At 61.8% G+C, this 57,671-nt stretch carries 52 protein-coding genes and 1 pseudogene (1 of these 53 running past the window's edge); 35 read left to right on the top strand and 18 right to left on the bottom strand.

Translation table 11 applies throughout. The features are described 5' to 3' along the window. From C9E81_RS19330 to C9E81_RS19245, 18 genes and pseudogenes are all read left to right on the top strand, one after another. Window positions 1–734 carry the 3' portion of a 3-deoxy-D-manno-octulosonic acid transferase gene (locus tag C9E81_RS19330; protein WP_122114001.1) on the top strand. Its footprint begins 472 nt before the window's first position, so only the last 734 of its 1,206 coding nucleotides appear in the window; its start codon lies beyond the left edge, outside the window; its stop codon occupies window positions 732–734. A gap of 22 nt (window positions 735–756) precedes the next feature. Further along, window positions 757–1,170 (top strand): DUF1178 family protein, encoded by a 414-nt coding sequence (locus tag C9E81_RS19325; RefSeq protein WP_122114000.1) that lies wholly within the window; start codon window positions 757–759, stop codon window positions 1,168–1,170. A 112-nt stretch (window positions 1,171–1,282) separates the two neighbouring features. Further along, window positions 1,283–2,539, top strand: a complete 1,257-nt coding sequence (locus C9E81_RS19320) for an aspartate kinase (RefSeq protein ID WP_122113999.1) — start codon at window positions 1,283–1,285, stop codon at window positions 2,537–2,539. 68 nt (window positions 2,540–2,607) lie between these two features. After that, on the top strand, window positions 2,608–4,854 hold the full coding sequence (gene ptsP, locus C9E81_RS19315) for a phosphoenolpyruvate--protein phosphotransferase (RefSeq protein WP_122113998.1): 2,247 nt from the start codon (window positions 2,608–2,610) through the stop codon (window positions 4,852–4,854). A 162-nt stretch (window positions 4,855–5,016) separates the two neighbouring features. Next, window positions 5,017–6,561 carry an OpgD/OpgG family glucan biosynthesis protein gene (locus tag C9E81_RS19310; protein WP_122113997.1) on the top strand — a complete coding sequence of 515 codons (1,545 nt, stop codon included), beginning with the start codon at window positions 5,017–5,019 and terminating at the stop codon, window positions 6,559–6,561. Beyond that, window positions 6,558–8,618 (top strand): annotated as a pseudogene (mdoH, locus tag C9E81_RS19305) (glucans biosynthesis glucosyltransferase MdoH); the annotation flags it as partial. The gene C9E81_RS19310 and the pseudogene mdoH, both read left to right, overlap by 4 nt. A gap of 29 nt (window positions 8,619–8,647) precedes the next feature. Beyond that, the gene (gene opgC / locus C9E81_RS19300; protein WP_122113996.1) at window positions 8,648–9,796 is read left to right on the top strand and encodes an OpgC domain-containing protein; all 1,149 of its coding nucleotides are present in this window, start codon (window positions 8,648–8,650) and stop codon (window positions 9,794–9,796) included. A gap of 142 nt (window positions 9,797–9,938) precedes the next feature. After that, entirely contained in the window at window positions 9,939–11,084 is a 1,146-nt protein-coding gene (gene glf, locus C9E81_RS19295) for a UDP-galactopyranose mutase (RefSeq protein WP_122113995.1), read from the top strand. Between the two features lie 188 nt (window positions 11,085–11,272). Next, window positions 11,273–12,232, top strand: a complete 960-nt coding sequence (locus C9E81_RS19290) for an AraC-like ligand-binding domain-containing protein (RefSeq protein ID WP_122113994.1) — start codon at window positions 11,273–11,275, stop codon at window positions 12,230–12,232. Window positions 12,233–12,358: 126 nt separating this feature from the next. Next, window positions 12,359–14,386, top strand: a complete 2,028-nt coding sequence (locus C9E81_RS19285) for a hydantoinase/oxoprolinase family protein (protein WP_122113993.1) — start codon at window positions 12,359–12,361, stop codon at window positions 14,384–14,386. 3 nt (window positions 14,387–14,389) lie between these two features. Next, window positions 14,390–16,357: a hydantoinase B/oxoprolinase family protein gene (locus tag C9E81_RS19280; protein ID WP_122113992.1), complete on the top strand. Its 1,968-nt coding sequence runs from the start codon at window positions 14,390–14,392 to the stop codon at window positions 16,355–16,357. Window positions 16,358–16,496: 139 nt separating this feature from the next. Beyond that, window positions 16,497–17,837 (top strand): purine-cytosine permease family protein, encoded by a 1,341-nt coding sequence (locus tag C9E81_RS19275; RefSeq protein ID WP_122113991.1) that lies wholly within the window; start codon window positions 16,497–16,499, stop codon window positions 17,835–17,837. Window positions 17,838–18,024: 187 nt separating this feature from the next. Next, complete coding sequence (locus C9E81_RS19270) at window positions 18,025–18,879, top strand: transketolase (protein WP_122113990.1); 855 nt, start codon at window positions 18,025–18,027, stop codon at window positions 18,877–18,879. After that, complete coding sequence (locus C9E81_RS19265; protein WP_122113989.1) at window positions 18,876–19,913, top strand: transketolase family protein; 1,038 nt, start codon at window positions 18,876–18,878, stop codon at window positions 19,911–19,913. Before C9E81_RS19270 ends, C9E81_RS19265 begins: the two co-directional genes overlap by 4 nt. Before the next feature lie 41 nt (window positions 19,914–19,954). Continuing rightward, window positions 19,955–20,707, top strand: a complete 753-nt coding sequence (locus C9E81_RS19260; RefSeq protein ID WP_122113988.1) for an SDR family NAD(P)-dependent oxidoreductase — start codon at window positions 19,955–19,957, stop codon at window positions 20,705–20,707. A gap of 22 nt (window positions 20,708–20,729) precedes the next feature. Beyond that, on the top strand, window positions 20,730–21,692 hold the full coding sequence (locus tag C9E81_RS19255) for a TRAP transporter substrate-binding protein (protein ID WP_122113987.1): 963 nt from the start codon (window positions 20,730–20,732) through the stop codon (window positions 21,690–21,692). After that, window positions 21,689–22,252 (top strand): TRAP transporter small permease, encoded by a 564-nt coding sequence (locus C9E81_RS19250; RefSeq protein ID WP_122113986.1) that lies wholly within the window; start codon window positions 21,689–21,691, stop codon window positions 22,250–22,252. Before C9E81_RS19255 ends, C9E81_RS19250 begins: the two co-directional genes overlap by 4 nt. 11 nt (window positions 22,253–22,263) lie before the next feature. Then, entirely contained in the window at window positions 22,264–23,520 is a 1,257-nt protein-coding gene (locus tag C9E81_RS19245) for a TRAP transporter large permease (protein WP_122113985.1), read from the top strand. Window positions 23,521–23,523: 3 nt separating this feature from the next. Here the strand turns inward: C9E81_RS19245 and C9E81_RS19240 are convergent, their stop codons facing one another. After that, entirely contained in the window at window positions 23,524–24,510 is a 987-nt protein-coding gene (locus tag C9E81_RS19240; RefSeq protein WP_122113984.1) for a LysR substrate-binding domain-containing protein, read from the bottom strand. 560 nt (window positions 24,511–25,070) lie between these two features. Between C9E81_RS19240 and C9E81_RS19235 the strand changes: the two genes are divergently transcribed. The 4 genes from C9E81_RS19235 (at window position 25,071) to C9E81_RS19220 (ending at window position 30,345) form a co-directional block, all read left to right on the top strand. After that, window positions 25,071–25,796: a proteasome-type protease gene (locus C9E81_RS19235; protein WP_122113983.1), complete on the top strand. Its 726-nt coding sequence runs from the start codon at window positions 25,071–25,073 to the stop codon at window positions 25,794–25,796. 64 nt (window positions 25,797–25,860) lie between these two features. After that, window positions 25,861–26,700, top strand: a complete 840-nt coding sequence (locus tag C9E81_RS19230) for a 2-keto-4-pentenoate hydratase (protein ID WP_122113982.1) — start codon at window positions 25,861–25,863, stop codon at window positions 26,698–26,700. A 42-nt stretch (window positions 26,701–26,742) separates the two neighbouring features. Then, window positions 26,743–28,014, top strand: a complete 1,272-nt coding sequence (locus C9E81_RS19225; protein ID WP_122113981.1) for an MFS transporter — start codon at window positions 26,743–26,745, stop codon at window positions 28,012–28,014. A 51-nt stretch (window positions 28,015–28,065) separates the two neighbouring features. Then, a complete protein-coding gene (locus C9E81_RS19220) occupies window positions 28,066–30,345 on the top strand; it encodes an NADP-dependent malic enzyme (RefSeq protein ID WP_122113980.1) in 2,280 nt (759 codons plus the stop codon). 71 nt (window positions 30,346–30,416) lie between these two features. On the opposite strand, the gene C9E81_RS19215 is transcribed toward C9E81_RS19220, so the two are convergent. Genes C9E81_RS19215 through C9E81_RS19205 form a run of 3 tightly spaced genes read right to left on the bottom strand, consistent with a single transcriptional unit; the run spans window position 30,417 to window position 32,770 of the window. Continuing rightward, entirely contained in the window at window positions 30,417–31,004 is a 588-nt protein-coding gene (locus C9E81_RS19215; protein ID WP_122113979.1) for an ABC transporter ATP-binding protein, read from the bottom strand. Then, complete coding sequence (locus tag C9E81_RS19210; protein WP_122113978.1) at window positions 30,994–31,776, bottom strand: ABC transporter permease; 783 nt, start codon at window positions 31,774–31,776, stop codon at window positions 30,994–30,996. Before C9E81_RS19210 ends, C9E81_RS19215 begins: the two co-directional genes overlap by 11 nt. Next, window positions 31,769–32,770 carry an ABC transporter substrate-binding protein gene (locus C9E81_RS19205; protein ID WP_122113977.1) on the bottom strand — a complete coding sequence of 334 codons (1,002 nt, stop codon included), beginning with the start codon at window positions 32,768–32,770 and terminating at the stop codon, window positions 31,769–31,771. Before C9E81_RS19205 ends, C9E81_RS19210 begins: the two co-directional genes overlap by 8 nt. A 178-nt stretch (window positions 32,771–32,948) precedes the next feature. On the opposite strand from C9E81_RS19205, the gene C9E81_RS19200 reads away from it, so the two are divergent. From C9E81_RS19200 to C9E81_RS19170, 7 genes are all read left to right on the top strand, one after another. Next, a complete protein-coding gene (locus C9E81_RS19200; protein ID WP_208021225.1) occupies window positions 32,949–33,656 on the top strand; it encodes a response regulator in 708 nt (235 codons plus the stop codon). Then, window positions 33,656–34,825 carry an FIST N-terminal domain-containing protein gene (locus tag C9E81_RS19195; RefSeq protein ID WP_122113975.1) on the top strand — a complete coding sequence of 390 codons (1,170 nt, stop codon included), beginning with the start codon at window positions 33,656–33,658 and terminating at the stop codon, window positions 34,823–34,825. The genes C9E81_RS19200 and C9E81_RS19195 overlap by 1 nt, the downstream gene beginning before the upstream one ends. Further along, window positions 34,812–36,137 carry an ATP-binding response regulator gene (locus C9E81_RS19190; RefSeq protein WP_122113974.1) on the top strand — a complete coding sequence of 442 codons (1,326 nt, stop codon included), beginning with the start codon at window positions 34,812–34,814 and terminating at the stop codon, window positions 36,135–36,137. Before C9E81_RS19195 ends, C9E81_RS19190 begins: the two co-directional genes overlap by 14 nt. 92 nt (window positions 36,138–36,229) lie before the next feature. Then, a complete protein-coding gene (locus C9E81_RS19185) occupies window positions 36,230–36,850 on the top strand; it encodes a hypothetical protein (protein ID WP_122113973.1) in 621 nt (206 codons plus the stop codon). Continuing rightward, complete coding sequence (locus C9E81_RS19180) at window positions 36,847–37,191, top strand: hypothetical protein (protein WP_122113972.1); 345 nt, start codon at window positions 36,847–36,849, stop codon at window positions 37,189–37,191. The genes C9E81_RS19185 and C9E81_RS19180 overlap by 4 nt, the downstream gene beginning before the upstream one ends. A 118-nt stretch (window positions 37,192–37,309) precedes the next feature. Further along, window positions 37,310–37,996, top strand: coding sequence for a ribulose-phosphate 3-epimerase (gene rpe, locus C9E81_RS19175; RefSeq protein ID WP_122113971.1), 687 nt, complete (start codon window positions 37,310–37,312; stop codon window positions 37,994–37,996). Between the two features lie 51 nt (window positions 37,997–38,047). Then, a complete protein-coding gene (locus C9E81_RS19170) occupies window positions 38,048–38,827 on the top strand; it encodes an SDR family oxidoreductase (protein WP_122113970.1) in 780 nt (259 codons plus the stop codon). 30 nt (window positions 38,828–38,857) lie between these two features. Here the strand turns inward: C9E81_RS19170 and C9E81_RS19165 are convergent, their stop codons facing one another. Then, entirely contained in the window at window positions 38,858–39,178 is a 321-nt protein-coding gene (locus C9E81_RS19165) for a TM2 domain-containing protein (protein ID WP_122113969.1), read from the bottom strand. 128 nt (window positions 39,179–39,306) lie between these two features. Continuing rightward, window positions 39,307–40,167, bottom strand: a complete 861-nt coding sequence (locus C9E81_RS19160; RefSeq protein WP_122113968.1) for a D-amino-acid transaminase — start codon at window positions 40,165–40,167, stop codon at window positions 39,307–39,309. Window positions 40,168–40,332: 165 nt separating this feature from the next. Between C9E81_RS19160 and C9E81_RS19155 the strand changes: the two genes are divergently transcribed. Further along, window positions 40,333–41,289: an L-malyl-CoA/beta-methylmalyl-CoA lyase gene (locus C9E81_RS19155; RefSeq protein ID WP_122113967.1), complete on the top strand. Its 957-nt coding sequence runs from the start codon at window positions 40,333–40,335 to the stop codon at window positions 41,287–41,289. A 127-nt stretch (window positions 41,290–41,416) separates the two neighbouring features. On the opposite strand, the gene C9E81_RS19150 is transcribed toward C9E81_RS19155, so the two are convergent. Both C9E81_RS19150 and C9E81_RS19145 read right to left on the bottom strand, forming a co-directional pair. After that, the gene (locus C9E81_RS19150; RefSeq protein ID WP_425010670.1) at window positions 41,417–42,301 is read right to left on the bottom strand and encodes a TIGR02186 family protein; all 885 of its coding nucleotides are present in this window, start codon (window positions 42,299–42,301) and stop codon (window positions 41,417–41,419) included. Beyond that, a complete protein-coding gene (locus tag C9E81_RS19145; protein ID WP_122113966.1) occupies window positions 42,301–43,215 on the bottom strand; it encodes a sulfite exporter TauE/SafE family protein in 915 nt (304 codons plus the stop codon). The genes C9E81_RS19150 and C9E81_RS19145 overlap by 1 nt, the downstream gene beginning before the upstream one ends. 146 nt (window positions 43,216–43,361) lie before the next feature. On the opposite strand from C9E81_RS19145, the gene surE reads away from it, so the two are divergent. Genes surE through C9E81_RS19130 form a run of 3 tightly spaced genes read left to right on the top strand, consistent with a single transcriptional unit; the run spans window position 43,362 to window position 46,038 of the window. Then, complete coding sequence (surE, locus tag C9E81_RS19140; RefSeq protein ID WP_122113965.1) at window positions 43,362–44,186, top strand: 5'/3'-nucleotidase SurE; 825 nt, start codon at window positions 43,362–43,364, stop codon at window positions 44,184–44,186. Beyond that, complete coding sequence (locus C9E81_RS19135) at window positions 44,183–44,842, top strand: protein-L-isoaspartate(D-aspartate) O-methyltransferase (RefSeq protein ID WP_122113964.1); 660 nt, start codon at window positions 44,183–44,185, stop codon at window positions 44,840–44,842. The genes surE and C9E81_RS19135 overlap by 4 nt, the downstream gene beginning before the upstream one ends. Window positions 44,843–44,880: 38 nt before the next feature. After that, window positions 44,881–46,038, top strand: coding sequence for a LysM peptidoglycan-binding domain-containing protein (locus C9E81_RS19130; RefSeq protein WP_122113963.1), 1,158 nt, complete (start codon window positions 44,881–44,883; stop codon window positions 46,036–46,038). A gap of 63 nt (window positions 46,039–46,101) precedes the next feature. Here the strand turns inward: C9E81_RS19130 and C9E81_RS19125 are convergent, their stop codons facing one another. From C9E81_RS19125 to C9E81_RS19085, 9 genes are all read right to left on the bottom strand, one after another. Further along, complete coding sequence (locus C9E81_RS19125) at window positions 46,102–46,788, bottom strand: hypothetical protein (RefSeq protein WP_147457636.1); 687 nt, start codon at window positions 46,786–46,788, stop codon at window positions 46,102–46,104. 160 nt (window positions 46,789–46,948) lie between these two features. Further along, window positions 46,949–48,319 (bottom strand): TolC family outer membrane protein, encoded by a 1,371-nt coding sequence (locus C9E81_RS19120; RefSeq protein WP_122114086.1) that lies wholly within the window; start codon window positions 48,317–48,319, stop codon window positions 46,949–46,951. Between the two features lie 23 nt (window positions 48,320–48,342). Continuing rightward, window positions 48,343–48,996, bottom strand: a complete 654-nt coding sequence (locus C9E81_RS19115; protein ID WP_122113961.1) for a protein-L-isoaspartate O-methyltransferase family protein — start codon at window positions 48,994–48,996, stop codon at window positions 48,343–48,345. Between the two features lie 351 nt (window positions 48,997–49,347). Then, window positions 49,348–50,037: a phosphate regulon transcriptional regulator PhoB gene (gene phoB, locus C9E81_RS19110; protein ID WP_122113960.1), complete on the bottom strand. Its 690-nt coding sequence runs from the start codon at window positions 50,035–50,037 to the stop codon at window positions 49,348–49,350. 4 nt (window positions 50,038–50,041) lie between these two features. Then, window positions 50,042–50,770 carry a phosphate signaling complex protein PhoU gene (gene phoU / locus C9E81_RS19105; RefSeq protein ID WP_425010668.1) on the bottom strand — a complete coding sequence of 243 codons (729 nt, stop codon included), beginning with the start codon at window positions 50,768–50,770 and terminating at the stop codon, window positions 50,042–50,044. A 20-nt stretch (window positions 50,771–50,790) separates the two neighbouring features. After that, window positions 50,791–51,588 (bottom strand): phosphate ABC transporter ATP-binding protein PstB, encoded by a 798-nt coding sequence (gene pstB, locus C9E81_RS19100; RefSeq protein ID WP_122113959.1) that lies wholly within the window; start codon window positions 51,586–51,588, stop codon window positions 50,791–50,793. Between the two features lie 22 nt (window positions 51,589–51,610). Beyond that, window positions 51,611–52,966, bottom strand: a complete 1,356-nt coding sequence (pstA, locus tag C9E81_RS19095) for a phosphate ABC transporter permease PstA (RefSeq protein WP_122113958.1) — start codon at window positions 52,964–52,966, stop codon at window positions 51,611–51,613. Beyond that, complete coding sequence (pstC, locus tag C9E81_RS19090; protein ID WP_122113957.1) at window positions 52,963–54,168, bottom strand: phosphate ABC transporter permease subunit PstC; 1,206 nt, start codon at window positions 54,166–54,168, stop codon at window positions 52,963–52,965. The genes pstA and pstC overlap by 4 nt, the downstream gene beginning before the upstream one ends. Before the next feature lie 73 nt (window positions 54,169–54,241). Continuing rightward, a complete protein-coding gene (locus C9E81_RS19085) occupies window positions 54,242–55,273 on the bottom strand; it encodes a substrate-binding domain-containing protein (protein WP_122113956.1) in 1,032 nt (343 codons plus the stop codon). A 415-nt stretch (window positions 55,274–55,688) separates the two neighbouring features. Here C9E81_RS19085 and C9E81_RS19080 point away from each other — a divergent pair, with 415 nt between their 5' ends. Then, window positions 55,689–56,471, top strand: a complete 783-nt coding sequence (locus C9E81_RS19080; protein ID WP_122113955.1) for a hypothetical protein — start codon at window positions 55,689–55,691, stop codon at window positions 56,469–56,471. A 159-nt stretch (window positions 56,472–56,630) separates the two neighbouring features. On the opposite strand, the gene copM is transcribed toward C9E81_RS19080, so the two are convergent. After that, complete coding sequence (gene copM / locus C9E81_RS19075) at window positions 56,631–57,008, bottom strand: CopM family metallochaperone (protein WP_122113954.1); 378 nt, start codon at window positions 57,006–57,008, stop codon at window positions 56,631–56,633. Between the two features lie 274 nt (window positions 57,009–57,282). Here copM and C9E81_RS19070 point away from each other — a divergent pair. Next, window positions 57,283–57,671: ACT domain-containing protein (locus C9E81_RS19070; RefSeq protein WP_122113953.1), on the top strand; the 389-nt coding region annotated here is incomplete at its 3' end.

Here is a 57,671-nt window from a genome sequence, read left to right as displayed (position 1 = left end):
TGGGACGAATCGCGGCACTTTCGGCGCAGGACACGGGGAGCGAGGCCCGGTTGCGCCATCTCGGCCTGTGTGACGCCGCGATCCTGCCGCAACTGGACCTGAAGCTGCTGGCGCCCGCGCAAGTCATCCCGCCTGACGACGATCCGGCACGCGATCTCGTGGTATTGGCTGCCTCGACCCATGAGGGTGAGGATGCGGTCATTCTGGATGCCTGGCAAGCGGCCCGCGCAACCCATCCCGACCTGCGCCTGATACTGGCCCCGCGCCATCCGCAGCGAGGCGACGACATCGCCGCGCTTATCGCAGCACGCGGTCTGGAGGTGCGGCGGCGTTCGCAAGGTCACGGTAACGCGCCGCTCCTGCTGGCGGATACGTTGGGTGAAATGCCGCGCTGGTATACAGAGGCGGGGATTTGTCTTGTCGGAGGGTCGCTGACCGATCATGGCGGTCATACTCCCTGGGAACCAGCCGCTTATCGCTGTGCGATCCTGCACGGCCCGCATATAGGCAATCACGCGGACAATTATGCCGCTCTTGCTGCGGCAGGCGGCGCGGTCGCGGTTGACAGGCAGACCCTGGAGGCGGAAATGATCCGGCTGGTCTCCGAGCCCGCAGCGGCGCGGGCGATAGGCCATGCCGCCCGGGATGTTCTGGACAAGCGCGCGGGCGATCCGACGGCCTTGCTTGCCCGGCTGAGGGATCTTGCCAAGCCCGGAACCCGACACGATATATAGGGAATACAAGTGAGGATTTCGCATGATCCGCTATGCATTGCGCTGTGACAAAGGTCACGATTTCGATGGCTGGTTCCGCTCGTCCGAAGGTTTCGAGGCGATGCGGGGTTCCGGCCAGGTCGCGTGCGCGCAATGTGGTTCCACAAGCGTGGAGAAGGCGCTGATGGCGCCGTCGGTCCCGGCCGAGAAGATGCAGCGGCTGAATGTGCCGCGCAACCCCGCCGAAGTCGCGCTGGAAAAACTGCGCGAGCATGTCGAAAAGAATTCCGACTATGTGGGGCTGCGCTTTGCTGACGAGGCCCGCGCCATGCATGAGGGCGAGCGTCCGAGCCGCGCGATTCATGGTGAGGCGCGGCCTGAGGATGCGCGCAAGCTGATCGAGGACGGAGTGCCCGTTGCACCCTTGCCGTTCATCCCGCGTCAGAAGGCGAATTGACATCGCAGTGAAATGCGTTGATGCGGCAGGCCTGTCGCATCTCCTCTTGCGGTTTTCCGCCCCCAGCCATAAAAGCCGCGCCGATGGACAAGTCTGAGGCTGGAGGCCCGCAATGCCGCTTCTGGTAATGAAATTCGGCGGCACTTCCGTGGCCGACCTGGAGCGGATCGGGAATGCCGCCCAGAAGGTTCAGCGCGAAGTCGAGCGCGGCTATGATGTCATCGTTATCGTCAGCGCCATGTCGGGCCGGACCAACGAACTGGTTGGCTGGGTCGAGCAGACCTCGCCCCTGTTCGACGCGCGCGAATATGACGCCGTGGTTAGCTCGGGCGAAAACGTGACAGCCGGGCTGATGGCGCTGACCCTCCAGGAGATGGGCGTTCCGGCGCGGAGCTGGCAAGGCTGGCAGGTGCCGATCAACACCACCGACGCCCATTCGGCAGCGCGTTTCGTTGATATTCCTCGCGATAATATCGACCGCAAGTTCCAGGAGGGCTTCAAGGTCGCCGTGGTGGCCGGATTCCAGGGGCTGGGGCCGGACGGGCGGATCACCACCCTTGGACGCGGTGGCTCGGATACCACCGCCGTCGCCTTTGCCGCTGCCTTCGAGGCCGAGCGCTGCGACATCTATACCGATGTCGATGGCATCTACACCACCGATCCGCGCATTACCTCGAAAGCGCGCAAGCTGGAAAAGATCGCCTTCGAGGAAATGCTTGAACTGGCCAGTCTGGGGGCGAAGGTGCTGCAAACCCGCTCGGTCGAGCTGGCGATGCGCTACAAGGTCCGGCTGCGTGTGCTATCCTCCTTCGAGGATACCGACGAAAATTCCGGCACGCTGGTCTGCGATGAGGATGAAATCATGGAATCGAAAGTCGTCAACGGGGTCGCCTATTCACGGGAAGAGGCCAAGATCACCCTTGTCACGGTCGAAGACCGCCCCGGCATATCGGCCGCGATCTTTGCGCCGCTGGCCGAGGCCGGTGTGAATGTCGATATGATCGTGCAGAACATCTCGGAAAAGGATTACGAGGATCACCCCGGCTCGGTGACCGACATGACCTTCTCGGTCCCGATCAATCAGGTCGAGCGTGCCCGCAAGGTCATGGAGGAGGCGCGGGCAGCCGGGACGATTTCCTACGAGGAACTGATAGCCGATACCGAGGTCGCCAAGGTCAGCGTCGTCGGCATCGGGATGCGCAGCGCGACCGGGGTCGCGGCCCGGATGTTCAAGGCGCTCGCCGATGAGAACATCAACATCAAGGTCATCGCCACGAGCGAGATCAAGATTTCGGTGCTGATCGACCGCAAATATATGGAACTCGCGGTTCAGGCACTGCATGATGCCTTTGGCCTGGAGATGGCCTGAGGGGAAACCGGACGCAAGATCCGGAGCACGGCCCACAGGGCCATCGCGGCAAAAAAGACAGGGGCGCGATGCCGGACCGGAAAGATAGCGATTCACGCAAGCTGCTGAGGCGGCTGAAGGAAATTCTTGCCGCCCCGGGGGGCGGGCAGGATCGGCTTGACCAGATCACCCATCATATCGCCGATTCGATGGGCACGCAGGTCTGTTCGATCTACCTGTTCCGGGACGCGGAAACTCTGGAGCTTTGCGCCACCGAGGGGCTGCGGGTCGAGGCCGTCCATCAGACGAGGCTGCGCCTGGGCGAGGGCCTGGTCGGGCGCGTCGCTCGCACAGGGCGTTACGTGAACACCGCAGACGCACCCTCCGCGCCCGGATTCCGCTTCATGCCCGAAACCGGCGAAGAGGTGTTCCCCAGTTTTCTGGGCGTCCCGATCCAGCGTGTGGGCGAGCGGCTCGGGGTGCTGGTCGTGCAGTCGCAGGAAAAGCGGCTTTTCAGCGATGACGAGGTCTACGGCCTCGAAGTCGTCGCCATGGTGCTGGCAGAGATGACCGAGCTTGGCGCCTTTCAGGGCAGCCAGTCCGACAGCATGCCCCTGGCGCATCGCTTCCCGCTGATGTTCCGTGGCGGAACCGGGCAGGAGGGCGCGGCCGAGGGGCATGTCTGGCTTCACGATCCCCGGGTGGTGGTCGCCAATCCGGTCGGCGACGATCCCGAAGCAGAACTCCAGCGCCTGCATGATGGTGTAAACCGCCTGCGCGAAACCGTCGACACGATGGTCGCCGCAGCCGATATGGGTGGCGGCGGAGAGCATACCGCTGTGCTGGAAACCTACCGGATGTTTGCCCATTCGCGCAGCTGGCTGCGCCGGATGGAAGAGGACATCAAGCTGGGCCTCTCGGCCGAAGCGGCGGTCGAAAAAGAGCAATCCGCCGCCCGCGCCCGGCTGGAACTGGCCGCCGATCCCTATTTGCGGGACAGGCTGCACGATCTGGATGACCTGTCGAACCGCCTGCTGCGCATCCTGACAGGACAAGGCAGCGACACCGGTGCCGAGATGCCCGAGGACCCGATCCTGGTGGCCCGCAATATCGGGCCGGCAGAGTTGCTGGAATACGGCCGCAAGCTGCGAGGCGTGGTGCTGGAGGAAGGCTCGGTAGGCAGCCACGCCGCCATCGTCGCCCGCGCATTGGCCATTCCCCTGGTCATCCATGCCAGTCGTATTACCGCCGAGGCGCTTAACGGCGACCCGATCCTTGTCGATGGTGATCAGGGCATCGTGCACCTGCGCCCCGAGGACAGCGTCACGGCCGCGTTCCGCGACAATCTCGCCATGCAGGCCGAGGCGCAGAATCGCTATGCCAGCCTGCGCAACCTGCCTGCCACCGGCACCTGCGGAACGACGATACAGCTTTACATGAATGCCGGCCTGATGGCCGACCTGCCTTCGCTCGAGGGATCGGGGGCCGAGGGCGTGGGACTGTTCCGCACCGAATTGCAGTTCCTGATCCGCAACCACGTCCCCCGCCGGACGGAGTTGGCAAGGCTTTACCGCCATGTGATGGACAGCGCCAAGGGCAAGCCGGTGATGTTCCGCACACTGGATATCGGCTCTGACAAGGTCTTGCCCTATATGAAGCCTCAGGACGAGCCGAATCCGGCAATGGGCTGGCGTGCGATTCGCGTGGGGCTGGACAAGCGCGGCGTATTGCGGATGCAGTTGCAATCGCTTATCCGCGCTTCGGCGGGTCGCCCCCTGCATGTGATGTTCCCCTTCATCTCGGACATCACGGAATACGAGGCCGCCTATCGCATCCTGATGCACGAACTGGCCCGGGAACAGCGGCTTGGCCACGACATGCCCAGCGATATCCGGGTGGGCGCCATGCTGGAAACCCCATCGCTGGCATTCGCGCCCAAGCGTTTCTTCGAGATGTGCGATTTCATTTCTATCGGCGGCAACGACCTGAAGCAGTTCTTCTTTGCCGCCGACCGGGAAAACGAGCGCGTCCGCCGCCGCTACGACACGCTCAATACTTCATTCCTGATGCTGCTGCGCCAGATCGTGTCGCGCTGCGAAGAGGCGCGTGTGCCGCTCTCTTTCTGCGGCGAAGACGCGGGCCGCCCGATCGAGGCGCTGACATTCGCGGCCTTGGGAATCAGGCGGCTATCGATGCGCCCTGCCTCGATCGGGCCGGTCAAGCACCTGATCCGCCGAGTCTCGATCGATGAACTGCGTAAGGTCATCGACGAGGCGCAGGAATCGGGACTGACCAATCTGCGCCGCCCGATCACCGAATGGCTCGCACGCCAATAAGTGAACATATCCCACTTTCATATGAAGTAACGTTGGGTTATTCCCTCTCTTACCTCTCGCCGGGAAACCCGCTGGCAGGTCAGCGTGTTACCGCCTATACAGCTTGCTGCAATGCGGCAGGATCCGTATGATGAACAGGTTTATTGGCATCGAATTCCACTCATGAAGCGCAGACAATTTCTCAATGCAGCCAGTGCTCTGGCCGTCGGAGGCCAGTTCGTGGCAACCAATGCGCAAGCGCAGGACGCGTCCGAAGGGCCGTCTCCGGCGCTCGATGTGTTCGGATTCGAGGAAGTCGCGGCAATCGCGGCAGACCGGGCCACGCGAGTCTATACTCAGCCGGTCGCGGAGCAGGTCGGAAGTTTCGCCGATCTGAACTATGATCAATATCGCGCGATCCGGTTCCGCAGGGATATGGATCCGTTGAAGGGACGCGGAGGGTTCGCGCTGGATTTGCTACCCCCCGGAGCAATCTTCTACGAGCCGATAAATATCAACGTCGTCCGCGACGGGGTTCCGCAGAAGCTGGGTTTCGACCCTCATATGCTAGAATTCGACCCTTCGCAGTTTCCCGACGGCGCAGATCTGGAAACCAAGGGCGATATGGGCTGGTCCGGATTCCGCCTGCGCACGATGCTGAACAAGCCGGGAATTATGGACGAGTTCCTGGTTTTCCAGGGTGCCACCTATTTTCGTGCCGTGGCGCGGGGAACTCTTTACGGACTTTCCGGACGCGGCCTTGCGATAAAGACCGGCAGCCCGGATGGCGAGGAATTCCCGCTGTTCACCGATTTCTGGATACACGAGCCGGCCGAGGCGACCGGCACCGTTCGCATCCATGCGGTTCTCGACAGTAAATCCGTCACCGGCGCCTATCAGTTCGACGTCAATCCCGGTGCGGTGACCATGATACGCACCCGGGTCGCATTGTTCCCCCGCGTCGAGTTGCGCGAAACCGGGCTTGCGCCGCTGACATCTATGTTCTGGTTCAGCCCGGCCAGCCGGCGCACGGTGGACGACTACCGTCCCGCCGTCCATGACAGCGACGGGCTGCAGATGCATACGGGGGCCGGTCAGGCGCTATGGCGCAGCCTGTCCTCTCCCAAGACATTGCAGATCGCCTCTTTCGTGGATCACTCTCCGAGAGGTTTCGGCCTGATACAACGCAAGCGGGATTTCGAGGATTTTCAGGACGCCGAGGCGATGTATCACCTGCGGCCGTCGGCTTGGATCGAGCCCGAGGCAGATTGGGGCGAGGGCGAAATCCGGTTGATCGAGATCCCGGTCGAGAACGAGTTCAACGACAATATCGTCACCTATTGGGTACCCAAGAACCCGATGGCCAAGGGCAAGCGGCACGAATTTCGCTACCGGCTCAGTTTCACCGCTTTGCCCCCGAATGATCTGCCGCTTGCCAAAATCAGGCAGGTGCGGTCCGGCCGATCGATCAATTCCGAAACTACGCGCAGCTATATCGTCGATTTCGACCTGTCCCTCTTTACCCAGGAGATGCCGGAATCGAAGGTGACCACCTCGACCGGAAAGATCGTCCATGCCTATCTGAAACCGCTGCCGGAGCAGGAAGTCCTGCGCCTCGCCTTTGAATACGAACCGGGAGACGCGGAACTCGCCGATCTTCAGGCTCTATTGACCAACAAGGATGGTGTCGCGTTAAGCGAAACCTGGATGACACGTTGGACCGCATGAACGTGACCACCGTGCTGGATAAGGTCGGGCTGCCCCCGATGCCGCCCGAGGCGCCGCTGGACATGCCGGTTCAGGATTTCCGTGCCCCACCACCCAAAGGCCCACGCCGGGGCTACGAGGCGCCGAATGTCTGGCTGGCGAGGCTGATCGCGTTCGGCGGCACACTGGCCTTGGCGATAACCGGCTTTACCCAGATGCTGAACGTGTTCGGTGACAAGCCGACCCCGATGCAGCTCATGCTGCTTGCGTTATTCGTGCCGACTTTCGCTTGGGTGGGTTTCAGCTTTTGTGCCATGCTCGCCGGTGTTCTGGCGCATCGTCCGAAAACACCGGATACACCGGGCAAGGCGCGGGTCGCCGTGGTCATGCCGATCTATCACGAGAATGCCGCGGCCAGTATCGGGCTGCTGACGGCACTGGCGAGCGAGCTTGAACGCGAGGGAATGGGCAATCGGACGGAAGTCTTCGTGCTGTCCGATACGCGTGATCCGGCAATTGCAGTGGACGAGACCCTGGCGATTTCAGCCGCTCGGGAATTTTCACCTCTGCCCCTGTGGTATCGGCGCCGGGAAACGAATGCCGACCGCAAATCCGGCAATATCGCCGAGTTCCTGCGCCGTTGGGGTGGAAACTACGACCAGATGGTGGTGCTGGACGCCGACAGCGTCATGAGCGGGGCAACGGTCAAGGCCCTGTCGGCCCGCATGGAGGCCGCGCCTGATCTGGCTCTGATCCAGACGATGCCGGTGCTGGTCGGCGGCGAGACCATCTTTGCCCGCCTGACCCAGTTCGCCGGCCGGGTCTATGGGCCGATGATCGCGCGCGGGGTCGCGGCATGGTCAGGCAATACCGGAAATTACTGGGGCCATAACGCGATCATCCGCATCAGCGCCTTTGCACAATGCTGCGGACTGCCCACCCTGCCCGGCAAACCGCCTTTCGGCGGCTCGATTCTCAGCCATGATTTCGTCGAGGCCGCCGCCCTGTGCCGGGCCGGCTGGAAAGTCCGGCTGGATTACGATCTGCGCGGCAGTTACGAGGGATGCCCGCCAACGCTTCTGGATATGGCCGCGCGCGAGCGGCGATGGGCACAGGGGAATTTGCAGCATCTCAGCCTGATCGGCATGCGGGGCACCCGCGCCATCAGCGGAGCGCATTTCGCCATCGGCATATTCGGCTTTCTGATGAGTCCGATCTGGCTTGCGCTGATCCTTGTCGGCCTCGTCCTGTCCGCCACCGTGCTCCTGTCCACCCCGGAATACTTCCCGAACGCCTACCAGCTTTTCCCCGACTGGCCCGTCTTTGACTCCCGCAGGATGCTATGGCTGTTCATGACCGCCATGGGACTGCTGCTATTGCCCAGATTTTTCGGTATCTTCCGCGCATGGTCCCGCCCCCTGGCGAAAAATTCCGGCGGTCCGGTGCATATCTTCGCCAGCGCATTGTTCGAGATCATCCTCTCGGCCCTGATCGCACCCGTGCAGATGCTGACCCAGACCCGGCAGATCTATGAAATCCTTCGCGGCCGGGACAGCGGATGGAAGGCACAGACGCGGGCCGGGTCGATGCCTGCCTGGCGTGTCGTGCTCAGCCGTCACTGGACCCATGTCGGCCTGGGGGTGGGAACGCTGATCGTACTGGCCGAATTTTCGCCTCCACAGCTCATCTGGCTGTCGCCGATCCTTGCGGGACTGATCCTTTCGCCGTTGACCTCACGCTTGTCGGCCAGCCCGGTCTTCGGCCGATGGGCTCGCATGCGAGGCCTTCTGGTCACACCGGAGGAACGTGAAACTCCTCCGATCATCGCGGAGGCACAGGCCGCGACCCGCCGTCTTCCCCGTGCCGTGGAAGGCCCCGGCTCCATTCTGCGCCTTGGGCGCGACCCGGTGCTTCTGGCCCGGCATATCGCCATGCTGCCCCCTCCGGATGCCAGGCCGGCCTCCGAGCGATTGGCCAGCATCACCGCCGGCGCCAAAATCGCCAATGCGGCAAATCAATCCGAAGCGCTGAATTTTATGAACCGGGCCGAGGCTGATGCGTTAGTGTCCAACAAGGACCTGCTGACGCGCTGGAGCCAACTGCCCGCATGAAACGTATTATAGCTTTGGATATGCTGCGCGGTTACGCGCTGGTCTGCATCATGGTCGACCACATGCCAGTCTCGGAACTGCGCAGGTTCACCCTTGGCAATTTCTCGGTATTCGATGCCGCTGAGCTGTTCGTGCTGCTGTCAGGCTTTCTTGTCGGCCTCGTCTGGTGCACGGTCGAAGCGAAAGAGGGCCGTAATGCCGCGCAATGGCGCTTTACCCGCCGCGCTTTCGAAGTCTGGCGCGCCCTGGTGATCGGCGGTATTCTTCTGGCATTGCTGTCGGCCGGCCTGCTTGCATTGGGCATGAAGCACACGGCGGTCTGGAATCAATACGCGGTCTGGATCGTGGAGGACCCGCTATGGTATCTGGGTGCGCTGGCAAGCATGTGGCTGCAACCGAACCTCATGGATGTCCTCGCGGTCTATGTCATCCTGATCGCATCGGCCCCCGTGCTGGTTCCTGTTTTGATACGCTGGCCGCTACTTTTCATCGCCTGTTCGGTGGCATTGTGGTGGTTCGCCCCCGGCCTGAACAAGTTCATTCCGAACCATAGCGGCAAGGGGCTGCTATTCAACCCGTTCGGCTGGCAGATGCTGTTTTACACCGGAACAGCAATGGCGCTCTTCAGGCATCGCTTCATGCCGGTGCTGCTGCGTTACAAGCATCTGCTGACGGCACTCTCTGTGGGGATGTTCGTTTTCGGCGCGACGATCGTCATAGCGGTGAAGTTCGGCGATGATGCCCTGCTTATCCGGAATGCTCTGAAGCAAGTTTACGGGGTAGTGGATAAATGGCCGCTCGACGGCACCCGCTATCTTGCGATCCTGGCTGCCAGCTGGCTGGTCGCCGTCCCGCTAAGCGGCCTGATGGAGCGGCTGGCTGCGACCCGCCCCGGCATCGCATTGCAACAGATCGGCCGTGGCGGCTTGTGGTCATTCGTCATCTGCGTGATGTTGTCGATCCTCGGGGACGCGTTCCAGCAGAACCCGGCCGGCCAGGAAATCCTGCATAGGCTGAGCGTCGATCTCTGGACCATCCTTGCGTTGTGGTGGTTTGCCGCGGTCTGGCTTGAACATGGCGTCCCGCGGCAAAAAGCGTGGAAAGCAGAGCGGGCAGGCGGATGGAAACCCTGGTTTCTCGCCTGATCGCAGCAAGGACCACGGCATCTTCCGACGATAGCTGAAATCGCCCACCCGATAATCGGGCGCGGGCCATCCTTGCCGCAAGCGCCCCGCTTCAATAGGTAGGGCTTTAATGCGCGACGTCGGACAGGGGCGAATACGGAAGATGCGAATTCTGCTGGTAGGAGCCGGGCTGTCCGGCGCCGTGATCGGGCGAAGGCTGGCCGAAGCCGGACACTCCTGCCGTATCATCGACAGCCGTAGCCATATCGGCGGCAATTGCTATACCGAGCGTGATGCCGAAACCGGCATCATGATGCATGTCTACGGCCCTCATATCTTTCACACCGATGACGAGGAGGTGTGGAACTATGTAAACGGCTTTACGGATTTCATGCCCTTCCAGAACCGGGTGAAGGCCACCGCACAGGGAGGCGTTTACTCACTGCCGATCAACCTGCTGACGATCAATCAATTCTTCGGCAAGACCCTGCACCCCGACGAGGCCAGGGCATTCATCGCCGAAAAGGCCGACAGCTCCATCACCGAGCCGCGAAATTTCGAGGAGCAGGCGCTTCGCCTTGTCGGGCGGGAGCTCTACGAGGCATTCTTCAAGGGCTATACCGAAAAACAATGGGGCTGTTCACCGACCGAGTTGCCCGCATCGATCCTCAAGCGCCTGCCGCTGCGTTTCAACTACGACGACAATTATTTCTTCCACCGCTTCCAGGGCATTCCGCGTGACGGCTATACCCCGATGTTCGATGCGATCCTGGATCACCCCAATATCTCGGTCGAGTTGAACACTGCCTACACTCCCGAAATGGCCGCCGAGGCCGATCACGTATTCTGGTCCGGCCCGCTGGACGGCTATTTCAGCTATGAGCTGGGTCATTTGGGATACCGCACGCTGGATTTCGAACGCTTCACCTATGGCGGCGACTACCAGGGCTGCGCGGTAATGAATTACGGTGATCGCGACGTGCCCTATACGCGCGTCACCGAACACAAGCATTTCAGCCCATGGGAAAGCCATGAAGGGAGCGTCTGCCATCGCGAATACAGCCGTGCGGCAGAGCCCGGTGACATCCCCTATTATCCGATCCGGCTGGTGACGGAGAAGGCCCTGCTGGAGAAATACATCGCAAGGGCCGAAGCCACCAAAGGCGTCACATTTGTCGGCCGGTTGGGAACCTATCGGTATCTGGACATGGATGTCACCATCCGCGAAGCACTGGATACGGCCGAGGCGTTTCTCGCCGGCAACGACAGCAACGAGGCTCCTCCAGCCTTCCTGAAATCTCCACGATAGCGCCGCGCCGGGCACCGGCGGCAAGACTGCCATGGAAAACCGCAACCGCGATACATTGGCGGTCTCTTCCGCTATCCGGGCACGCCAGGACAAAAGAATGTTCGCCTATATACAAGAAACCCGGGAATATCGTGCTATGGTTCCGCTCATTCTATAGTTTCAGGACATCTCTGGAGGGATGCAGGGAAATGGGGAGTGAGAACGTCAGTTTTGCCTTGGCAGAGAATCGCAGGGCTTGGCGCCAGACGGTATCCCAGGCCTATTTCGCGCTGGATGTGGAGCCGCGTGACAAGGAACGTTTCAGAGGAAGCATGCATCGCTGGCGGCTTGGAAATGTAGAGCTTTCCAGGATTCATTGCGACGGGCTGATATACCGGCGGCATGACCGCCATTTGCTGAACGAAACCGAGAGTTCGCTACTGATTGCCATCCCCGAGGACGAAACCATCAATTTCGTTCAGGGTGACCGCCGCTCGACATGCAAACCCGGCGGGTTTCTGGTCGAGCGCAGCGACGCGCCTTATGAATACTGGCATACTGAACGCAATCGGCAATGGGTCCTGAAGGTTCCGACAGCCCATGTGCGTGCAAGATTGGGCAGAGCCGAGCGGCTTGGCGGTCTTGCCTTCGATGCCGGCAGCGGCATTGCGTCCTTTTTCGTTTCCAGCCTGCATATGACGATCAATCATCTGGAGGTGATCGACGAGGCGGCGCGGGGTGCGGCCGGAACCCATCTGGTCGAGCTGCTGTGCCTGGCGATCATGGACGATCAGCGGGTGCTGACCAGCAATCTGTCATCGGTTCGCGCGGCACATCTTTCCCGCGCGGAAACCTTTATCCGCGATCATCTCAAGGATCCCGACCTGAGCCCAGGAATGGTTGCCGAGGGCTGCGGCATCTCCCTGAGATATCTCCAACGGCTGTTTCACGAATCCGATCAGTCCATCCAGGGCTATATTCGTGAACGAAGGCTGAGCCGTTGCAACGAGGAACTACGCTCGCTGCAATCAAGCCGCACCATCTCCGATATTGCCTATGACTGGGGTTTCACGGATCAGGCGCAGTTCTCGAAATACTATCGCGCAAGGTTTGGCAGAACCGCGTCGGAAACTCGCAGGGAGGCAATGACAGCCCCGCGGGAACACTGAACCCGCAGCGCCCGGCGCCGCGAAGAAACACGAAAGCCCAGCACGGCCCCCAAAGGGACCGATATCTGCCGGAAACATGGCACCGGCGGCCGGGAACATATGTCCAAAAATCATGGAGAAGACCGAATGGAACACACAAGAGTTGCGGTGGATGTGGGTGGCACCTTCACTGACATCTGCATCATGGATGAGACATCCGGTGCGATACGTATCGAAAAGATCGCATCAACGCCGGACGATCCCATGCGCGCGATCATGGATGGGATCGAAATCGGCAAGATAGACCTGGCCGGTGTCTCGATGTTTTCCCATGGCACTACGGTCGCAACGAATGCGCTGATCACCCGCAACCTGCCGCGATGCGCAATGATCTGCACGGAAGGCTTCCGGGACGTGGTCGAGATCCGCAGGGCCAACAAGGAGGATCTCTGGGACACCTACAAGGATGTCGCCAAGCCCTATATCCCCCGACGAGACCGGCTGACCGTCCGCGAACGCGTCGATGCCGAAGGGAAAATCATCGAGCCCCTGGACGAGGCGGGCGCGCGGCGCGTGGGCGAAATCCTGAAAAAGCGCGATGTCAAATCGGTCGCCATCTGCTTCATGAATTCCTACGTCAATCCAGAGAATGAACGGCGCATGCGGGACATTCTCAAGGAGATCATGCCGGATATCGCGATCTCGATCTCCGCTGAAATCATGCCGGAGATATTCGAGCATGAAAGGTTTTCCACGACCATGGCGAATGCGGTCGTCTCGCCGGTGGTCGTGGATTACGTCTCGCGGCTGAGCGAACGGCTGAAAGAGGAAGGATACGAACGCGACCTCCTGCTTCTCCATACCGGCGGCGGGGTCATGACACCCAACGCGGTGCGCGATTTCGCGGCCCGTCTTGCCGGTTCCGGGATCGCCGCAGGCGCCATTGCCAGCCGCTTTATAGGCAATCTTTGCGGTTATCCGAATACCATCGGTTTCGACATGGGGGGAACCTCGACAGATGTTTCCGTCAGTTACCAGGGGGAATCCCGGATCACCAAGGACTGGTATATCGAATACGGGTTCCCGATCCGCTTTCCCTCGATCGAGGTTCTGACAATCGGCGCCGGAGGCGGTTCGCTGGCCTGGCGCGATGAGGGCGGCTCGTTGCGCAACGGCCCGCAATCCGCCGGGGCTTATCCAGGTCCGGCCTGTTACCGCAACGGCAACGAGGTCGCGACGAATACCGATGCCAACCTTGTTCTTGGCCGATTGGGAACCACCCTGGCCGGCGGCAAGCTGACGCTCGACCCGGCGCTGTCCGAAACGGCCGTCAGATCGACGGTAGCCGAACCCTTCGGTATGGAGCTACACGAGGCCGCCGAGGCAATCATCCGCGTGGCGAATGCCAATATGGCGAATGCGGTGCGGCTGCTTTCCATTTCACGCGGCTATGACCCGCGCGACTTCGCGCTCTGCGCCTTTGGCGGGGCCGGTGCGCTGCATGGCGCAGCGGTGGCGAAAGAGCTTTCGATTCCGACCGTGATCGTTCCGCTCAATCCCGGCGTGACCTCGGCGCTTGGCTGCCTGCTGGTCGATATCCAGCACGACTTTTCCGACAGCTTCATGAAGCCGGTTGCCTCCACCCGGCCCGAGGAGCTTGAAACCGCCTTCCGGCGGATCGAGCGGGAGGCGATGGCCCAGCTCAAGCATGAAGGCGTCGCGGATAGCGACATGATCCTGAGCCGCACGGTCGAGATGATGTACAAGGGTCAGTGGCGCTCGCTTCAGGTTCCCGCGCCTGCCGAGATCACCGATATCGGCGAGTTGGTCAAAGCATTCCACGCCCATCACGAACGCGAATACAATTACGCACGCGAGGATGCCGAAGTCTCGCTGTTCCGGGTGGCGGTGAAGGCGGTAGGCGTCGTTCCCAAGGCCGAACTGCAAAAGCACCCGGTAGAGCAGCACCGGCCCGAACCGACCGGCCAGCGGCAGGTCTGGTTCGAAAACAAGGGGCATGAAGCCGCGATCTATCAACGCGACGATCTGAAGGCCGGGGCCATGATCGATGGTCCCGCCATCGTGGAGCAATTCGATGCGACCACCGTCATTCCCCCCGGCATGTCCGCGGAGGTCGACGAGTATTTCAACATTCGCATCAACACACAGGGCTGAGCCATGGACAATAAGACGCAAGACACGGACCGCCTCGATCCGGTGACTTTCGAGGTTCTGAAAAATTCTTTCATCACTTCGGTCGACCAGATGGCCGAACAGATGCTGCGCACCTGTTATTCCTTCGTGATCTATAACCGGGACTTCTCGAACGCGCTGCATGATGCCGAAGGCAACTCCGTCGCGCAGGGCAATCAGGATATTGCCGTTCATGTCGGAACCCTGCATTTCACATGCAAGGATGTCATCAGGGTCTTTTCCGGCGAAATGCTCCCCGGAGACGTCTATGCCATCAACGATCCCTATGCGGGCGGTACGCATTTCTCGGATGTCCGCCTGGTGCGGCCGATATTTGACGATGACGACCTGATCGGGTTTTCGCAATCGAACGGCCACTGGTCGGATCTGGGCGGCTCGGTGCCGGGCTCTTTCGACGTATCCGCCCGCGACATGTTCCGAGAGGCCGTGCGGATCACTCCGGTCCGGCTTTTCCGTGCAGGTGAGTTCTGCCACGACGTCGCCAACATGATCGCACAGAACACGCGCGACCCGGCCTCGATCATCGGCGATATTCATTCGCAGGCAGGGGCAACCGCGGTAGCCGAGCGCGAGATCCAGCGCCTCGTGCGGAAATACGGCAAGGATCAGGTTCTGCAGGGCATGCGCGAGGTGCAGGACTATGTCGAAACGGCGGTCCGCAACCGTATCGCCGCCCTGCCCGATGGCGAATGGGAGACCGTGGACTATATCGACCGCGATCCCGCCAAGGGCGAGGGCATGATCCCGATCCGTATCCGGATGACCATCAAGGGCGACCGGATCACCTATGATTTCGAAGGAAGCCACCCGACGATTTCATCGATCTACAATTCCGCGCCCGGCGCCACCTTCTCGGCGGTCGTGGCAGGGATGAAAACATTCTTTCCCGATCTTCCGCTCAATTCCGGCTTTTACCGCATGATCGACATCAAGGCGCCTAAGAACAGCGTGGTCAGCGCCGCCTGGCCGGTCGCGGTCACGGGATTCCTGATGCCGTTCGAAAAGATCATGAACGCGATTTTCGAAATGTGGTCCCAGATCATGCCGGACAAGGCGATCGCCTGCGCCTTCAACCTTGAATACCTGCTGGCGGGGGGACGTGACCTGCGCTCTCCCGAGAAGCCGATCTTCATGTTTTACGAATGGTTGCCGGGTGGCTGGGGGGGCCGAAACGGTAAAGACGGTTCCGACGTGACGACCGCCTGTTTCGGCACCGGCCTCATGTCCCAGCCCAACGAGGGTAACGAGCGGGTCAATCCTACCCGGACTGTCGAGTTCCAGATCCTGCGCGACAGTGCCGGCCCCGGCAAATGGCGCGGTGGCGCCGGGGTTCAGAAAACCTCGATCCTGCTCGATAGCGAGGACGCGGTGATGTCCTATATCTGCGACCGCGAGCGGGCCGTTGTCTGGGGTATCGAGGGCGGGCTTCCATCCATGCCGCATGGCCTGTCGATCCGCCGCAGCAGCGAGAAGGAGGCGAAATGGCTGGGCTCGGTCTTTTCCGATTATCCGGTCCATACCGGCGATGAGTTCGCGCGGCCGACCGCAGGAGGCGGCGGCTATGGCGACCCGCTGGAGCGCGACCCACAGGCGGTTTGCGACGATGTAGCCAGCGATTATGTCTCGCTTGAGCGGGCCGCCAAGGATTACGGCGTCGTCTTGAAGGAACTCGACGCGGATCTTTGCGAATTCGAGGTCGATCTGCCAGCAACTGAGAAACTGCGGGGCGAAATCCGCGCCAATCGCAAGCAGTGGGCACGGATGCCGGCCGAGGAAGTCGCCATGCTCTATCGCAAGGGAGAGATCGACAGCCTTGATGCGGTGCGCCGCTACGCCACGATCCTGGACTGGGAAACGGGCGAGCTGCTTGAAAAGACGACGGCGCAGTTCAGGGAAAGCTTCGAACGCCGGACCGTCAGTCACTGGACATAGGGCAAATCGCAGACAACCGGGTGCCGGTTTTCCGCATAAGGCGCGAGACCGCATGACGCCATGGCCAGCCATGTTGAACGCAATCCAAAGCGGCGGGCCATGGCACACCCGGCAAACAGCCGAAAACAGGGAGGAAAAAATGGCTGGAACAATAAGCAATACGGCGGATGAACGGCAGGGGCTGGAGTTTTCGGACCAACCAGTCCCACCCGATCAACGCATGGCGCGAATGCCATTGACCATGGCATGGTGGTCAGTCTGCTCGGCAATGTTCTATCTGGTCGTCGCGGCGACACTGGCGCTGGCCTATGGATCGGTGAACGCGATCATCGGAATCGTGCTTTCGGTCATTGCCTTCGCGGCAGTCAACGCCGTGCTTGCGCGGCATTCCATCAGGACGGGGCTATCCGTTTCACTGTTTTCGAGGATCCTGCTGGGCCGCACCGGGGCGGCCATCGCGACGCTGATCTTTTTCGCGACCGCAATCTATTACGCGGTGTTCGAGGGCTCCGTCATCGCGTTGGCGCTGAACAGCTATACCGGCCTGTCATACTCGGTGGCCGCGCTGATCGTCGTGATCTACTCGGTGGTGCTGATCTTCGGCTCGATCCAGAACTGGCTGGACAAGTTCAACGGCGTCCTGCTGCCATTCTATCTGCTGGGCTTGCTGGCCGCCGTGATTCTGGCCGTCTCGACATATGGCTATTCCAACGCATGGCTACAGCTTGGCCCGGAAGGCGGAGCGCCGGCAAACGGGTGGTGGAGCTGTTTCACGGCCTATATGGGCGTCTGGATCCTGATGATGTTCACCTATGATTTCGCGCGCTTCGGCAAACCAGAGGACGCAGATTACCATGGTAATATCAATTTCGGCGCTCCTTTCTATCTTGTCACCTTTCTGCTGAATGGGCTTGTCGGGATCTTCCTCGCGGCCAGCCTGCCGACCGAGGGGGGCGTGACCGAGGTCTCGGTCGTGCTTGCGCTTATCCAGTTGATGGGCTTTGCAGGTTTGGTGTTCGTGTGGATTTCCCAAACCCGCATCAATACGGCGAACTACTACCTCGCGGCAGTCAACATGGAAAGCTTCGCGGAAACGGTGTTTCGCATCAAGCTGCCAAAGATTGTCTGGGCCTGTGTCGTCGGCGCGATCACATATGTCCTGATGCTGGCGAATGTGTTCGCCTATATCCTGCAGGCACTGGCATATCAGGGTATATTCGTGGTTGCCTGGGTCGCAATCGCTCTAAGCCATATCCTGACGGTCGGGCGATCGGACAGCATCCCCGGAAAGTCCTCGCTCGAGGAGGCGGTCTCCGTCAATCCCGCAGGCTTGGGGGCCTGGTTATTTGCTGCCTTCATCGGGCTGGTCCTACATTTCGCGGGTGATAGCTTGGCTGCCTATTCGGCCCCGGCAACCTTCGTGGTGGCGGCGATGACCTATGTATTCCTGAATCGCTCCACCATGAGTGAAAGCATCTGAAAGCGGAACGTTCCCCGGATACCTGTCCGGGGAATTCCTGCCAGGTCAACCAGTATCAAAATGCGCCGACAACCCGCTATAATATTTAAGCTGTAATTAATTAATACTTCAATTTACTTAAAATACATCGAGCCGATCTGAAGCTACCTTCCCGATGACTGACTGCGAAACGTCTCGGGAGGATTTCATGAATTCGCATTCCCATCCCATGCCGGGGGCCAACATGTCGTTGGAACTGCGGGCATGGAATATCCGCCGCAAGGCACTTCTGATGGGCGAAGTGCAGGGACAGGGTTATATCGGCCAGGCCCTGGGTATCGCCGATGTGCTGGCCGCTTCGTATTTCCACGCGCTTGAATACCGCCCGGAGGATCCCGAATGGGAAGGTCGCGACCGCTTCCTGCTGTCGATCGGCCATTACGCCATCGCGCTTTACGCAGTACTGATGGAGGCAGGCATCCTGCCCGAGGAAGAGCTGGAAACCTATGGCATGGACGACAGCCGCATGCCGATGTCGGGCATGGCCTCCTACACGCCGGGAATGGAGATTACCGGCGGATCGCTCGGCCACGGGCTGGGCATCGCCGTCGGCATGGCCATGGGGCTCAAGCGCAAGGGTGGCGGGCAATTCGTCTATAACCTGATGTCGGATGGCGAGTTGGGCGAGGGCTCCACATGGGAAGCAGCCATGTCGGGGGCGCATCACCGGCTGGACAACCTGATCTGCCTTGTCGATTTCAACGACCAGCAGGCCGATGGCAAATCGACCGAGACACTGTGCAGCGAGCCGCTGACGCAGAAATGGGAGGCCTTCGGCTGGCATGCGCAGCGGGTGAACGGCAATGACATGCAGGCTGTTGTGGCCGCTTTCGATACCGCCCGCGAAAGCGATCATCCAGGCCCGCGCGTCATCATCTTCGACACCCGGATGTGCAAGGGCGTGCCGTTCCTGGAGAACCGCGAGATCACGCATTTCGTCCGCGTGGATGCCGATGAATGGGGCAAGGCGCTGGACGTCCTGGAAGAAGGAAAACCGGCATGACACTCGCATCCATGACACGCAAATATGAACAGCGGCAGGCGATCCCGAAAGAAGGCCGGGTTGCGACATCCGCGATGATCGCCTCGCTGGCGGCGGAAGGTTATGACACGGTGGCGGCGCCCTTTGGCCATGCGCTCGTGGACCTGGCGAAGAAGGACGATCGCATTGTCGGGATGACGGCGGATCTGGGGAAATACACCGATCTGCATATCTTCGGAAACGCGATGCCTGATCGTTATTACCAGATGGGCATGGCCGAGCAGCTTCTGATGTCGGCAGCCGCCGGGATGGCGCGGGAAGGCTTTATTCCCTTCGCCACCACCTATGCCGTCTTTGCCGCGCGCCGTGCCTATGACTTCATCGCCATGGCGATTGCCGAGGAGAACCTGCCGGTCAAGATCGCCTGCGCGCTGCCCGGTCTGACCACCGGCTATGGTCCCAGCCACCAGGCGACGGAGGATCTGGCCATCTTCCGTGGTCTGCCGAACATGACGCTGATCGACCCCTGTGACGCGGATGATATCACCGGGATGGTGCCGCAGATCGCCGCCCATGACGGCCCGGTCTATACCCGCCTGCTGCGTGGCAAGGTGCCAAGTGTGCTGACCCGGCACAAGCCCGACTACAGGTTCCAGCTTGGCCGGGCGCAGATGATCCGCGAAGGCCGCGACGCTCTGGTCATCTCGACCGGCTTCATGACGATGCGTGCGCTTGATGCCGCCGAAAAGCTGGCCGCCGACAATATCGACGTCGCCGTGCTTCATTGCCCGACAATCAAGCCGCTGGATATGGACACCATTCTGACCGAGGCCGGAAGGTCCGGGCGGCTTGTCGTGACGGCCGAGAACCATAGCAGGGTCGGCGGTTTGGGCGAGGCTGTTGCGACGGCGCTGTTGAGCAATGGCGTGACACCCACCTTTCGCATGATCGGTTTGCCGGACGAGTTTCTGGAAGCCGGGGCATTACCGACACTGCACGATATGTATGGTCTGTCCGTGGCGAAGGTGGCCGAACAGATCAAGGGCTGGCTCTGACAGCCACCTGACAATCCATTTATTGTAAAGGAGAAGCTCTGATGGGGCTGCTTGAAGGAAAATGTGCCATAGTGACCGGCGCGGCATCGCCGCGCGGTCTGGGCAAGGCGATGGCGGCATTGTTTGTCGAACATGGCGCGCGGGTGGCGGTCCTCGATCTGGACAAGGCGGCGGCGAAGGAAGCGGCAGCCGATCTTGGCGAAGGTCATATCGGCCTGACCTGCGATGTCACCGACAGGGCGGCTTGCGAAGCTGCCGCCGCCGCCGTGCTTGACGCGTTCGGGCATATCGACGTGCTGGTGAACAATGCCGGCATCACCCAGCCCCTGAAGATCATGGAGATCGAGGCGGAGAACTACGATGCCGTCACCGATGTCAACCTGCGCGGCACGCTGTACATGTCGCAGGCGGCAATCCCGCAGATGCGCCGGCAGAAATCGGGTTCCATCATCAACCTGTCCTCGGTTTCCGCACAGCGGGGCGGGGGTATCTTCGGCGGGCCGCATTACTCGGCGGCCAAGGCCGGGGTGCTGGGGCTGACCAAGGCCATGGCGCGCGAACTTGCGCCGGACAATATCCGCTCGAACGCGATCTGCCCCGGTTTCATCGCAACCGACATCACCGCGGGCAAACTGACGCCCGAGATGAACCAGACGATCCTGGCAGGCATCCCGATGGGCCGCGCAGGCACCGCCGCCGATGTCGCCGGATGCGCGCTGTTCCTGGCCTCGGAGCTTTCGGCCTATTGCACGGGCAGCGAGGTCGATGTGAACGGCGGTTCACTGATCCATTAAAGTTAACAAGGGAGGAGAAATCATGAAAACCCAACTTCTGGCCGTTCTGGCCACCACAACCGCATTCGCAGGCATGGCGCGGGCCGATGAGGTCATCTTCGCGCATGGCTCCAATCCCGGCAATCCGCGCTTTGTCGCTGCCGAGAAATGGGCCGGACTTTATGCCGAATGCTCCGGTGATACGGTCAACCATGCCCCATCCGCGACCATGGGCGACGATGTCGAGATGCTGACCTCGGCGAGTGCAGGTATCATTCAAATCACCGCGAACAGCCAGGGTGCGATGTCGCAGATCGTGCCCGAGATCGGACTGCTCGGTTTGCCGTTCCTGTTCAGCGACCTGTCCACGGCCTGGAGCGTTCTGGATGGCGAGGTTGGCAAGATGCTGGATGCAAGCGCGCAAGAGAAAGGCTTGAAGATACTCGGCTTCTGGGACAATGGCATCCGCCATGTCAGCCATCTGTCCAAGGGCGTTCCGACCCCGGCGGATATCAAGGGCATGAAGATCCGCACCCCGCCGGACGATATGACCGTCGCGATCTTCGAGGCTCTTGGCGCCGCACCGGCTCCGCTGGCATTCTCGGAATTGCCGACGGCGCTGCAATCGGGCGTGTTCGATGGGCAGGAAAACCCGTTGACCAACATATATTCCTCGAAGATCCACGAGATCACCCCGCATATCACCCTGACCGCTCATAAATACGAATCTACTCCGGTCGTGGCCGGTATGGTCTGGTGGTCCTTGCTGTCTCCGGAAAAGCAGGAATGCGCACTTCAGGCCACGGCGGAGGCGGGTAAACTGCAACGGGAGCTGTCGCTTGAGCAGGACGAAACCCTGCCCGCGAAGATGAAGGAGGAAGGCGTGACCTTCCATGAGGCCGACCGCGCTGCCTATGCCGAGGCGACACAATCGGTCTATGACAAATATGCCGGGCAGTTTCCCGAACTGGTCGCGGCGCTACAGGAAGCGGCAGCGGGAAAATGAGCGGTCCATCCGTCATCAATCCGGGCGACGGAGCGCAAAACCCCGTCGCCGCCGGGATCGCGCGGATCGGTGCGCTGATCGAATTTACAGGGAAACTGATCGCGGTTGCCTCCCTCTCGGCGATGTTCGTTGCGCTGCTGGTCAATGTCGCACTGCGTTATGCCTTTGGCTCCGGCATCGCATGGGCCTATGAGATCCACGCGATCCTGCTGCCCTGGCTGGTTGCCGCAGGCCTGATCGTGGCGGCTTCGCGCGGGACGAATATCGCCATCACGATCCTGCCGGACCTGCTGCCCCCGCCTGCGCGACGCCTGTTGCGGATCGCGGTTGAGGCGATTCTCATCGTTATCGCCGTCTCGATCCTGCTGTCCAGCGCTCCAATCCTGAAAGCATCGCAGTTCCAGACGCTTTCGGCACTGGGGATCAAGCAGATCTGGGGTTATTCCAGCCTCATCTACGCTTTCAGCGGCATGGCGGTGATCTCTGCACTCGACATTCTCAGGCTGGTCATGACGGATCGCGTGGAAGCATTCGATCCCGGCCATGGCAGCCTCAGCTAAGGAGCCCTGAAATGACTGCTCCAATGATCTGGATTTTCTTTCTGCTGCTGGCGTTCTCGGCGCCGATTGCCTACGCGATGCTGGGCGGGGTTGCCGCCGCGCTGTGGCTGGATGGCAAGCCGATGGCGGTGATCGCGCAACGGCTCTATACGCCGACACAGAGCTTTCCGATGCTGGCCATTCCCTTCTTCATTCTGGCGGGCAACCTGATGATGTCGGGGCGCTTCGGGCAGTATCTGGTGAATATCGCCCGGCTCGTCGTCGGCAATATGAAGGGCGGGCTTGGCCAGGTGTCGATCATCGGTTCAGTGATGTTCGGCGGCGTATCGGGATCTGCCGTGGCCGATGCCTCGGCGCTTGGCAACGCGCTGATCCCGGTGCAGAAACAGCAGGGCTATCCACGCGGCTTCGCGGCGGCAATCAACTCTGCCTCTTCGACCGTTTCGGTGCTGATCCCGCCCTCGATCCCGCTGATCCTCTACGGCCTTGTCTCGAATGTCTCGATTGTCGATCTGTTCGTCGCAGGCATCCTGCCGGGAGTGCTGCTGGGTATCGGCATGTTCGGAGCCGTCTGGCTCGTCGCGCATCGGCGCAACCTGCCCCGCTCACCGCTCGAAGGTGGTTTCGCCGCTTTCAAGGGTCAGATTTTCGCCGCGATCCCGGCCCTGCTGATGCCGGTATTCGTGATCGGCACCCTGCGTTTTGGGGTGGCCACGCCAACCGAGGTATCGGTAATGGCTGTCGCATACGCCTTCATCGTATCTGGCATTATCTATCGCGACCTGACCGCGAAAGGCGTATGGGAAGCGCTGGTCGATACGGCGATGATGACCGGAGCGGTGATGTTCATCATCATGGCCTCCTCCACCCTGCAATGGGTAATGACGGCAGAGCAGGTGCCACAACATCTGGCGGCATGGGTGGCGAACAGCTTCTCGTCGCCGGTCGCGGTGATCGTGATGCTGAACGTGGTAATGCTGATCGTCGGCGCCTTCCTCGATCTGCCCGCCGCCGTGCTGCTGCTCGGCCCGCTGTTCGTGACCATCGGGCAGAGTATCGGCCTTGACCCGGTGCAGCTTGGGCTGATGATGGTCGTCAACCTTGCCATCGGGCTTTATACGCCGCCGGTGGGGACGACGCTGTTCATCTCGATGGGCATATCCGGAGCCAAGCTGGGCGAGGCTGTCAGGGCACTCCTGCCGTTCTATCTGGTCGCGCTTATCGTGCTTGGGCTGATCAGTTTCGTCCCGGCCCTGACAATCTACTAGGCATCACAGCCCCCAGGGCTTGACGTCGATCAGCTCGGTCGGCGCACCCTCCCTCAACACGCAGCCCTGTCCGGTGAGATACCAGCGGGCTGCCTCGTCATGTTCGGCACAGGCCCGCGCCAGCCAGTCCGAGAAGCGCTTCACGATCCGCCGGTTCATATGGCGCGGCGGGCAGACGAACCAGTATGCGGGAAAATCCAGCACCGGCCAGCGGGTGGAAAAGGGCACCAACTCGCCCCGCTGAAGCTCTCCAAGACACAGCGTCACCGAATCGAGTGCGATCCCCCCGCCCTGCTTGGCCAGCTCGATTGACATGGACGAGCGGTCAAAGCGGAACGGATACTCGACCTCCGGGATATCCACCCGGTTCGCGGCCAGCCAGAGATCCCAACGAAACAGCATCTTCACGCTGTCGATCAGCCGGGCATGCCGCAACTGTTCGACCGGATCGTCGGAAATACCGCGCAGTTCCGCAAGATAGCCCGGAGAGCATAGCGGCAGGACCTGGTCATGCATGATCGGGGTGACGGTCAGCCCGCTCCAGGTTCCCAGCCCGTAGCGCAGGTCGAGATCGACCGATTCGGACTGGAAGGCGGTAAAATCCGGCGTGGCATCGATGCGGATATTCCATTCGGGATTTTCCGAGGCAAAGGAAAATGTGCGGGGACCCAGCCACCGGACCCCAAAGGACGGGCTGACCCGGATCAGCAGGTTGCGCCGGTCCTGCTGATGCGAAATCGCCGAACGCGCGTTGCGGATCGCGCCAAATGCCTGCGTTACCGTCTGGAACAGCCGGTCACCATCGAGTGTCAGCACCAGCCGCCGTTTCTCGCGTCGGAACAGCCTGACTCCAAGCTGCGCTTCCAGCCCGGTAATCTGCTGACTGACGGCGGAAGGAGACACGGCCAGTTCCTCGGCCGCCTTCGTCACGGTGCCAAGGCGGGCAACTGCTTCGAAATACTCGGTTGCCTTGAGGTTAAGGTCACGCATGGCCGCAGGTTAGCCGAGTATCGCGCCACTTGCCCACCGCAAAACGATGCCGGGCCGCCGCTTTGGTCCTTTACCCGCCCGTTCCCGGCCGAAGTCCGGGTCCGGCACCTTATCGACTCGATGACATGGTTCCTGCCTTCGATAACAGGTCGGGCGAGCAATGGCCCCGCCTGGCGTATCCGAGTGCTCGCCCCTCGCCACCCATCAGTTTCCGATCGAAGGTTACACGGGTGGCACCATTGTCTCGTCGCCGGCCGAGACCTCATCCTCACTGGTGATAACATCAGCACAAACGACGGGAAAGCCTGCCCCGGCAAGGGTCCGCTTTAGGAAATCCAGCCCATGACTGAACTCGTGACCAACATTGATAGGCCCCTGTACAGCTCGGTCATTCACGATCAAGCGATGGCAAGCCACGGAATGCGATCACAAAATCATCGCTGTCAGCAGGGCTTCATCTAACTGAAACAACTCTTGCCAAAGCGGTCAATACAACGGAGATTGCAGCGGGAAATCCCAGATCGGAGTCGCCGGTTGGGCTTAAACGGGGCGCTTTTCCAATGACCTATTGCGTCGGTCTGAAACTGGATGCCGGGCTTGTGCTGTTGTCGGACACGCGTACGAATGCCGGGCTCGACAATATCGCCAGCTATCGCAAGATGTTCTTTTTCGAGCAACCGCAAGAGCGTGTGATCGCGATCATGACCGCCGGCTCGCTGTCGCTGACCCAGACCACATTGGCGCGGCTGGAGGAAGCCACCGAGGGGGAGGCAGCGGACGAAACGACCTCGATCCTCAAGGCTCCCTCCATGCTGCGGGTCGCCTCTATCATCGGGGATACGCTGGCGCGCACCCGGCGCGAGATCGTCGAGCAGCATCGCGAACTCAGCCAGCAGGCAACGGCCAGCCTGATCGTCGCGGGTCAGCGCAAGGGCGGGGACATGCGGATGTTCCTGATCTACCCGGAAGGAAATTTCATCGAGGCGACCGAGGACACGCCCTTCCTTCAGATCGGCGAGCATAAATACGGCAAGCCGATCCTCGACCGGGTGGTCCGGCCCGAAACCAGCCTTGCCGATGCGCAAAAGGCGGTGCTGCTGTCCATGGATTCGACCCTGCGTTCGAACCTGTCCGTCGGCATGCCGCTGGACCTAGCGGTAATCGAAAAGGATGCCTGCGCCATCTCGATGAGACGCCGGATCGAAGAGGGCGATCCCGATTTCATGCGGATGAGCGCCGCATGGTCCGCCGCCCTGCGCGACAGCTTTGCGAAAGTCTCGCTCTAAGGCGCTGACCTAGGTAGAAAATTGGCATAGGCTTCGGGCAGAGAACATTTTTCGGGAGGGGAAGATGATTCGCTTGGCAACCGCATTGGCATTGCTGTTCTCAACTGGCTCCGCGCTAGCCGAATGCCCCGCGCCCGAGGTGATGAAAAAGGCCGCCGAAGGCTGGCTGGCTGGAGAGCGCCTGCCCGATCCGGATCTGGCCTCTGGAGACGACGCGGCCTGCGCCTATACCGCTTATCGCGAGGCGTTGACCGGGGCGATGGGTGCCCCGGTCGGGGTGAAGGTCGGTTTCACCTCGAAACCCGCGCAAGAGGCGTTCGGCGTATCCGGCCCGGTCGCGGGGGCGCTTTTCGCCCCGATGATCCTCGATGACGGGACGGAGCTGTCACTGGCCGATGCCCGCACGCCATTTTTCGAGGCCGATCTGATCGTCACCGTGGGTGATCCGGCTATCATGCAGGCCATGACCCGCGAAGAGGCCGCCGCGGCGCTGGCCGAAATCCGGCCTTTCATCGAACTGCCGGATCTGGCGCTGGCCGAAGGGGTCAACCCGGACGGACTGCTGATGACCGCCTATGGGGTGATGCCCTGGCGCGGCGTGATGGGAAAAGGCATCAGCATTGCGGATCTGGACGATCCGGTAGCCGGTCTTGCAAGCCTCACCGTCGATCTGACCAAGGACGGAAACAGCGTCGGAACGGCCAGCGGAGACATGCTGCTGGGGCATCCGCTGGACGTGGTGCTGTGGCTGGTCCGCGAAGGTGGATACGATCTTGAACCCGGCAGCATGATCTCACTGGGTTCGCTTGGAAAACTGCACCCGGCAGAGCCCGGTCACGAGATCCGGGCAGATTACATGATCGGTGGCAAATCCATGTCGGTTTCGGCCAAGCTGACAGAGTAACCGCTGCTTGCGGGCAGTGATGCGCGGCGCTAGCCTCCGCTGATGCGCAGCCCCCTTGCCCGTTTCATCGCAGCTTCCGGCCTCACCAATCTGGGCGACGGGATCGCGCTGGTCGCATGGGCATGGCTGGCCACGCAACTGACCCGCGACCCACTGTTGATCGCGCTGGTGCCCGTGGCGCTCAAGGCGCCGTGGTTCGTGTTCTCACTGCCCGCAGGGCTGCTGATCGACCGCATGGACCGGCGCCGCGCGATCCTTGCCGCCGATCTGATCCGTGTCATCGCCTATGCCAGCGCCGCCATCGCCGTCTGGATGGCGCTGCCCTTCGATCCGCCGCCGCTACGCGGCACCGACCAGCCGGTTGTCTTCGCCCTGATCGCGATCTGCGCCATCACCGTTGGTGCGGCCGAGGTCCTGCGCGACAATGCCGCCCAGACCATTCTGCCCGCGCTGATCCCCGAGGAAGGGCTGGAGCGCGCGAATGGCCGGTTGTGGTCGGTCGAAATGGTGATGAATCTTTTCGTCGGCACGGCGCTGGCCGGCGTTCTGATCGGCATTTCGCTTGCGCTGCCCTTCGCCGTCAACGCCGCCGCCATGGCGCTTGCCGTGGGCCTTGTCCTCTGCCTGCATGGTGATTTCCGCGCAGATGTCTCGGGAGAACCCACGCAAGACCGCAACTGGCGACTCGAGCTGCGCGAAGGCATCGCCTTCCTGCTTGGCCAGCCGATCCTGCGCGGGCTTGCCCTGTTGACCGGCTTCTTCAATTTCGCCTTCGAGGCAATGATGGTCACGCTGGTCCTGATCGTGCAGGAACGGCTGCAGCTTGGTCCGCTGGCGCTCTCGGCGATCATGGCATCGGGCGCGGTGGGCGGGGTTGCGGCGGGGCTGGTCAATGATCGCATTGTAACCCGCCTTGGACGGTCGCGAGTCCTGCAAGCGGCGATGATCTCGACCTTTGCCTTTCCGCTGACGGTGCTGCTGTCAGGCAGCGGCTTCGATGCGCTGATCCTGATCTGTGCGGGGTTTCTCGTCAGCGAGTTCTGGGGCGTCTTGTGGAACACGGTTTCGGTTTCGTATCGGCAACGGCACATCCCCCGCAGGTTACTGGGGCGGGTAAATTCTGCCTATCGGTTGTTCGCCATCGGCATGGCGCCCTTCGCCATGCTGATCGCGGGCCTTCTGACCCGCGGTGCCGGAGACCTCTTCGGGCGGGAATTCGCGCTGACCGTTCCCTTCTGGCTGGCCATGGCAACCTTTGCGACAATTACCCTTATCTACTGGCGTTTCCTTGGCAGGTCATTTGAAACCCGTTGAGGCCCCCGGCGCGGCGCGTTAAGCAGGTTGAACGCAGTCCGGGGGGAACAGATGGCCAACGAGAAACGCAGCAAATCACGGATCACGCCCGAAGAGGCGCTGGCCTATCACATGGAGCCGCGCCCGGGAAAATTCGACATCGTGGCCTCGACCCCGATGGCCACGCAGCGTGACCTGTCGCTCGCCTATTCGCCCGGTGTCGCGGTGCCGGTGCAAGCCATCGCCGAGCGGCCCGAGACCGCCTATGACTATACCAACAAGGGCAACATGGTCGCGGTCGTCTCGAATGGCACAGCCATCCTGGGGCTTGGCAACCTGGGCGCACTGGCCTCCAAGCCGGTGATGGAAGGCAAGTCGGTGCTGTTCAAGCGCTTTGCCGATGTCAACGCCATCGATATCGAATTGGACAGCGAGGATGCCGAGGAGATCATAAGCGCCGTTCGCCTGATGGGCCCGGCATTCGGCGGGATCAACCTGGAGGATATCAAGGCGCCGGAATGCTTCGTCATCGAGCAGCGTCTGAAGGAATTGATGGATATCCCGGTCTTCCATGACGACCAGCACGGCACCGCCGTGATCTGCGCCGCCGGGCTGATCAACGCGCTGGAACTGTCGGGCAAGAAGATCGAGGATGTGAAGATCGTCCTCAACGGCGCCGGGGCGGCAGGGATCGCCTGCCTGGAACTGCTGAAATCCATGGGCGCGAGGCATGACAACTGCATCATGTGCGACACCAAGGGCGTGATCTACAAGGGCCGGACCGAGGGCATGAACCAGTGGAAATCGGCCCATGCGGTGGCGACCGAGGCACGCAGCCTGGAAGAGGCGATGAAGGGCGCCGACGTGTTCCTGGGCGTGTCCGTGAAGGGCGCAGTGACGCAGGAGATGGTGCAGTCCATGGCCGACAACCCGGTCATCTTCGCCATGGCCAATCCCGATCCGGAAATCACCCCCGAGGATGCCCATGCCGTGCGCGCCGACGCCATCGTCGCGACGGGGCGCAGCGATTACCCCAACCAGGTCAATAATGTGCTGGGCTTTCCATATCTGTTCCGCGGCGCATTGGACATTCACGCCCGCGCCATCAATGATGAAATGAAGATCGCCTGCGCCCGCGCCCTGGCGGAACTGGCGCGCGAGGATGTCCCCGACGAGGTTGCCGCCGCCTATGGCCGCAAGCTGCAATTCGGCCGCGACTACATCATCCCGACCCCTTTCGATCCCCGATTGATCCATGTCGTTCCTCCGGCAGTGGCCATGGCCGGGATGGATACCGGCGTGGCCCGCCGTCCGATCATCGACATGGAGGGCTATGTCCAGTCGCTGAAGGCCCGGATGGATCCGACCGCCGCCATCCTTCAGGGCATGCATGCCCGCGCGCGCAAGACCCAGGCACGGATCATATTTGCCGAAGGGGATGACCCGCGCGTGCTGCGCGCCGCCGTGGCATGGCAGCGGGGCGGCATGGGACAGGCGCTGGTCGTCGGCCGCGAGAATGACGTAAAGGAAAAACTGGAGGCGGCGGGGCTTGCCGATGCCGTCCGCGAGATCTCGGTGATCAACGCCGCCAATACCCGCCATCTCGAAGCCTATCACGATTTCCTCTATGCCCGGCTCCAGCGCAAGGGCATGGACCGCGAGGACACCAACCGGCTGGCCAATCGTGACCGGCATGTCTTTGCCGCGCTGATGCTGGCACATGGGCATGGCGACGGGCTGGTGACGGGAGCGACGCGCAAGAGCGCACATGTGCTGGACCAGATGGGGCAGGTCTTTGATCTGCGTCCGCAGGACGGGGCGGTAGGCATAACCGCCGTTCTGCACAAGGGCAGGATCGTGCTGATCGGCGATACGCTGGTGCATGAATGGCCCGAGGCCGAGGATCTGGCCGATATCGCCACGCGCGGCGCGGTCGTGGCCCGGGGGCTGGGGCTGGAGCCGCGTGTCGCCTTCCTGTCATTCTCGAATTTCGGCTATCCGGTCAGCGAGCGGGCCACCAAGATGGCGGAGGCCCCGATGGTGCTGGACGCGCGCAAGGTGGATTTCGAATACGAGGGCGAGATGACGGTGGATGTCGCCCTGAACCCGGAATCGGCGGCGCGCTATCCCTTCAGCCGGTTGACCGGCCCTGCCAATGTCCTGGTGATGCCCGCAAGGCATTCGGCCTCGATCTCCGTCAAGCTGATGCAGGAGATGGCCGGAGCGACGGTGATCGGGCCGATTCTGACCGGGGTGCCACAGCCTATCCAGATTTGCTCCACCACCTCGACGGTGAACGACATCCTGAACATGGCCGCCATCTCGGCAGGTGGCCTGGGAACGGTCAAATAGGCAGCATCCGCCAAGCGCCCACTCGCCTTTGCTCGCCGCCATGCCGGGCTACCTTGGCTGACTGTGCTGCTCTAACCCAGCAATACCGCGGGACTGCCACCGAGCCGCAACGGCCTGGCGGCCAGCCTCGCCGGCTCTCCGGTGTCATGGGTAACGTGGATCAGCCCGGCGCCGCTTCGTTCCAGCAGTTCGAGGGTCAACCCGATCATCCGCGCCGCCGTCTCGGCATCAAGGCTTGCGAAAGGTTCGTCCATCAGCAGGATATCCGGGCGGACGGCAAAGGCCCGCGCCAAGGCAAGGCGGCGCTGCTGTCCCAGTGACATCTGGCGCGGGAATTGCCCTTCATGCCCCGACAGGCCGACCTGGGCCATCAGGTCACGTGCGGTCGCGGTATCGCAACCGGTAGGAATGGTGATGTTATCCAGCGCCTTGCGCCAGGGCAGCAAGACGGGCTCCTGAAACACCACCGCCAGCCGGTCGTCCCCGGACAGCCGCCCGTCGAAGTCCCGGTCAAGCCCGGCGATTATCCGCAAGAGCGTGGATTTCCCGATCCCCGACGGTCCCAGAAGGGCGACGCGCTGGCCCCGCTCGACCTCCAGCGCCAACGGCCCCAGGATCACACGCCCGCCGAAGACCTTTTCGTTCAGCTCAATCCTCATCGCGCCTCCAGCGGTTGGCGCGAGCCTCCCACGGGCGCAGCACGAACAGGTCGATCGCCAGCATCACCGCGACAAATGCCAATGCCCATGCCAGCACGCCGGCCACGTTGAAGCTGGAAAACAGCAGGTGGATCTTGAACCCCACCCCGTTCGAGCGGCCCAGGAATTCCACCACCAGAACGATTTTCCAGATCAGCGAGATCCCCGCCCGCGCAGCTGCGGCGATATGCGGGGCAAGCTGCGGCAGAACCACATGGCGCAGACGGTCGAGCGGCGACATGCGAAACGCCCGGGCCATATCGTCCAGGTCGGGACGCAGGGCGCGGGTGCCTTCGCGGATCATTACCGTCACCACCGGGATCTTGTTGAGCGCGACGGCGGTTATCGCCGCCATCTCGTTCAGCCCGATCCAGATATAGGCGAGCACGATGACAACCAGCGCGGGCACATTCAGCGCAATGACCAGCCCCGGATTCAGCCAGTGATCGGCACCCCTGGAGCGGCCCATCCACAACCCGAGAACCAGCCCCACCAGCATTGCGAGAATAAAGCTGGCCAAAACCCGGAACAGGGTCATACCGGCGTGATGCCACAGCTCTCCGGATACGATGATCTGCCGGATATGCGCAGCAACCTCGAACGGCGGCGGCATCATGCGGGGATTGTCCGACAGCCACGCCACCGCGATCCACAGCAGCAACATGGCCAGAAGCGACAAAAGCCCCGGCACGACACCGGGGCTTTGCCATGGGTATCGACGTGATTTACTCATGCGACCAGGAAAGATCGCCCGACCAGAACAGCCCCTCGGGCAGTTCGGTCAGCCCGCCGGTGAGATCGTCTCCGCCCAACTCGGCCATGACAGAGAACATCTTTTGCGCGTCCTCGGGACTGATCGGCGCTTTCTCATCTGGTATGCCGTCTCGCCAGCCCTCGCGCAGTGCCTCGAACTCGGCATCATCCGCCACGTCCATGATTGGCCGCAGATCGTCCCACACGGCATCATCCAACCTCAACAGCGATTTGGCCTGCGAGGATGCCCGCGCCAATCCCTGCGCCAGATCCGGATTTTCCCTGATCCATGAGGCACGCAGGACATAGCCAAGCAGGGGAACCTCGGGGTTCAGTCCAAGATCCACGGCGGCTTGCGACACATCCACGATTTCCCGCATCCCGCCCGCCTTCATTCTGGCCAGATAATGCCAGAAGTTTATCGCGCCCGCGACCTCTCCGGTCTCGGCAGCGTTCTGGATGACCGGCGGGGCGCCAAATACCTGTTCGGTCACATCGGCCAGATCCTCACCATTCTTTTGCAGGTTCCATGCCCGCAGGATCAGCCAGCTCTTGTCCACCGGTCCGCCCGCGATACCGATCTTTTTGCCTTTCAGATCCACGAGGCTCCGCACCTCGCTGTCCTCTGGCACGACCAGCCCGCCCACCGCCGTCGAATAGGGTAAAAAAGTGAAATCCGCGCCCGCCGCCCGTTGCTGGGCCACCCATAAAAGGTCGGATACGATCGAATCCACTTCACCGCCCAGCATCGCGATCTGCGTGGCGGGGTTTCCGGCCAAAGGCACGATTTCCAACCTGAAACCGTTCTTCTGATCGAATCCATGTTCACGAATCGTCTGCAGCTCCCAGTTGACGGTCCCGTTCTCCAGCGTGCCGATAGTAATGACCGGAGAGTCCGCAAGGACCGGGAAAGCCGCAATGGCCAGAACGGCGGCAGCGCACAAGGCGGCCATGCCTCTGCGGGTCGAGTTCATGTAGGTCCTCCTGCATGCTATAATCAGCCTGACATGGCCAAGGATCGCTCACAATAGCACCGAAGTCTTAGCTTCGGGGTTGCGTTGTCCACAAGCCGCTCTACAATCAGTGGTCTGGACGCGGATACTGTTGGGGGGCGGTGCCGCAAATACGCCACGGCCTAGGGAGGAGCATATGATGACCGCCGCAGCTATGCAGGCGAAGCCGCCGCAAACGCCACGACAAAATGCCGATCAGGTGCGAGAGATCCTGATCGTCGATGACCATCCACTTATGTGCGATGCCCTTGCGCTGACGTTGAAGATCAGTTTCGGGCTAAAGAATGTCCGCACCGCCCGCAGCCTCGGAGCCGCGATCGAGCAGATCAAGACGCAGGGCGCGCCGGATGCGGTGATCCTTGACCTCAACCTCCCGGATGCTCGCGGAGCCGAGGGAATCGTCACCCTGCGCAGACAATTGCCCGAAGTGCCGATCACCATGATCTCGGCCGATCTGGAAGGGGCCATGATCGCGGCCGCCATGGCAGCCGGGGCACAAGGCTATATCAGCAAATCGCTGAGCCGCGAGGCGCTGGTGGACAGCCTGCGCCGGATGTGGGACGGCGAGTTCGTGACGCCGGAAGGATACGAGCCCGACCAGGCCGATGCCGAGGACGAGGCACGGGCCGAACTGGCACGCCGCTTCTCCACGCTGACGCCGCAGCAGATGCGTATCCTGCGGCTGATTTGCCAGGGCAAGGCGAACAAGGAAATCAGTTACGAGCTGTCCATCGCCGAGGCCACGGTGAAGACCCACATCACCGCGATCATGTCCAAGATCAATGCCCGCCGCCGGACACAGGCGGTGCTGCTGGCAAACTCGATCAGGCTGTTCGAGGCCTGCTGATGAATACCGGCCCGGTCGCGAAGGAGGACGTCGCCGGGCCGGTGGCCGTGCAGGCCGACCGCGATACCGCCGATCTGGCGGATCAGCTTCTGGCCGGCCTGCGCGCCGCCGACCCGGGACTCGTGCTGATTTTCGGAGCCGCGGGCGAAGGACTTGGCAAGCTTGGGAACGATCTGCGCACCTCTTTGCATCCAGGTTGCGTGATATGCGGCTGTTCATCCGCAGGAGAGATCGGGCCATACGGCTATAGCACGGGCAGCGTGGTTGCGATCGGTTTTCCCCGCCGAAGTTTCCGTGCCAGCGCAGTGACCCTGCGCAATCTCGCCACTCTCCCGGTGTCGGACTGGATGGCTGCGCTGCGCCGGATGCATGCCGGTTTCGCGCCCGATCCGGCACGTTCGCAATTCGGGCTGCTGCTGGTTGATGGCGTCTCAGGGCAGGAGGACGCGCTGGTTTCCACGATCGAGGCCGCCCTGCCCGCCGTGCCGGTTCTGGGCGGATCTGCCGGCGACGGGCTGGACTTCCGGCACACGACCCTGCTGACCGATGGTGAGGTGGTCAGCAACGCCGCCATCTTCCTGCTGGTCGAGACCGATCTGGCCATCAGTGAGGTCAGCTTCGCCCATTTCAGCCCGACCGAAACCCGCGCCGTGGTGACGGCGGCGATCCCGGACAAGCGCCGCATCGTCGAGCTGAACGCCGAACCCGCCGCCGAGGAATACGCCCGTATCACCGGGCTTGCCCGGCAGGATCTGACACCCACAGAGTTTGCCCGCCATCCGCTGCTGCTGCGGATGGGCCGGCGTCATCATGTCCGTGCGATCAGCGAGTTGACCGAGGATGGCGGACTGTCCCTGATGTCCTCCATCGATGCGGGCACCGTGCTGACGCTCGGACGCAGCGATGACATGACACAGGGTTTCGCCGAGGTGCTGGAGGCGCTGCCGCGCCCGCCGCTTCTGGTGCTGGGTTTCGATTGCATCCTGCGGCGATTGGCGCTGGAACGTGCCGGGCTGATGGAAACCATGTCCGAGATGTTCACCCGCTATCGCGTGGCGGGCTTCAACACCTATGGCGAGCAGCATAGCGGCATGCATGTGAACCAGACCTTCGTGGGCATGGCATTCATGCCACCCGCAACCGACAGCGAGGCGCATGATGCTGCGTGACAGCGATCCGCCGCATCGGCAGATCGAGAAACTGAGGCGCATCACCGATGTCCTGATCAACCGCATCGACCGGCTGGAGGAGACGCGGGGATCCGCATGGTCGATGTTCCAGGCCGCCGTCGCGCTGGAGCAAGAGGTGCTGGCACGCACGAGGCAGCTGGAGCAGGCAATGGCCGACCTGTCGCAGCGCAACCGCGAACTGGCCGTCGCCCGCGCCGCCGCGGAGGAGGCGAACCGCTCGAAAACCCGGTTCCTGCGCGCAGCCAGCCATGATTTGGTTCAACCCCTGTCGGCGGCCCGGCTGTTCCTGTCGGCTCTGACGGATACGCCCATGGACGAGCAGCAGAAGGAGCTGACCGAGCGCCTGTCGGGCGCGTTCGAATCGGTCGAGCAATTGATGCATGCCGTTCTCGACATCTCGCGTCTCGACAGCCAGCGCATCGAATTCCACCGCCAGCCCGTCCCACTGGGAGAACTGTTTCGCCGCCTCGCCGCCGAGTTCACCCCTCTGGCAGAGGCAAAGGGCCTGCGGCTCAGCTTTGTTCCGACCGATGCCGTGGTGGAAAGCGATCCTGTCTTTCTGCGCCGGATTGCCCAGAACCTGGTGTCGAACGCGATCAAATACACCAATCGCGGCGGCGTCGTGGTCGGCGTCCGGCGTCGCGGCGCGACCGGATGGCTTAGTGTCTATGACAGCGGAGTAGGTATTCCGGCGGTCGACAGAAACAGGATATTCGATGAATTTCAACGCCTTGGAAACGATTCCGGCACTCCAGGCATGGGGCTGGGCCTGTCGATCGTGCGGCGTGCCTGCAACAAGCTGGGACATCCGATCAGCCTGAGTTCCGAAGCCATGCGCGGCACCCTGTTCCGCGTCGGGCTGCCGCTGATCGACGGCGAATACGAAGGTCATCCGAAGCCGATCGACGCATCCAGCCGCGTATTGCGAGGCCGCGTCGCGCTTGTCGTCGAGAATGATCACGGCATGCGGCGCGGCTATGAAATGATCCTGGCCGATCGCTTGGGCATGATCGCACGCGTCACCGGCGGCACTGCCGAGGCGCTGGCGACCATGGGCGAAGAGCCACCCGACATCATTCTCGCCGATTACAACCTGGAGGGCGACGATACCGGCCTCGCCTCCATCTCGGCATTGCGGGAGGTCGCGGGCCGGGAGGTTCCAGCCGTCGTCGTGACCGCCCATCGGGATCCCGAGATCGCCCGGCGCTGCGGCGCGATGGGGGTGCCGCTGCTGGAAAAACCCGTGCGCCCGGTGGAACTGAGCGAGGTTCTGGTCAGACTCCTGGGCTGAGGCTGCGACCAAGGGTTGAGGCGGGGCGATGCAGGGCTTGCTCTTCGGGACATGGGGCGCAAATCTGGTTCGGTATTATGGGAGGAACAGCAATGAAACGCACCATCGCCACCGCGTTGTGGCTGGGGCTGTCCGCGGGTCTCGCCGTCTCGTCTCCGCTGGCCGCGGGCGAGGCGGGTGACGCGGTTTTCGCAGAGCGGGGGCCGTGGTCCGTCGAACCCGAGGGGCTCCGCTGGTCGGTGCATGTGGATGGCCCGGAGGCCGCCGGCTTTCTGCATGTGGAGGATGGTTCGGTCACATTGAACGAGATCACCGATCCATCCGACAAAAAGCCCGCCTTGCAGCTGACCCAAAAGACCGACAGCCGGACCCGTAAGATCGGACCGTTCCCGATCTCGGGCGGCGATCCGGTGCTGACCTTCTTTCTGGAGCAGACCACCCGGGACGTAGCCAAACTGACCGGCGGCAGCCCCTATTACATCCGCAACCGCATGAAGGACGCGTTGTTCCGGGGTGGAAAGATTTCCCAGGACGGCAGCACGGCCAGTTTCCAACCCTTCGAGGGCGATCCGAATGCCGCACAGATGAGGGGTTTCGAGACGCTGACCCTGACCTTCGTGCTTGCCCAAGATCCCAAATCCCCGATCCGGGAATTGCTGGCCCAGACCGAGGGCGACGAGCCGGGCTATGTCAACCGCATGGTGTTGCAATGAGACATGCCGTCATCACGCTCGCCGTTGCTGCGGCAATGGCCGCGCCCGCGGGATGGGCACAAGCCGTGAACGACTACCCGACGAATGCCCGCGCTGAATATGTCTTTGCCTGCATGGCCACCAACGGACAAAACCGGGACATGCTGGATCGCTGTTCCTGCGCCATCGACCAGATCGCCTCGGTTCTGTCCTATGAAGATTACGTCGGCGCCGAGACCGTTCTGCGTATGCGTCAGGTGACCGGCGAGCGCGCCTCGATGTTCAAGGGAATGGCGCAGATGACCGATATCGTCGCCCGCCTGCGCCGCGCGGAGGCCGAAGCCGAGATCCTTTGTTTCTGACGAAGCCGGCTCTTTGCCGGGTTGCGGTTGACGGAGCGTCGCATTCGTTCATAACCGGATGCGAATGGCTCCTCCGCCGGAATTTCGGAGAGCAGGACAACCGCAGAAAGGCTGTGCCATGAATTTCGACCGCCGCATCAAGATCGCCCCGTCGATCCTCTCTGCCGATTTCGCCGATTTCGGGCGCGAGATCCGGGCCATCGAGACCGAGGGTGCCGATTGGGTGCATGTCGATGTCATGGACGGCCATTTCGTCCCCAACCTGACCTTTGGCCCGCCGGCGGTGAAGGCATTTCGTCCGCATGTCCGGGGCTTCATGGATGTGCATCTGATGATCGCCCCGGTCGATGCCTATATCGAGGCCTATGCCGAGGCAGGCGCCGACATGATCACCGCCCATGTCGAGGCCGGGCCGCATCCGCATCGGACCCTGCAGGCGATCCGGGCGACGGGCCGGAAGGCCGGGATCGCACTCAATCCCGGCACGCCGGTAGAGGCGGTCGAATACCTTCTGGATCTGTGCGACATGGTGCTGGTGATGACCGTCAATCCGGGCTTCGGCGGGCAGAAATTCATCCATTCCCAGATCGATAAGATCGCCCGGCTGCGCGGCATGATCGGCGACCGGCCGATCCATATCCAGGTCGATGGCGGCATTGATGCGAAAACCGCTCCGCTTGTCGCCAAGGCGGGGGCCGATGTTTTGGTCGCGGGATCGGCGGTGTTCAAGGGCGGCTCGGTCGATCAGCCAGACATCTATGGCGAGAATATCCGCATCCTTCGCGAGGCCGCGCAAGCGGTTTGACAATCCTGCCGCACAGGCGTTTGCTCTGCTGCGAAGAAACAGGAGGACTTTATGGATCTGGGGATCAAGGGAAAACGGGGGCTGGTATGCGCGGCTTCCAAGGGTCTGGGGCGCGGCTGTGCCGAAGCGCTGGCCGAGGCCGGCGTCAACCTGGTCATCAACAGCCGCACCGAGGCCGATATCACCCGAACCGCACAGGAGATCGCCGATAAATACGGTGTCGAAGTCACGCCTATCGCCGCCGACATCACCACGGATGAAGGCCGCGAGCGGGTGCTGGCCGCCGCCGGCCAGGCCGACATCCTTGTAACCAATGCGGGCGGCCCTCCTCCGGGCACCTGGACCGATTGGAATCGCGAGGATTTCATCAAGGCCATCGACGCGAACATGTTGTCGGCGATCGCGCTGATGCAGGCACTGGTTCCCGGCATGATGGAACGTGGCTGGGGCCGGGTCGTCAACATCACCTCGCAATCGGTGCGCTCGCCCATCGCGGTGCTGGGCCTGTCCAACACCGCCCGCGCCGGGTTGACCGGCTTTGTCGCGGGCATGTCGCGGCAGGTGGCCGGGCATGGCGTCTGTGTCAACAATATCCTGCCCGGCATCCACGCGACGGATCGTGCCGACAGCCTGGACAAGGGCGTCGCCTCGAAAGACGGCATCAGCATCGAAGAGGCCCGCAAGAAGCGGCAATCGGGCATCCCGGCCGGGGCCTATGGCCAGCCCGAGGATTTCGGTGCCACATGCGCCTTCCTCTGCAGCCAGCAGGCGCGCTTCATCATTGGCCAGAACATCCTGCTTGACGGCGGCGCGCTGAACGTCACGGTCTGAAGCCGCAATCCAATGCCGGGACCGGGCGGCTTAACGCTCCCAACCGGTCTCGGCAAGCAGCCTTTGCCTGATGATTGCCTGATCCTCGCGGATCATGCCAGGGATCAGGAACATGTCGACGATGACCCATAGGCAAACAAACCCGATGGGCAGCCAGCCGACCAGTATCGGCGCGGTCAACCAGCCCAGCCCCCAGATCACCAGCATCAGGAAACCGCTGACATAGCGGCCCAGATACATCCGGTGAACACCGAATCCCCACAGGAGAAGCAACAGCAGATATGCGACGATCTGCGACTTGGACTGGTTCGCTACACGCTGTTCAATCAGCAATTGCTGCTCGACATTCATCGGCACTCGATCCTCTGTTCCACCGGGCAGAACCGCCGCCCATAGAACGGAGGTAGGGTATCGTCCCCGATAGGCAAGGGGTGGCAGTGATGTTTCCGGGTTGCCGGAGCGAAAACAATCCCGATGAATCAGATGGCCGTCTTGCGGCTTTCCTCCAGGTAAATCTCGCGCAGGCGGGTGGCCACTGGCCCAACGGCTCCGCTGCCCACCGGGGTGCCATCGATTCCGACCACGGGCATCACGAAGGACGAGGCCGATGTCACGAAAGCCTCATCCGCCGCCTGTGCTTCGGCAAGGGTGAAACTGCGCTCCTCGACCTGCATCTGCGCCTCGCGGGCAAAGCGGAGCACAGCGGCACGGGTGATCCCGTGCAGAATGTCATGGCTGAGTTCGCGGGTGATGATCCTGCCGTCCTTGACGATATAGGCGTTGTTCGACGTGCCTTCGGTCACCTTGCCGTCCTCGACCAGCCAGGCATCGTCGGCACCACGCGCCTTGGCCTCCATTTTGGCCATCGACGGATAGAGAAGCTGAACCGTCTTGATGTCGCGGCGCCCCCAGCGCAGATCCTCTATGCTGATGATCTGCCAGCCGGTTTTCGCGGCAGGAGCATCTGCGAGGCCGGGCTTGGCCTGCGTGAACATGACCACGGTCGGGCGCGTTCCCTTCGGCGGATAGACGAAATCGCGATCCCCGGGATTACCCCGCGAGACCTGAAGATAGATCAGCCCATCGGTGATTCCGTTGCGCTGGACCAGTTGCCGATGTGCCTCGAGATATTCGTCCTCGGTCAGCGGGTCATCCATCGAGAGGGCATCCAGCGAGCGGGTCAACCGGGCCATGTGACCGGCGAAATCCAGCAGCTTGCCATCCAGGACGCTGACCACCTCGTAGACGGCATCGGCCATCAGGAATCCGCGGTCGAAAACCGAGACCATGGCCTGATCCTCGGGCAGATATTCGCCATTCACATATACGGTCCGCGTCATCCCTCGTCCTCCGTTGCGGCTGTTCAGCTTGGTCCTGCGCCGAAAGCGGCGCTTCGTCAAGCCGGTGACCCGTCATGCTGCAACGCAAAAATCCGGCTTGAAGCCCGCAAGAGGTCACGCTAAACGGTGACGCAACATCGTTTCGTCAAGCGACAAGGATTCGCAATGAGCTTTCGCCTTCAGCCTCAGCCTCCTGCCCGCCTGAACCGTTGCCAGCTATTCGGCCCGGGTTCACGGGCGGCACTGTTCGAGAAGATGGCCAAGTCCGATGCCGATGTGATCAATATCGATCTCGAGGATTCGGTTGCTCCCGACGACAAGGAAGCCGCGCGCAAGCAAACCATCCAGGCAATCGGGGATATCGATTGGGGCGACAAGACGCTTTCGGTGCGAATCAACGGGCTGGACACACCCTATTGGTATCGCGACGTGGTGGACCTGATGGAGCAGGCGAGCGAACGCCTTGACCTGATCATGATCCCGAAGGTCGGCAACGCCTCGGACATTTATGCGGTCGATGCGCTCGTGACCGCGATCGAGCGCGCGAAGGGCCGTGAAAAGCGCCTCGGTTTCGAAGTCATCATCGAAAGCGCGGCTGGCATCTGCCATGTCGAAGAAATCGCTTCGGCTTCTCCCCGTATGCAAGCCGTGAGTCTTGGCGCCGCCGATTTCGCGGCCTCGATGGGTATGGCCACGACCGGGATTGGCGGAACGCAGGAAAATTACTACATGCATCGCGAGGGTCAGAACTACTGGTCCGATCCATGGCATTGGGCACAGGCCAAGATCGTGGCGGCATGCCGGACGCATGGGGTGCTGCCCGTCGACGGTCCCTTCGGGGATTTCAGCGACAAGGAAGGCTTCATGGCACAGGCGCGGCGCTCGGCAACCCTGGGGATGGTCGGCAAATGGGCGATCCATCCCAGCCAGATCGCACTCGCCAACGAGGTTTTTTCGCCGTCCGACGAGGCCGTAACCGAAGCACGCGAGATCCTTGCCGCGATGGAAGAAGCAAAGCGTTCAGGCGCAGGCGCAACGGTTTACAAGGGCCGGCTGGTGGATATCGCCTCTATCAAGCAGGCCGAGGTGATCGTGCGTCAGGCCGAACTGATCCAGAAGTAATAGCGGAACACAAGCGGGCCCGGTCCAGTGGAGGGGGACCGGGCCGCGACGTGGGAGGGCGCGGGCTCCGTGGAAACACGGAGCCCGCTGCGTTTTGCAACGCAACGCTCCGTCGGCAGTGGCAATCTCAGGCGCGGCGCAGTTTGCGAAAGACGGCAGACGCACCCCAACCCGCAATCACCGCAACTGCAAGCGACATCAGCCCGTAAAGAAGCGGCTGATCGAAGGCGAGACGATAGAGCCAGCGCTCCACCCCGACTTTCCGAACCTCGATGGGTGCGCGATAGACATCCATGACCTGCCCGTCGCGCAGCAAGAAGATGCGGGTCTTGTAGTCGCCTTCGATCAAGTTGGCGGGAAGGCTTACATCCGCCCGGAACAGGGTCTGATCGACCAGTTTCACGCCACCCTCCGCCAGCCGGTAAAGCCCATTGTTCTGACGCAGACGGATCAAGGCCTCGGTGAAGGGCACGGCGTCCTCAACCGCGAGCTTCCCGGCATAGGCCCTTAGCGCCAGCGGCAGCGAAATCCGGTAACGGCGATCCCATTCCTCTTGCAGAATGCTCTCCAGCGGTGCCGATGTCGCGACGGCGTAAAACCCCGGCGCGGCACCGATCTCGACCTTTTCGGTATTGATCCAGATGCCTGCCTTGCGCTCCTTGCGCCAGATCGTCAGCGGTCGCGACGGCGCCTCGACGGTTACGATAACCTGCAGCGGCGGACCGGGGGGGATCGGCGTTTCCCGCTTTATCGCACCATAGATCAGGATTTCGGAGCCGTCGAAACTCGCTGTGATCGCGACTGAATCCTTGGACAGCCCGGCCACGACCTGCTCGGCCGGTTGCTCCTTGTTCCTGGCGATAGCAGTGATCACGCGCCGCCGCTGCGCCGGGTCCGGAAATGTCGGCACGACCTCGTCGGACTCGGTAACGGGTGCCGGTGCTTCGGATATCTGCGCCGCAGCAGGCCCGGCCAGCCACAACGCCAGAAGGGCTGACAATGCCATCCGCATCACCGCGCCTCCGTGGTGATCGAATAAAGCTCGTCCGGGCGCAGGAACAAATCCAGCGCCAGCTTGCCGCACACCAAGAGCACCAGCAATGCCAGCAGGATACGCAGCTGTTCGGCCCTCAGGCGCGCGCCCAGGGTGGTGCCGATCTGCGCGCCGATCACCCCGCCCACGATCAGCAGCACGGCCAGCATGATATCCACCGTATTGTAGCTGACCGCATGCATTACCGTCGTGAAGGCGGTGACAAAGGTGATCTGGAACAGCGAGGTGCCCACGACGACCTTGGTCGGCACGCCGAGCAGGTAAATCATCGCGGGCACCATGATGAAGCCGCCGCCCACCCCCATGATGGCGGCCAGCACACCGACGGCCACCCCGACCAGCAGAGGGGGAATGACGCTGATATACAGGCCCGAGGCGCGGAACTTCATCTTGGCGGGCCAGCGATGAACCCACATATGCTGGTGCGATCGCTTGCGATAAGTGGGGTTTTTCGAACGCCGCAATGCGCGGATGCTCTCCTGCAACATCATCGCGCCGATCAGGCCCAAGAACACCACATAGCAAAGCTGCACAACCAGGTCGACCTGGCCGACCTCCTGCAGGATCGTAAAGACCCACACGCCCAGCCATGACCCGACCAGACCACCGGCCAGCAGAACACCCCCCATGCGGAAATCGACGGTCTTGCGCTTGACATGTGCCAGCACGCCCGAGACTGACGAAGCAACCACCTGATTGGCACCCGTGGCCACGGCGATGGCCGGAGGAATGCCGATAAAAAACAGCAGCGGCGTGATCAGGAACCCGCCGCCTACGCCGAAAAGCCCGCTCATAAGCCCGACGAGGCCGCCAAGCCCGACCAGGGTGAAAGCGTTGACGGATACCTCGGCAATGGGAAGAAAAATCTGCATGTCACGCGCTATCGGATCGGTTACCTCAGGATGCAACGGCGGATCGATCAGGTCAAACCACTTTCGGCACGAACCCAATGGGTTGAAGCCAATCGGGCACGGGGATAAGCAGAGAGGTGAAACAACAGCGCGTGAACGGAACCGCAATGCGCATTCTCATCACCAATGACGACGGGATCAACGCTCCGGGGCTGGAGGTGCTGGCCGAAATCGCGGCAGAAATCGCGGGCCCCTCGGGTGAGGTCTGGACGGTCGCCCCCGCTTTCGAGCAATCCGGCGTGGCGCATTGCATCAGCTATTCGCATCCCACCATGGTCGCACGGCTGGAAGAACGCCGATATGCCACCGAGGGCAGCCCTGCCGATTGTGTGCTGGCGGCGATCTCCGATGTCATGGTCGACGCCCTGCCCGACCTGGTATTGTCAGGTGTGAACCGTGGTAATAATTCGGGCGAGAATGCGATGTATTCCGGCACGATCGGCGGCGCGATGGAGGCGGCGCTGCAAGGATTGCCCGCCGTCGCCCTGTCACAGTACCTGGGACCGGAAACCGCCGGGCTGGCCGATCCTTTCGAGGCTGCGCGCAGTCATGGCGCGGCAGTGGTGCGCCAGCTTCTGGATCATGGCGACTGGAATTCGAGCGACGATTTCCGCCTGTTCTACAATGTGAACTTCCCCGCGAAGCCCGCCTCCGGCGTGCGCGGCATCCGTGTCGCCCCGCAGGGCAAACGCAGGGACTCGCGTTTCAGCGTGGTGCCCTATACCGCTCCGAACGGGCGCCGTTTCATGTGGGCGAAAGGCGGATCGCAGCAGGCCCCGGCGAACGAAGGCAGCGATGTGGCAATGAACATGGCCGGTTACGTATCGGTGACACCGATGAGAGCCGATCTGACCTGCCATGCCTCGCTTGAACGGCTTTCGAAGGCATTGAACCGGGACCGTCAGCAGCAGGAGGCCGATCCGACGAGATGAGCGACGAGGATCATCAGGACAGCCCGGCGGAACGCAAGATGCGCTTTCTTTTCCAGTTGCGCTCTCGCGGGGTGACCGATCCACGTGTCCTGGCGGCGATGGAGCGGATCGATCGCGGCATCTTCGTTCGCGGTCAGTTCGCGGATCGCGCCTATGAGGATACGCCGTTGCCGATCCCCTGCGGCCAGACGATCAGCCAGCCATCCGTGGTGGGGCTGATGACGCAATCGCTCAATCCGGGACCACGCGATACCGTGCTGGAGGTCGGCACCGGTTCGGGCTATCAGGCTGCAGTGCTGGCCGGGCTGTGCCGGCGCGTCTATACCGTCGACCGCCATCGCAGGCTGGTGCAGGAGGCCGAGGCAATTTTCCAGCATCTCGGGCTGTCCAATATCACCGCGCAGGTTGCCGACGGCTCTCGCGGTTTGCCCGATCAGGCACCTTTCGACCGTATCCTGGTGACCGCCGCTGCAGAGGATCCCCCCGGTCCGTTATTGGCACAGCTCAAGATCGGCGGTATCATGGTGGTGCCTGTCGGGCAGTCGGACGCGGTGCAGACGCTTATCCGCGTGACTCGGTCGGAAACCGGGTTCGATTACGACGAATTGCGGCAGGTGAGGTTCGTGCCGCTGGTCGAGGGATTGGGCCATACATGATCCCCGGTCGGGCAAACATACAGGTTGAGGATATCGGAATGAGGGTAAATTTCAGGCTTCTGGCCGGAGCGGCAGGAACCATCGCCTTGCTTGCGTCCTGCGGCCCCAATGGCTTTGACCCCGATTTGCGCGGCTGGTTTCCCGGCGCGCTCAACACCGCCGATGCCGCGGCAAAGGCGCCGCCGCGTCCAAGACCGGATAGCCGGGGGCTTATCACCTTCAGCGATTACCAGGTGGTCGTGGCCCAATCCGGCGACACCCCGGCCAGCATCGCGTCGCGCTTGGGGCTGAGCGCCGAGGAACTGGCGCGCCATAACGCGCTGCCCGCCAACGGGACCCTACACGGAGGAGCGGTGCTGGTATTGCCGCGCCGGGTCGCGGGGGGAACGCCGGTCGCGGGCGGCATCTCCAGCAGCACCGGACAGGTAACCGATCCCTTCGCGGGGCAAGGTGTTGCCAAGCCCAATGTCCCCGGCATGGATAGCGAAAAGGCGCAAAGCCAGCCAACGGCAACAGCCGGGCAGCAGCCACGGCAGCACCAGGTCGCCTCGGGCGAAACCGCATGGTCGATTGCCCGGAAATACGGAGTCACCGTCCAGGATCTGGCCACGTGGAACGGGCTGCCAAGCAATATGGCGCTGCGGGTCGGTCAAAGGCTGATGATTCCGGTCGCGGGGCAAGCGGCTCCCAATCCCACGGCAGTCACGACCGCACCGGGCAGCGGCAGCCCGACGCCGCGCCCCCCGTCGGCTGCTCAGCCCCTGCCGGATGAAGAGACAGCTCCGGCTTCCGAACCCGGCCCCGAGGCCGAAACACCGGATCTGGGTGCAACCCGCACCGAGGCATCAAGCGGCGGGCGCTTTAGCATGCCTGCCTCAGGCTCGATCATCCGCGTCTATGAAAAGGGTAGGAATGACGGCATCGATATTTCCGCACCAAGCGGAACCGATGTAAAGGCAGCGGGCTCCGGAACGGTCGCCGCAGTTACCCGTGACACAAGCGGCGTGCCGATTGTCGTCGTTCGCCATGATGACGGGCTGATGACCGTTTACACGGGGATGGACGATCTGAGCGTCGCCAAAGGCGATAGTGTCAGCAGCGGGCAGGCGATAGGCCAATCCGGAGCTTCCGGCGTTGTCCATTTCGAGGTCCGCCGCGGCTTCGAAAGCGTCGATCCCGAGGAATATCTGCGCTGATCGCAAACCGGTGACCGGCCATATGGCCCTTGCCGGGATGGCCGGTCGGATGATTTTTCTGCTTCAGACGCGATCGAACTGATCATCGACCGCTGCGGCAATCTCGCGCCGGATGACGATCCGCAGGTTGCGGGAAAAGCGCTGGCCAAGCTCCCCCTGCAATTCACCCTGGATCATTTCGCGAATCTGGCTTCGGACTCCCTTTACATCGTCTTCGATGATGGGGCCGAAAAGCGATCCAAGCCCGCCGGAGGTCAGCGCCTGCACCTTGTCCTGTGCGCTTTCCGGCTTGGCCGGGGCTTCGTCGCGCAGGTCGACCTTCTCTGCGATCCCGCTATCGGAGAGTGGCGTAAGCTGTTTTGCCGTCTGCATCTGATCTTCCTTTTCTGTGTCAGTGGCGTCGTTCTCAACACCCGCAACCGGCGGGTGAGCGTTCTCGCTCTCATCGATTTGCGATGAAACGATTTCTTCAATATTTTCGCTGGAATCCGGCGCGCCCTCCGTCATAGCGGCAATGCCGGTGACATGACCGTAATACGGATCACTGGATTCGATCGGCAGCGCCGCATCACCAGGGAGCACACCCTGATCCTGTGTGTTTGCGCCCAGCCAGGCAGAACCAGCGGAAGGATCATTCTCATCCGCATGGGCGTTCGGACTGCCATCAAACCGCTCCATCGCAGTGACAGAAGTATCACCGACGATCTTGCGCCGGAATGCGGCAAGCTTCTGCTGTTTGGCCGATCTCATGACCGGCCTCGGCATTCGAGTATCTCAATTTCGCGATGGATAAAGCTGCCGATCAGCGCAGCATCGGCACAGCAAACGCCTGCGACAGCAAGTCCCGGCCCGTCAAATGCCTCGGATTGAAGCAGTCCTTCAGCCATGGGTCAGCCCCATGGCCGGATTGTCAGTTGCCGCGACCGATGGCGCGCAATACGCGATCCAGGCTTTCGCCCTGTTTGCTGGTAAAGGGCGCGTCGCGCACCGCGTTGTAATATTGGGATGGGTCATAGGTGGGGATCCCGAGCTTAAGGTTTTCTACCGTAAGCAGACCCATAGCGGCCAAAAGTTGATAATGTGCTAATTGCAGATTGGCCTCGGCCGTAATCTTGTCGGCCCGCGCCTCAAGCAGCGCCTGTTCCGCATCCAGCACGTCAAGCGTCGTGCGAGCGCCGAGTTGAGCTTCTTCACGCACCCCGTCATAGGCTTGCTGCGCAGCCGAAATCTGCTCGTCGATCGCGCCGATCTGCGCACGCGCCACATCGATATTCGCCCAGGCAGTTCCGACCTGCTGGTTGACGTCACGCGCGGTGCCCAGCAGTTGGGCCCGCGCCTCGTCACGCGCGGCCATCGCCTTGCGGTGCTGGGCCGGCAACCGCCCGCCGGAATACAGCGTCTGGCTCAGTTCCAGCCCCACCGATCCGCTCAAGCGCGTATCATAGTCTCGGGCTGTCTGATCGAAGTCGCGGCCTACGCCCGCTGTCACATTGCCGGACAGGGTAGGATTACGCTCGGCCGCAGCAGCCGCAACGCCCAGTTCTGCCGCCGCGGCGGAACGCTGCGCCTGCTTGATCGCCGGGTGATTCTTTTGCGCAACGGAACGGGCCGCATCCAGACTGGCAGGCAGCTCGGGCAGGGGCGGGGGCGCATCAAGCTGCCCCGGTTCTTTCCCGGTTGCGGCCAGATAACCTTCCTGTGCTACCTCCAGATCGCCCTCGGCAGCAGCCAGCGCCGCCCGCGACGCCGCCAGTTGCGCCTCTGCCTGCGCCACGTCGGTGACAGTGATCTCACCCACTTCGAAGCGATCCTGCGCAGCCTGATGCTCTTCCCCGATCACCCGGACCGAGTTCTCCTGCAACGCAACCTGTTCTGTCGCCTGACGAACATCGAAGAATGCCCGCGTTGCCGAAAGCAGCACATCCTGCTCCACCCCGACCAGAGCCTGGCGGGTGGCCAGCACCTGCTCCTTGGCCGAATCGATAGCCAGTTGGGACCGGCCCCAATCGTAGAGCGGTATCTCGGCCTGCAGGGCCAGCGAACTGGAGCGTGTGCTCCCGCCTATACCCTCGATTCTCTGGATCTGGTGGCTGGCAATCCATTGCAGAACCGGGCGAAGCTCGGCCACGGCACTGGCGACATCCTCGTCAGCGGCGCGCAGAACCGCGCGGTTCTGCTCCATGAGCGCAGAATGGCGATAGGCCGATACCATGGCATCGGCCAGCGATTCCGCCCCTGCCGGCAATGCGGTGCCGATCGACAGCACCGCAATGGCTGCCATGCGTTTCAGGCTGATCAGATGTCTCACAAGCTGAATCCCCGTTCCTTCGTAAAGGCCTTGAGCACCGGCGCATGCGCATTGAAAGCATAACGCCAGTTCACCCGGCCGTTCAGGCAATGTCCGATTCGCGCGATGCCAAGCGAACCCTCCATGAAAAGGGCGCCAATTCGTCCGCCCTCCTTCAGCTGATCCAGAATTGCTGACGGCACATCCTCGACCGCCCCCTCGATCAGGATGACATCATAGGGTCCCTGTTTTGGGGCCCCTGCATCCAGATCACCATGAAGCGTCGCGACGTTGAACACACCGGCATCGGCAAGCCGTTTCTCAGCCTCGACAGCCATCGCCTCGTCATCCTCGATCGCGACAACGGCTTCGGCCATCCGTGCCATGACCGCCGCAGAATATCCATAGCCACAGGCGAGATCGAGAGCGAGGTCACCGGGCTGGATATCCAATCCATCGACCAGCTTAGCCAATGTGCGCGGTTCAAGCATGACGCGGTTTTCACCGACAGCAAGATTCTCGCCCGAATAGGCGACCGCGCGAAGCGCCGCCGGCACGAATTCCTCACGGGGAATCGCCAGCATGGCCTCGATCACCGGGAACTTGGTTACATCGTTGGGGCGAACCTGAGTATCCACCATGACGGTGCGGCGCGCGGCAAAATCGGTCATTGTCGGAACCTCTGCTCGACCTGCTTCGGGGGCTTATTGCCACGTTTCATGTAGGTGAGCAACGGCGGTCATTCCAGTCTTGCCCGGCACGCGCTGCTCCCTTTCTTCCGATGCACTCTCGACAGCGATGGGTTGACCAAAAATTCGGGCGGCGAATTGCGAGGCGACAGGCAATTCCTGCCGCAAATTCATTGCCCTGCCGCACTTATGGTATCTGGCCCCGCGTCACGGAGACTTGCCCCAGGAAAACGCATGTGCATAAAACTATTACCACATTAATTCAAAATGATACAAAAAATCGGCGCGAACCGATCGTGTTGCAGCCTGTCCGTTCCGGAACTGGGCAGACGGTCAGCCAAGCGCGTAACCGGTGCCACGCACGGTGCGCACCGGATTGTCGCCTCCATTGGTCATCAGCGCCTTGCGCAGCCGTCCCACATGCACGTCGATGGTCCGGGTATCGACATAGATATCGCGGCCCCAGACCCGGTCCAGCAATTGCTCGCGCGTCCAGACCCGGCCCGGTTTCTCCATCAGCGTGGAGAGCAGCCGGAATTCCGTCGGCCCCAGATGCAAAGGCTGACCCGCGCGAAAGACCCGATGTTCGGCGGCATCCAGGATGATGTCGCCGAAACTCAGCCTTTCGCCCATGGTCGCGGGCCGGGTGCGGCGCAACTGTGTGCGCAACCGGGCCATCAGTTCGACAACGGAATAGGGCTTGACGACATAATCATCCGCCCCGGTCTCCAGTCCACGCACGCGGTCGGTTTCCTCGCTGCGCGCCGACAGCATGATGATCGGGATGCTGCGCGTCGCCGGATCGGCCTTGACCTGGCGGCAGACCTCTATCCCCGAAACCTTGGGCAGCATCCAGTCCAGCACCAACAGATCGGGCTGCTCCTCCTGCACCAGCAGCAACGCGTCCTCGCCGTTGTCAGCCACCACCACCTCGAAACCCTCGGCCTCGAGATTGTATTGCAGGACCTCGCGCTGCGCGCCCTCGTCTTCCACAACCAATACGCATGGGGCCTGTGTCGTCATCCCGTCATCCCTCGCTGCTCGCTATCCCGGCATCGACCGACACGCTGCTGGCCTTGGGCCGGCTGTCCTCGGGCAATTCGCCGGTGACCAGATAGATCACCTGCTCGGCGATCGATGTCGCGTGATCGCCCATCCGTTCGATATTCTTGGCGATGAAATGCAGATGCATGCAGGCGGTGATGTTGCGCGGATCCTCCATCATATGGGTCAGGAACTCGCGGAACAGTGCATTATACATCTGGTCCACCTCCAGGTCGCGCTGGCGGACATCCTCGGCCAGTTCGCCATCGCGGCGGATATAGCTGTCCAGCGCGTCCTGCAGCATCTTGCTGACCGCCTGCGCCATTCGGCGGATCGCCATACCCGAGCCATCGATCACCGGCATCTGTGTCAGAACATCGGTCCGCTTGGCCATGTTCTTGGCGTAGTCACCCACGCGTTCCAGAGAGGCGGCGATCTTCATCACCGCCAGCACCATGCGCAGATCGGTGGCCGTGGGCGCGCGCAGGGCGATCAGCCGTGCCGCATCCTCGTTGATCTGCAGCTCCAGCGTGTCGATCGCCTTGTCGCGGCGGCGAACCTCTTCGGCCAGTTCCTCGTCCCGGGCTTCCAGCGCCGCCGCGGCATCCGCGATGGCGACCTCGACCATGCCGCCCATCTTGACGACCTGGGCCTGGATCGTCTCCAGATCGCGGTCGAACGCAGAGGATATATGCTTGTCGCGGTTGATCATTCCTGTCTCCTCCCGGGGGGTCAGCCGATGCGGCCCGAGATATAGGCCTCGGTGCGTGAATCCTGTGGCTTGGTAAAGATATCGTCGGTCTCGCCATATTCGACCAGGTTGCCGAGGTGGAAAAAGGCGGTCTTCTGGCTGACGCGGGCGGCCTGCTGCATCGAATGGGTCACGATGACGACCGAGTATTCCGAGCGCAGCTGGTCGATCAATTCCTCGACCTGGCCGGTGGCGATCGGGTCAAGCGCCGAGCAGGGCTCGTCCATCAGCAATACCTCGGGCGCGGTAGCCACGGCACGGGCGATGCACAAACGCTGTTGCTGGCCGCCCGACAGGCCGGTGCCCGGCTCGTTCAGCCGGTCCTTGACCTCGTTCCACAAGGCCGCGCCGCGCAGCGATTTCTCTACGATCTCGTCCAGTTCGGCCTTGTTGCGCGACAGGCCATGGATGCGCGGGCCGTAAGCGACATTGTCATAGATCGACTTGGGGAAGGGATTCGGTTTCTGGAACACCATGCCGACCTTGGCGCGAAGCTGCACCGGATCGACGCGACGGTCGTAGATATCCTCGCCATCAAGGGCGATCTTGCCCTCGATGCGGGCAATGGGGATGGTGTCGTTCATCCGGTTGATGCAGCGCAGAAAGGTCGACTTGCCGCAGCCCGAGGGGCCGATGAAGGCGGTCACCGTCTTGTCGAGGATTTCGACATTCACATCCTTGATGGCATGCTTGTCGCCATAATAGACCTGCACATCCTTGGCCGAGATCTTGATATCCTGCTGGGTCACGGCACTCTCCGCTCGGTTGATGTCGTACATATTCTAGGCTCCTTTCGCCGTATTACCAACGACGCTCGAACCGGCGGCGCAGGAAGATGGCCAGCAAGTTCATGCAGAAAAGGAAGATCAGCAGCACGATGATCGCACCCGAGGCCCGCTCGATAAAGGCCGGGTCGGCGCGCTGCGTCCAGTTATAGACCTGCACCGGCAAGGCCGAGGCGGGGTCGAACAGCCCTTCCGGCGGGGCGGCGGGGAATTCGCGGACAAAGGCCACCATGCCGATCAGCAACAGCGGTGCGGTCTCGCCCAGTGCCTGTGCCAGCCCGATGATCGTGCCGGTCAGGATGCCGGGCATGGCCAGCGGCAGGACATGGTGGAACACTGACTGCATCTTGGAGGCGCCGACACCAAGCGCCGCATCGCGGATCGACGGCGGCACCGCCTTCAGCGCGGCGCGGGTCGAGATGATAATGGTCGGCAGCGTCATCAGTGTCAGGACCAGCCCACCCACGATCGGGGCCGATTGCGGCAGTCCTGCGAAATTGATGAAGGCGGCAAGACCGAGGATACCGAACACGATGGAGGGCACGGCGGCGAGATTCGAGATATTCACCTCGATCACATCGGTCCAGCGATTCTTCGGCGCGAACTCCTCAAGATAGATCGACGCCGCCACGCCGATCGGAACGGCGAGCAGCAGCACCACCAGCATCATGTAGAACGAACCAAGGATAGCCACACCCACGCCTGCCGCCTCGGGCCGCTGGTCCGAGGCGTCGGGGTTGGTGATGAAGTCCCAGTTGAAGCGGGTGACCAGCACCCCTTGTTCCCTCAGCGCATCGGCCAACATCAGCTGCTGCGGCGAGGTATTGCTGTCCGCCGCTGCGCTTTCCATCGTCACGCGGCCCTTGAAATAGCCGTCGATCCGGCCGTTTACCAATACGTTCACATCGACCGTCTGCCCGACCAGTTCGGGATCTGCCAGCACCCGGTCGCGCAGATGCGCCGATGCTTCTTTCGACACGAGGTTGTCGATATCCTTCTCGGCCAGTTCCGCGATTTCGATCCCCGAGCTGGCAACCGCGGCCTCGACCGCGCGATCCAGCACCTTGCCATAGGACAGCGTCAGCACCTTGGACATCTCGTCCAGGTTACGGTTGCCCTTGGGGTCCAGCGTCTCGGCATCCAGCGCGACGGGAATCGACAGGTAGGTCTGTCGGAACGCTCCTGCCCCGCCCGAGATGATCGAGCTCAGCAGAACGACCAGCGCGATCATCGCAATCCCGATCGCCCCCGCGCCATAGAGGCGAAAGCGCTTCTCGGCGGCGTTGCGGCGGCGGGTGCGCGCATCCGCGACCATCAGCGAGGATTTCGGCGCGGGCATTGCGCCGGACTGCGGCATCGGAAGATCGGTCATTCGTACTGCTCGCGATATTTGCGCACGATATAAAGCGCGACAATGTTCAGCCCCAGGGTGATGACGAACAGCGTCAGACCGAGGGCAAAGGCAACCAGCGTCTCGGGCGCGGCGAAATCGTTGTCACCGGTCAACTGGCTGACGATCTTGACGGTGATCGTGGTCATCGCCTCGAAGGGATTGAGCCCCAGCCTCGCGGCGGCACCGGCCCCCAGCACCACGATCATCGTCTCGCCGATGGCACGGCTGGCGGCCAGCAGCACCGCCCCCACAACACCGGGCAAGGCGGCGGGCAGCACAACCTGGCGGATGGTCTCGGAGGGGGTTGAACCCAGGCCAAGCGCACCGTCGCGCATGCTTTGCGGCACAGCATTGATGATGTCGTCAGACAGCGAACTGACAAAGGGGATCAGCATGATGCCCATCACCAGCCCTGCAGTGAGCACGGACGACCCGGAATTTCCCAGCCCCAAGGGCTGCGCGAAATAGTCCCGCAGCATCGGGCCAACGGTGATCAGGGCGAAAAGACCATAGACGATGGTCGGGATCCCCGCGAGGATCTCGATTGCCGGTTTGGCGATGCCGCGCACACGCTTGCTGGCATATTCCGACATGTAGATGGCGGCGAACATCCCGATCGGCACCGCGACCAGCAGCGCGATCACGCTGATATAGAGCGTGCCCCATAGCAGCGGCAGGATGCCCAATGCGGAATTGCCCTGGAAGCGCGGCGTCCATTCCGTTCCAAAGAAAAAGCCCAGCCAGTTATATTTCTGGAAAAAATGCCCGGTCTCGAAAATCAGCGACAGCACGATCCCGGCAGTCGTCAGAATGGCGATGGAAGAGCAGAAGATCAGCACCCCCAGCACGATCCGCTCGACCACGTTGCGCGCCTGGTATCCGGCCCCGATACGGGTGATGCCCCAGCCAAGACCGGCGATGGCCGCAGCCAGCGCGAACAACCCGACCAGCCCCGCGGCTTCGGGAGAAAGCGTTTTCGCCATGCGCAGAAGCGACGCGACGATCATCACGATAATGGCCGGAGTCAGCGTCAACAGCGCCACGCTGGCGCCGTGATAGGTGGGGCGGCTATGCAGGTTGCGGATATCGGACCCTGCCGTGGCATAGGCCCGGCTGCGCCCGATCAGGTAACCGGCAACGGCCAGCAACAGACTGGCAAGCAATGCCCAGGACAGCGGCATCTGACGTTCCTTGCGTAATGGCGACAAGCATGAATACCGGGTGGCGCGAAGAGCCGCGCCACCCGGACACGGATTACTTCGACATGACCGTTTCGTTAGTCACGGCTTCCTGCGTCGCGGCCAGTTCGGGATCCGCAACCAGACCGTATTCGGCCAGCGGGCCATCGGGACCGGCCAGTTCATCGGCGACGAAGAACTCGGCATATTCCTTCAGACCCGGAATTTCGCCGATATGCTGTTTCTTGACATAGAAATACAGCGGGCGCGAAACCGGATATTCGCCCGAAGCGATGGTTTCGGTCGAGGGGGTCACACCGGACATGGTGGCCACTTTCAGCTTGTCGGTGTTGTTCTCGTAGAAGGACAGGCCGAACACGCCGATGCCGTTGGGATCGCTTTCGATGCGAGCCAGCGTCTCGGTATAGTCACCGTCGATATCGACCGACTTGCCATCGGTGCGCAGCGTCATGCAGGCTTCCTCGGCCTTTTCCTCGTCACCCATCTCAGCGGCGAAGACTTCCATCGCACCGGATTCCTCGCAGCCGGCCAGGATGACCTTCTCCTCGAAGACTTCGCGGGTGCCGTGCTTGGTGCCGGGAACAAAGGCCAGGATCGGCTGTTCCGGCAGATCCGGATTCACCTCGTTCCAGTTGGCCGCGCTGTTGTCGACGATCTCGCCGTCCTTGACGACCTTGGCGGACAGGGCGTTGAACCAGTCGGCCGGGGTAAAGACGAAATCCGGACCGCTGGAGGCGTTGGCAAAGACGATCCCGTCATAGCCGATGCGAACCTCGATGATATCGGTCACGCCATTGGCGGCGCAGGTCTCGATTTCGCTGTCCTTGATGGCGCGGCTGGCATTGGCGATATCGACGGTGTTTTCGCCCACACCTTCGCAGAATTTCTTGAGGCCGGCCGAGGAACCGCCCGATTCCACAACCGGGGTCGGGAAATCGGTGTTTTCGCCAAAGGCTTCGGCAACGATCGTGGCATAGGGCAGCACGGTCGAGGAACCGGCGATCTGGATCTGGTCACGCGCCGTGGCAGCGGTCGCGGACAATGCAACGACGGACAAAGCCGTTGCCGTGAGGCCGAGGGATTTCATAGGGGTACTCCCTGTATTGGGTGTGAAAACTAGCGAGTCGCTGACTACCCCCGAATTGTGACGGTTACGCAACTGAATAATGTCACTTTTATGACAGTCCGCTTCGAAGCGCTTTGCATACGCAGCCACCTGGCAAAAGATGGATTGCGGTAAATATTCTTATATTTCATTGAATTAAAAAGAAATTATTTAAAGCATCGCAACGATCAAGCTACCCCTGCCGGGAAAAAAAGGATTGCGATCAAGGCGATCCCGATGGACCTCGGCACCGCCCCTGTTCTCGCTGCTGACGGGATAAGTGTCATTTTTTTCATTCCGCGCGACGGCAGAGACCATCAATCGGGGCAGCCTTGACCCCGCTCACGCATGCTCGCATGGTTTCGAAGGCAGTTTCCAACTCGATAGATTTGACATAATGAAGCGCTCTGAAACCCCTACCGGATGCCCCGACGCGCATATCGGGGGCAACAATCTCATCGCCTATAACAGGATCCCGGCCTCGGGAATCACACAGTTCCAGGTTCTGGGAGAGCGGTGCACCGGGACGAACTACATGCGCTTCCTGTTGGAGCGGAACACGCAGCTTGCCGGAACACGGAAATATGGCTGGACGCACGGCTTTCCCGGTTTCACCGCCATTTTCCCGACGGATCTGATCGTCATCATGTTCCGGGAACCGGAAAGCTGGCTGAAAAGCCTCTACACCAAGCCCTTTCATGTCCCCGACGAGTTTACGAATATCAGTTTTTCCGAGTTTCTCCGGTCCCCCTGGATAACCGTGCTGGATCGTCCCAGGGGTATGTCTGCTCTGCGGGGACGCAAGGCGTTGGGTCTTCCCGTGCAGGCCGACCGGCATCCGATTACAGGAACCCCCCCGGCGAACCCGGTTCAGTTGAGAAACACCAAGCACGCCGCTTTCTGGGGCATTCTCAACAGGGATTGCAACGTGGCGCTGGTTCGCCATTCCGATCTGATCGGCAACCCGCAAGCGGTCCTGCGGGCAATCCGGGATGTCTTCGACCTGAAGATCAATGCGGGCAAATTGATCCTGCCCTCGACCTGGCTGGGTAAATTCGGGCGAACCCTCTCTGGACCCCGGCGGTCCGAGCCGGTTTTCACCCAGGAGGACCGAGACTTCCTTAGCAGCGAGCTTGACCACGAGATGGAAGGCAGGCTCGGCTTTTCATCATTCAGGTAGTCCCTGTTGATCGCACAGCAAGGCCATCTCCGGTGCAGCCCGGCCGAATGCGAACTGTCCGGGCAAGCAAGGCTCTGCATGTCCTTGCCCACCCGGCAATGATTGACCGATTCTACTTTTCTTCATACCGATTCCGGGCGGAACCGAAGAACATGCCGATCATTTGGCGGTGTCGTTTTCCTTCAGCCATTCCCTCATCATCTCGATCTCGCCCTCCTGGGCCTTGATGACGTCCTCGGCCAGCTTGCGCACCTCGGGATCCTTGCCATGTTCCAGAACGATCCGGGCCATATCTATGGCGCCTTGATGATGCGGGATCATGCCGCGCATGAAATCGATATCGGGATTGCCGGTATAATCGATCATCATCTCCTCATGCATGGTATCCATGGCATCCTGGAATGCGGCGGTCGAGGCCGATTGGTCGGCTTGCGAATGCCCGCCTTCCCCGTGCTCCATGGACGAATGGTTCTGAGCCGCAACTGGCGGGGCCGTTACGGCCATGAGGGCAATGATCATCGCAGAAAAACGTAGCATGTTGGCTCCTCGGTTTCAGACAATAAAGGAAGCCAATATCTTCGAAGCACTGGCTGCAATTGAATTTCATGTGACCCACCGATGCGGGGCATCGCGAATTTCGCGCGATTTGCGGATTGCAGCATCGGATGACGGTTTCATTGCCTGACTGTTCGCCTTCGGCCACGGGTTCCCGCGATCCCCGTGCTAGCCAGACCGGCGACGTGTATCTTTAAAACAACCCCATGAGACCGCATCGCCGGATACTCGCCCCAGTTTTGAAAGGAATGCCTGCATGAGCAACTATGTCCTGACCGTGCAATGCGAATCGCGCCGCGGCATCGTGGCCGCAATCTCGGGCTATCTGGCCGAACATGGCTGCAACATCACTGATGCGGCGCAGTTCGACGATGACCTGACCGGACGCTTTTTCACCCGTATTTCCTTTCGTTCCGAAACCGGTGTCACGTTGGAGAAATTGCGCGAGGGTTTCGACGCCGTCGCCGAGCCTTTCGGCATGGGATGGGCGTTTCACGATGCGACGGAACGCATGAAGGTGATCGTGATGGTCTCGCGCTTCGGGCATTGCCTGAACGACCTGCTGTATCGCTGGCGGATCGGGGCGCTGCCGATCGATATCGTGGCGGTGATCTCGAACCACATGGATTACCAGAAGGTGGTGGT

The sequence above is a fragment of the Paracoccus alkanivorans genome (assembly GCF_003697785.1).
Lineage (GTDB): Bacteria > Pseudomonadota > Alphaproteobacteria > Rhodobacterales > Rhodobacteraceae > Paracoccus > Paracoccus alkanivorans.
The sequence above is the reverse complement of the archived record's forward strand: the minus strand, read 5'-3'. Positions and strand labels throughout refer to the sequence as shown.

Bases quoted from the DNA above. Each gene is read 5' to 3' on its own strand.
- C9E81_RS19130 (WP_122113963.1), top strand. From the start codon at position 44,881: ATGAGGGTAAATTTCAGGCTTCTGGCCGGAGCGGCAGGAACCATCGCC.
- C9E81_RS19230 (WP_122113982.1), top strand. From the start codon at position 25,861: ATGATTCGCTTGGCAACCGCATTGGCATTGCTGTTCTCAACTGGCTCC.
- C9E81_RS19320 (WP_122113999.1), top strand. From the start codon at position 1,283: ATGCCGCTTCTGGTAATGAAATTCGGCGGCACTTCCGTGGCCGACCTG.
- C9E81_RS19205 (WP_122113977.1), bottom strand. From the start codon at position 32,770: ATGAACTCGACCCGCAGAGGCATGGCCGCCTTGTGCGCTGCCGCCGTT.
- surE (WP_122113965.1), top strand. From the start codon at position 43,362: ATGCGCATTCTCATCACCAATGACGACGGGATCAACGCTCCGGGGCTG.
- C9E81_RS19135 (WP_122113964.1), top strand. From the start codon at position 44,183: ATGAGCGACGAGGATCATCAGGACAGCCCGGCGGAACGCAAGATGCGC.
- C9E81_RS19165 (WP_122113969.1), bottom strand. From the start codon at position 39,178: ATGAATGTCGAGCAGCAATTGCTGATTGAACAGCGTGTAGCGAACCAG.
- pstA (WP_122113958.1), bottom strand. From the start codon at position 52,966: ATGACCGATCTTCCGATGCCGCAGTCCGGCGCAATGCCCGCGCCGAAA.
- phoB (WP_122113960.1), bottom strand. From the start codon at position 50,037: ATGACGACACAGGCCCCATGCGTATTGGTTGTGGAAGACGAGGGCGCG.
- C9E81_RS19115 (WP_122113961.1), bottom strand. From the start codon at position 48,996: ATGACCGATTTTGCCGCGCGCCGCACCGTCATGGTGGATACTCAGGTT.
- C9E81_RS19250 (WP_122113986.1), top strand. From the start codon at position 21,689: ATGAGCGGTCCATCCGTCATCAATCCGGGCGACGGAGCGCAAAACCCC.
- C9E81_RS19170 (WP_122113970.1), top strand. From the start codon at position 38,048: ATGGATCTGGGGATCAAGGGAAAACGGGGGCTGGTATGCGCGGCTTCC.
- C9E81_RS19290 (WP_122113994.1), top strand. From the start codon at position 11,273: ATGGGGAGTGAGAACGTCAGTTTTGCCTTGGCAGAGAATCGCAGGGCT.
- rpe (WP_122113971.1), top strand. From the start codon at position 37,310: ATGAATTTCGACCGCCGCATCAAGATCGCCCCGTCGATCCTCTCTGCC.
- C9E81_RS19125 (WP_147457636.1), bottom strand. From the start codon at position 46,788: ATGAGATCGGCCAAACAGCAGAAGCTTGCCGCATTCCGGCGCAAGATC.
- C9E81_RS19195 (WP_122113975.1), top strand. From the start codon at position 33,656: ATGAATACCGGCCCGGTCGCGAAGGAGGACGTCGCCGGGCCGGTGGCC.
- C9E81_RS19240 (WP_122113984.1), bottom strand. From the start codon at position 24,510: ATGCGTGACCTTAACCTCAAGGCAACCGAGTATTTCGAAGCAGTTGCC.
- C9E81_RS19325 (WP_122114000.1), top strand. From the start codon at position 757: ATGATCCGCTATGCATTGCGCTGTGACAAAGGTCACGATTTCGATGGC.
- C9E81_RS19160 (WP_122113968.1), bottom strand. From the start codon at position 40,167: ATGACGCGGACCGTATATGTGAATGGCGAATATCTGCCCGAGGATCAG.
- C9E81_RS19270 (WP_122113990.1), top strand. From the start codon at position 18,025: ATGAATTCGCATTCCCATCCCATGCCGGGGGCCAACATGTCGTTGGAA.
- copM (WP_122113954.1), bottom strand. From the start codon at position 57,008: ATGCTACGTTTTTCTGCGATGATCATTGCCCTCATGGCCGTAACGGCC.
- C9E81_RS19235 (WP_122113983.1), top strand. From the start codon at position 25,071: ATGACCTATTGCGTCGGTCTGAAACTGGATGCCGGGCTTGTGCTGTTG.
- ptsP (WP_122113998.1), top strand. From the start codon at position 2,608: ATGCCGGACCGGAAAGATAGCGATTCACGCAAGCTGCTGAGGCGGCTG.
- C9E81_RS19245 (WP_122113985.1), top strand. From the start codon at position 22,264: ATGACTGCTCCAATGATCTGGATTTTCTTTCTGCTGCTGGCGTTCTCG.
- C9E81_RS19265 (WP_122113989.1), top strand. From the start codon at position 18,876: ATGACACTCGCATCCATGACACGCAAATATGAACAGCGGCAGGCGATC.
- C9E81_RS19180 (WP_122113972.1), top strand. From the start codon at position 36,847: ATGAGACATGCCGTCATCACGCTCGCCGTTGCTGCGGCAATGGCCGCG.
- C9E81_RS19255 (WP_122113987.1), top strand. From the start codon at position 20,730: ATGAAAACCCAACTTCTGGCCGTTCTGGCCACCACAACCGCATTCGCA.
- C9E81_RS19280 (WP_122113992.1), top strand. From the start codon at position 14,390: ATGGACAATAAGACGCAAGACACGGACCGCCTCGATCCGGTGACTTTC.
- C9E81_RS19190 (WP_122113974.1), top strand. From the start codon at position 34,812: ATGATGCTGCGTGACAGCGATCCGCCGCATCGGCAGATCGAGAAACTG.
- C9E81_RS19085 (WP_122113956.1), bottom strand. From the start codon at position 55,273: ATGAAATCCCTCGGCCTCACGGCAACGGCTTTGTCCGTCGTTGCATTG.
- C9E81_RS19210 (WP_122113978.1), bottom strand. From the start codon at position 31,776: ATGAGTAAATCACGTCGATACCCATGGCAAAGCCCCGGTGTCGTGCCG.
- C9E81_RS19285 (WP_122113993.1), top strand. From the start codon at position 12,359: ATGGAACACACAAGAGTTGCGGTGGATGTGGGTGGCACCTTCACTGAC.
- C9E81_RS19145 (WP_122113966.1), bottom strand. From the start codon at position 43,215: ATGCAGATTTTTCTTCCCATTGCCGAGGTATCCGTCAACGCTTTCACC.
- opgC (WP_122113996.1), top strand. From the start codon at position 8,648: ATGAAACGTATTATAGCTTTGGATATGCTGCGCGGTTACGCGCTGGTC.
- C9E81_RS19260 (WP_122113988.1), top strand. From the start codon at position 19,955: ATGGGGCTGCTTGAAGGAAAATGTGCCATAGTGACCGGCGCGGCATCG.
- C9E81_RS19275 (WP_122113991.1), top strand. From the start codon at position 16,497: ATGGCTGGAACAATAAGCAATACGGCGGATGAACGGCAGGGGCTGGAG.
- C9E81_RS19185 (WP_122113973.1), top strand. From the start codon at position 36,230: ATGAAACGCACCATCGCCACCGCGTTGTGGCTGGGGCTGTCCGCGGGT.
- glf (WP_122113995.1), top strand. From the start codon at position 9,939: ATGCGAATTCTGCTGGTAGGAGCCGGGCTGTCCGGCGCCGTGATCGGG.
- pstC (WP_122113957.1), bottom strand. From the start codon at position 54,168: ATGCCGCTGTCCTGGGCATTGCTTGCCAGTCTGTTGCTGGCCGTTGCC.
- C9E81_RS19150 (WP_425010670.1), bottom strand. From the start codon at position 42,301: ATGCGGATGGCATTGTCAGCCCTTCTGGCGTTGTGGCTGGCCGGGCCT.
- C9E81_RS19080 (WP_122113955.1), top strand. From the start codon at position 55,689: ATGAAGCGCTCTGAAACCCCTACCGGATGCCCCGACGCGCATATCGGG.
- C9E81_RS19155 (WP_122113967.1), top strand. From the start codon at position 40,333: ATGAGCTTTCGCCTTCAGCCTCAGCCTCCTGCCCGCCTGAACCGTTGC.
- C9E81_RS19225 (WP_122113981.1), top strand. From the start codon at position 26,743: ATGCGCAGCCCCCTTGCCCGTTTCATCGCAGCTTCCGGCCTCACCAAT.
- C9E81_RS19200 (WP_208021225.1), top strand. From the start codon at position 32,949: ATGACCGCCGCAGCTATGCAGGCGAAGCCGCCGCAAACGCCACGACAA.
- C9E81_RS19220 (WP_122113980.1), top strand. From the start codon at position 28,066: ATGGCCAACGAGAAACGCAGCAAATCACGGATCACGCCCGAAGAGGCG.
- C9E81_RS19310 (WP_122113997.1), top strand. From the start codon at position 5,017: ATGAAGCGCAGACAATTTCTCAATGCAGCCAGTGCTCTGGCCGTCGGA.
- pstB (WP_122113959.1), bottom strand. From the start codon at position 51,588: ATGTACGACATCAACCGAGCGGAGAGTGCCGTGACCCAGCAGGATATC.
- phoU (WP_425010668.1), bottom strand. From the start codon at position 50,770: ATGATCAACCGCGACAAGCATATATCCTCTGCGTTCGACCGCGATCTG.
- C9E81_RS19215 (WP_122113979.1), bottom strand. From the start codon at position 31,004: ATGAGGATTGAGCTGAACGAAAAGGTCTTCGGCGGGCGTGTGATCCTG.
- C9E81_RS19120 (WP_122114086.1), bottom strand. From the start codon at position 48,319: ATGGCAGCCATTGCGGTGCTGTCGATCGGCACCGCATTGCCGGCAGGG.